Raw genomic sequence first — 56,506 nt, 5'->3', positions numbered from 1 at the left:
AGGTGACGGGCCAAGGAGACGAGGAAGCCCACGAGGCATCCGGCAGGCGGGCTCGCGGCCAACTGGAGAGCGATGTGCTCGCCGCGCTCTGGGCGGCAGACGGTCCGCGGACCGCGCGGGAAGTCCGGGAACGGCTGCCGGGCGACCTCGCTTACACGACCGTGCTCACCATCCTGTCCCGGCTGCATGACAAGGGCATGCTGGTACGGCACCGCGAGGGCCGTGGCTACGCCTACGAGCCGGCCCGGGACGAGGCCTCGCACACCGCCCAGCGCATGCACTCTCTCCTGACGGGTGGCTCCGACCGTCAGGCGGTGCTGGCCCGCTTCGTCTCGGAACTGTCCGAACAGGACGAGCACCTGCTCCAGCAGTTGTTGTCCAGTCACGACGACGCACTCCGCGAGGACCGGCGTTCGCCCGGGAAGCGCTGAGCCGGTGCTGATCAGCGTCTACATCCCGTTCCTCGTCACGGCCGCACTCGCCGTGCTCGCACCGCCCGTGGCGCACCGGCTGCCCCCGCGCCCAGCGGCCCTGGCGCTGGCCTGCGCCGCGCTGGTGACGGCGGCCGGATGGGCTGGATCCCTTGCCCTGCTGGCTTTCACCGGAGTGGCGCAGATCCCGCAAGTCGCCGAGGAGGGCCGCTGGTCCGTGTCCGCGCTGCGCTCCCAGGATCCCGTCTATGCCGTGGTCGCGGCCGTCAGCACCCTGGTGCTCGCGGCGTGTGTCGTCTCCTTCGGCGTGGCCGCAGTCCGGCAGGGCCGCCACCTGCTCCGGGCCCGGCGGGAGTGCGCCGACCTGCCCGGACACACGGAGCTGGCCGTACTCGACGACGACGTCCCGCTGGCCTTCGCACTGCCTGGGTCACCGGGCCGGATCGTCGTCTCCCGGGGGATGCTGCGCCGTCTCGGTGACGCCGAGCGCGAGGCACTACTCGCCCACGAGCGGGCGCATCTGCGCGGGCGTCACCACGTCTTCCAGAGCGTGTGGCGGCTTACGTCCGCCCTGAACCCATTGCTGCGGCCGGTGGCCGTCGCGGGCAACTTCGTCCTGGAGCGCTGGGCCGACGAGGAGGCCGCCGAGCGGGTCGGTGACCGTACGGTCGTCGCCCACGCCGTGGGCCGCGCGGCCCTGGCATCCGCCGGTGCGTCCCGTCCCGCCGCGCTGGCCGCGACCGGCGGGGTGGTGCCCCAGCGGGTACGGGCCCTGCTGGCCCCGCCGCCCGCCCGTCGCAGCCTGCCCTTGCTGGCGGGCGGTCTGCTGCTGGCCGTCTGCTGCGCGAGCCTGGCCAACGCCGCCTCGGACAGCGACCGCATGCTGGACAGCGCGCAGTGGGCACTGTGCAGGGCACATGCCAATACCACCACCGCCGCCGCCGCCGCGCCGACCGACCACGACGATGCCCCTGGGCACGGACCGGACGGCTGCCGTGCCGCCCCTGATCGTCCGGAGCACGGAGAGCTGCACTTCTGACCTGCCGGGCGCCGGTCCTCACCCCGTCGCGCGGTCGCCCGGCGGACCGGCAGGAGTACGGCGGACATGCGCGGCGCACGGCTCGCACCACGGCGAGCCGGCCGCCGAGCGAGAAGGCCGGTTCACGGGCGAGCGTGAGCCCGATGCCGGCGCCCGGCCCGTCTACGCCGAGTCTGCGTCACTGCCGCTGGCGGCAAGCGGCAGGGCTACGCCTGGGGGCCGGCTCCGGGTCCGTCGGGACGGCCCGGTCTACGCGCGCCTTCCCCCAGGTCCCACTGGCACACGGCCGACTCGCTGCCGGCAGCCGGCTCGCCGGCCCTGGTGCCGGGCCCCCTGGTGCCGGGCCTCTTGGTCCTGGCCGTTCTGGCACGCCGCAAGATGTTGTGAGGCTGCGCCGTCGGACGGGCGGTCAGAGTGGATCCACGGCCGAAGCGGCTTGCTGGGCCGGCGCTGTGGTGGCGTTGAGCTCGGTCGTCAGCAATGGGCGCAGCGACCCATGGCTCAGGGAGCCGACCAGCGGGGTGGCCCACCGGCCCAGTGCCGAGCTGACGAGGAAGGCGACCGGGAGGGCGACGGCAGCGGAGCCGAGGACGTCGTGGGGGTAGTGAGCGCCGACGTAGACCCGGCTGAAGCCCTCCAGTACGGCGAACGCGGCGGCGACGGCGCTCAGCCGGCGGTCGAGCAGGAAGAGCGCTGCCACGGTCGCGGCGGCGACGGCGGCGTGCCCGCTGGGGAAGGCGTAATCCGAAGGTGCCGGGCAGGTGTCGACGAAGTAGGCGTGGGGTATCGACCGGCAGGGCCGCACCTCCGCGACGAGCTTCTTGACGACCTCGGCGGCGGCGAAGGCTGTCAGGACGGCGACCGGCGCGGCCAGCGCGACGGTCATCGCCTGCGGGCCACGGCGGCGTGCGGTCCACCAGCCCGCGATCATGAGGATGGCGAAGACCCCGAGACCAAGGTTGGTCCACACCTCCATGGGCGTGTTGAGCCACTTGGTGTCACGTGCGAAGTCGGTGACCGAGGTGAACAACGAGCCGTCGATGCCGGATCCGTCGAGGGCCAGTTGCGCGGTGGCGGCCGCGGTCATAGGGAGGGGTCCTTCCGTCCTTGTGAGTGCGTCACGTGCTCACGGGATGAGCGAGCGGCAATGGGGTTCGGGCTCTGTCACCGGTCGCCTCGCGCTTGTGAGGTGTCGTTTGAATGACTTGGCGACTACGCCAGAGTGACCACCCGACTAATCTACTACATCTTGTAGATACGAGGAGGGTGGGCCGTCCGCCGCACAGTGCGGCCGTTGTCTCCACGTTCGGGCCGCTGCGCGACGCGGTCATGCCGCGTCTGGCCGGCCGCGGCCGGCCGGATCACGTCGCGCTCACCTTCGACGACGGCCCCGACCACCTGTCCACCCCGCGCTTCCTCGACTTCCTCGACGCACGCGGGCTGCGGGCCACCTTCTTCCTGCTCGGCCCCATGCCGGCCCGCTCACCGGGGCCGGCCAAGGAGACGGCTGCTGCCGGGCACGAGATCGCCGTCCACGGCTGGCACCACCGCCCGCTGCTGCTCCGCGGTCCCCGCGCCGCCGATGACGACCTCGCCCGCGCCCGCGACGCCGTGGCCGACGTCACCGGCAGGCCACCCGTGCTCTTCCGGCCGCCGTACGGGGTGATGAGCACCGCCGCGGTGATGAGCACCGCCGCCCATCTGGTCTGCCGGCGCCTCGGTCTGACCCCGGTGCTGTGGACCTGCTGGGGCGAGGACTGGCGCAGGCGGGCCACCCCACAGTCCGTCGAGCACACCCTCCTGACGGACCTGCGCGGTGGCGGGACCGTCCTGCTGCACGACTCCGACTGCACCTCCACCACCGGCTCCTGGCGCACCACCCTCACCGCGCTGCCGCGCATCCTCGACACCTGCCAGGAACGCGGCTGGCAGGTCGGCCCCCTGCGCGAACACGGCCTCCCCGGCCTGCCCCGCGGGTGAACGCTCACGCCGGGAACACGCCGCCCAGCGCCTGCTGCGCTGCCGGTGTTCGCCCGGGCGACCCCAGAACTTCCGGCGTTCTTCCTCCAGTTCACCACGTCCGTTGGCTGCGTTCCGCCACATCAGAGGTCGGGCTGCCGCTCGCTCTTCGGCCGGACTGAAGCAAACGGTGTGCTGGTCACAGGTGTCGGTTCTGTGATGCGGATCCGGCGTCGGGTTCGGCTCGCGAACGAGACGGAGAGCGCGAGCGCGGTGATGAACGAGATGACGCCGCCCAGGACCAGGGTGAAGCGGGCCCCGAGAGCGTCGGACACCAGGCCGACCAGCGGGGCGCCGACGGGGGTGCCGCCGAGGAGGACGAGGAAGTAGACGGACAGGACGCGGCCCCTCAGCCGTGGGTCGGCATGGAGCTGGATCAGCGCGTTGGCGGTGGTGGTCACGGTCACCGCGGCACATCCGGTGAGGAACAGCAGGACCAGGAACGAGCCGTAGCTCGGCATGAGGCCCTGCGCGACTTCCAGTGCGCCGAAGCCGATCGTGGTGGAGGTCAGACGGCGTGCGGTGGGCGGCTTGCCGTGGTTGGCCCAGTGGATCGCGCCGAGGAGGCTGCCCAGAGCGTAGGCGGCGGAGAGGTAGCCGAAGGTGGCGGCGCCCGTGTGGAACACCGTGACGGCGACGAGCGAGACGGTGACCTGGAAGTTGAGACCGAAGGTGCCGACGAAGGCGATGAGGCTGATCGGCAGGAGCAGTTCCGGGGTGGTGGCGATGTGGCGGAGTGCCTCGCGCGCTCGGGTGGGACCCGGTCGCGGGCGGACAGGGGCATCCGGCGCGTCGGTACGGATGGTGGTCAGGCCGTAGAGGACGGCCAGGTACGAGGCGGCGTTCAGGAGGAACACCGGGCCGGTGCCGAACGCTGCGACGGTCAGGCCGGCGAGGGCCGGTCCGACGGCACGGGCCACGTTGAACTGGGCGGCGTTCAGGCTGACCGCGCCGGCCGTGTGCTCGCGGGAGACGAGTTCGCAGATGTAGGCGTTGCGGGCGGGACTGTCCACGGCGGTGGCGGTGCCGAGGGCGAAGGCCAGCGCGTAGAGGGACAGCAGGTTCACCGCTCCGGTCACCGTGAGCAGTCCCAGCAGGAGCGACTGGGCGGCCATCGCCGTCTGGGTCAGGAGCAGCGTCCGTCGCTTGGGGTACCGGTCGGCCAGCACGCCTCCGGTCAGTCCGAGCAGGGTCTGCGGCAGGAACTGAAGTGCGGTCACGATGCCGACCGCGCTGCCGCTGTTGCCGGTGGTGTGAAGGACGAGCAGGTCCTGGGCGGCGCGCTGCATCCATGTGCCGATGTTGGAGACCAGCTGCCCGAGCAGGTAGCGCCGGAGGTTGCGGACGGCGAGTGCTTGCGTCACCGGCATGCGAAAGACGGCACTCATGACGTCTGGCGGACATACGTGTCGCCTGCGACGGGCGCGCCGGTGTCGTCGAGGTGGTGGAAGGTCGGGTGGGGGTGCATGAGGAACGCGTGGTGGGAGATGTTCCACGCGTAGGCGCCGGCCATGGCGAAGGCGACGCGGTCGCCGACGCGCAGCCGTTCGATCATGATCCGGCTTGCCAGTACGTCCTTGGGCGTGCACAGCTGCCCGACCAGCGTCACCGGCGCGTCCCGGACCCCGGGACGGTTCCAGGGCCGGAGCCAGGTGTCGTCGGGGATCACCTCGAAGGGCTGGTCGTGCTGTTTCGCGGCTGGGGTGCGCAGGTGGTGGGTGCCTCCGCGCAGTACGGCGAACGCGTGCCCCCGGCTGAACTTGATGTCCAGGACCTGGGTGACGTACCAACCGCAGTAGGCGCTGACCGAGCGGCCTGGTTCGATCCGGAGGGTGAGGTGGGGATGGCGGGCGAGGATCCGGCGCAGTCCGGCGCCGAAGGCCGGCCAGTCGAACACTCTGGGCGGATGCGTGTAGTCGACGCCCATGCCGCCGCCCACGTTGACTTCGCGCAGGTCCACTCCGCGATCGCGGGCCCAGCTCTCGGCCCAGGCGAGGACCTTGTCGACTAGCAGGAGATGGGGCTGGGCCTGGAGGCCGCTGGCAAGGTGGAGGTGGAGGCCGCGTAGTCGGACGCCCGGGACCGACTCCATCACCTCCAGGCAGCGGTCGAGTTGTACGGGATCCATCCCGAACGGCCCGCCGCCCATGGCCAGGGCGACCCGGCCCACGTCGACGGGCAGGTTGACGCGCAGCAGGACGTCCACGGTCCGGTCGCCCAGCAGAGTGCTGAGCAGGCGGAGTTCGTGTTCGCTCTCGATGTGCAGGCGCTCGGCTCCCGCGTCCAGTGCGCGGGCCAGCTCCTGCTGGGTCTTCCCCGGGCCGCCGAAGGCGATCGGTGCTTCGGGGACGATGGCGCGGACGTGGTCCAGTTCGCCGCCGGAGGCCACCTCGAAGCCGTGGACGTGTGCGGCGAGGGTGCGCAGGATCCGGGGGTCGGAGTTGGCCTTGGCCGCATACAGCAGCTCGACGCGGTCCGGCAGTGCGTCCCGGATCGTACGCACGTGTTCGCGCAGGTCGGACAGGTCGTAGACATAGGCGGGCAGATCGTCGTCGGGCAGCGCGGCGACGAGGTCGTACGTCTCGGGCCTCACCGGACCACCTCGCGGGGGAAGTCCGCGCCGAGCGGGCTGGGCAGGGGCACGTAGGTCGCGTGGCGGTCGGCCTTGCGGGACCAGCGCAGCAGGAGGTTGGCCTTGGCCGGCAGCGGTACGCCGGACAGCAGGGCGCGCAGGCGCGGCGGTTCGGCGGCGGTGCGGGCGTAGCCGGCGAGGTGGTCGCGGACCAGGCCCCACAGGGCGGGTTCCAGCGCCGGGTCGAGGTCGGCCAGCGCGCTGAGGAGTTCGGCGGTGTGGTTGACCAGGAGGCAGTACGCAACCCGGTTCCAGCCGTGTTCGGGGTCGTAGGTGAGGGGACCGCGCACCTCGTCCGGGAGGTCGGCGAGGGCCTGCCGGTGGCGGCCGGGCAGGAGCTTGGTGCCCTCCAGGTCGCGGAAGAACATCTGCGCGGGCGTGCCGTCGGCCTCGACGCCGACGACGACGTTCTGCAGATGGGGTTCGAGCACGACGCCGTGTTCGAAGTAGGCGGCCAGTACCGGCGGCAGCAACAGCCCGAGGTACGCGTCCCACCAGGCCAGGATGTCACCGTCGCCGCGGGCGAGCAGCTGGGAGACATGGGCTGCGCCGGTCGGATACTCGTCCGCCACCGCGGCGGCGAGCAGGGGTGTGACCCCGGGACGCAGATGGTGGCGCAGGCCGGAGCGGACGATGACGCCGAAGCCCTCCAGGAGGGCGGTGTCGCCGGCCGTGTCGAGGGTGCGGTAGCCGGGCTCGGCCAGGAGCGCGCAGCCCGGGAAGCGGTCGGTGAGCCGGGCGAAGACGGGCTGGAGCAGCCGGTTGAGGGCGACGGCACCGGACAGCTCGTAACTCGCGTGCTTGCGGACGCAGTTGGTGAGGCGGACGTTGAGGCTGAACTTCAGGAACGCGTCGGTTTCCGGGGCGTACAGCGTCCGCACCGATGCGGTCGGCACCAGTTCCGGTCCGCCCGTGCCGGTGTCCACGACATCCCCGGCGGCGACCGCCTCGCGCAGCCGGTCGCAGTCCTTCAGCAGCCGGTACTGCCAGGGGTGCACGGGGAGTACGGCGAACTCCGGGTCGGCCACCGGGTGCAGCGCGTCCAGCGCGTGCGGCTCGCCCTCCTCCCGTGCGAGGTGGCGCCGCACGGCCAGGTAGCGCAGGCGGAAGCGGGTGCCGGTCTCCGGGCCGTACGCCAGCCAGTCCGCCGGGTCGCCGGTACGGGCCTTGGGCGTGGGGTGGAAACGATGGCCGAACACCAGGGACTGCTCCGAGGCCACGTACGAATCCGCGGGCGCCCGGACACCCGCCCGCTCCTCCAGTACGACGCGGATCGTCTCCCGGCTGTCCGCCACCTGGCCCAGGAACTCCTCGTTGGCCAGGCCCGTGCGCTGTTCCAGTTCGTCCTGGATGCAGCCGGCCAGCTCGCGCCAGTCCACGGTCACCCAGGAATCGCCGTCGAGCCGCTGCACCGAGCCCTGGAAGCGATGGGCTCCGATCAACGAGGTCCGACGCAGATCGGCACGGAGCAGAAGGCCCCGGCGGGGCAGTCGTAGCAGGAGGTGGTCGTCGACGACCGTCACCTGGTGCTCGGGGGCGGAGACCTCGCGGATCAGGCAGTTGAGCAGTGTGTGGGTGGTGACGAGGTCGGCCGTCCGCGACGGCTCCGCGGTCGGGGAAGGGACGGTGGTGGCGCTATCGGTGTGGGGGGCCGTGCCGGTGGTCATGTGGTCGCTCCAGTGGGACAGCGGTCGGTGTCGGAGGTCAACGGCACAGCGCCAGGGGGTTGGGCACGGACGTCCATTGCGCGGCGCCCGGGTTCTCGGACAGGCGCATGGCGATGGTCGCCTTCAGCGGCATCGTGTCCCCGAAGAACGCTGCCGCGTCCTCCTGGTCCGGCAGGGCGGCGAACACGCGGCGTCCGGCCTCGGCGACCGTGCCCCACAGCGCCCGTGGCTCAGCCGCCCTGGTCCGGCCGAGGATGTCGACCAGCTCGCTGAAGACCCCGCTGACCAGGCCGCCGAAGAGCTTGGTGTGCAGAGCGCCCACGTCGTCGCCGGCGCGGGTGCCGAGCAGCGGGGGCAGGGTGAAACCGCACCGGGCCAGGCGACGCGGGCTGACCCGCACGCCGTCCAGGTCCCGGTACAGCACCCGCCCCGGCCGTCCGTTCCGCAGGACGACCAGGGTGTTCTGGCCGTGTGCCTCCAGTGCCACCCCCATGGACAGCAGCGTCAGGGCCGGCGGCAGGACGAGGCCGGCGAGGTCCGCCAGCCAGCGCATCGGGTCCCCCGACACCATGGCGGCTCCGGTCGCGTGCACGGCCGTGAGCGGAACGGCGATCTCCCCGGCGTCGAGGTGGCAGTCGGTCGATTCCCGGATCATGGTGGTGAGGCTTGGGGAGGGCTGTCCGTCCACGCACACCGAGCCGCCGCCCAGCTCCCGCAGGACGCGCAGGCTGTCGCCGTGTCCGGCCTTGTCGATGACGGCCGCGACCAGGTCGGACAGTGGGGGCCCGTCGGCGACCTCGGCCGGGGAGATGGTGCGCCGGTAGTTGGTGACCTGGACGTCGAGCGCGGTCTTGACGTGGCAGCCGGGCAGGGCGCCCAGCGGTGCGAGGGTACGCAGCGACAGCAGCGGGCGGGCCGGGATCGTCTCCTCCACGACGGCCAGGTCGCGGTGGTGCCGGAGCACGTGGTCCCGCTGCCAGGGGTGCAGCGGCAGCAGGTAGGCGTCGCCGTCCCGCAGTGTCCGCGGCCAGTCGCCGGCGCCCTGCCAGCGGTCGGCCGGGACCCGGACCAGTGCCAGTCGGACGACCGGGTGGTGTTCGGGCGCGTAGGCGAGCACATCGGCGACGGACATGCCGGTGCGCGTCCGGCAGCAGGGGTGCTGCGGGTGGCCGTCGACGACCGCCTGCTCGGCATCCGCCGAGTCCGCCGGAGTGCCCTTCCGGCCCGCGTTCGCGGCTCTGGCCAGGGCCAGGTTGACGACGCTGTTGTCGAGTTCGGCCGCCAGACGCTCCGCCGCGGGGGTACGCAGGCCCAGCTGTCCCAGCAGCCGGGCCGGGTCGCTGATCGGCCCCTCCGGCCCCGACACGGCGAAGTCCCGCGAAACGTCGGCGAACGGACGCGCCCCCGCCTCGGCCCCCGTGAGCGAACCGCCCCGTTGCAGCTCGACAACCAAGGATTCGGACTCACGGCGACGCGTGGTCACACCGGGCAGGGGTTCTCGTCCGAAGGCGCCCCACAGTCGGGCCAGCACGGTGGCGCGTGCTTCCGGGAGCGCGGTCGCGAAGGGCTCCACCAGGTCCGGTCGGATGCGGCGCAGTTCGTCGATGGGCATGCGGTGTCCCTGGTTCTTGCGGTGGCGGGTTGTCCGGTGGTGCTCCGGTGGCACCGACCGCCGAACCGACGCTACGGGAAGACGATCAAGGGAATTGCCAGAGCGAATACAACGGGAGGTCGCGGACAGCCCCCGAAACAGCGTTTCGCCTTGCGCGGTTCCGGCCGATCCAGCCGCGGAGGACGACGGGACCTGGAGGCTGACCCTGGATCAGATTCCGACTGTCACCTGGGAGACCGAGCACCGGCGTCCGACGTCTTAACTCTTTGCTTACGCCACGCTGGCCAGGCCCTTGATGTCGTCAAGAAGCCGCGCCACAGCGAATGAGCCGACCGTGGAAGATCACTGGCTCGGGGGAGCTTGCGGCGTTTGCGCCACGCGCCGTGGCCGCTGTCTGTGAGCCTTTCGGCATGCGTGTCTTGCTGATCGAGGACGACGACCGGGTGGCCGGGCCGTTGGCGGAGGGGCTGCGCCGTTTCGGGTTCGCCGTGGAACACGCCAGAACGGGGGCCGAGGGCCTCGCCGCGCCGGAGGCGGCGATGGTGCTGCTGGACCTGGGGCTGCCCGACATGGACGGCATCGACGTCTGCCGGGCTCTGAGGTCCCGCTCGTCCGTACCGATCATCATGATCACGGCCAGGGACGACGAGGTGGACCGTGTGCTCGGGCTCGAACTGGGCGCGGACGACTACGTCTCCAAGCCCTTCGGCGTACGGGAACTCGTCGCCCGGATCCGGGCCGTCACCCGCCGCGCCCGCCCAGCGGTTGCGGACCCCCAGTGTGGATCTTCGAAGCGCTCGGACGGCCTCGATCACCCCGGGACGCCCGACATCCAGCGGATCGGCCCGCTGACCATCGACCGCCGCACCCGGCAGGTACACCTGCACCAGTCGTCCATCGCCCTCGCACCCAAGGAGTTCGACCTGCTCACCTGCCTCGCCGAGGACCCCGGCGCCGTCTGCTCCCGCCGGCAGATCCTCGACACGGTCTGGGAACCGAACTTCTTCGGCCCCACCAAGACCCTGGACGTCCACATCGCCGCGCTGCGCCGCAAACTCGGCGACGCATCATGGATCGAGAACATCCGCGGAATCGGCTTCCGCCTCGTTCCCCCGGCACACCTCGACGCCACTTCCTCCGCGGTGCAGGCGCGCGGCGGAGAGATCCGGTGACCCGTCGCCTCCTGCTCAGCCACCTGAGCCTCATACTGCTCGTCCTGCTCGCGCTCGAAGTGCCGTTCGGCGTCTTCTACGCCCGCAGCGAGCTGGCCCGCTTCTCCCGCACGGCGGAGCAAGGGGCGATGACGCTCGCGGAGGTCTGCGAGGACAAGATGGAGCACGGACTGACAACCGACCTGCCGGACCTCGCCCGCGCGTACGGGCGGCGGACCGGCGGTACCGTGCTTGTCGCCGATCGCCGGGGTGTCGTCCTCACCGACACCGCTGCCCACGCCGTGGTCGGCAAGGACCTGTCCGCCGAGCCGGACATCTCCACGGCACTGCACGACCGCCCCACCGTCGGCACGCGCAGGGCCCCGCCCGCGGACAGTGAATTCCTCTTCGTCACCGTGCCAGGCGGGTCCAGTCCCGCCGTCGCCTGTGTGGTGCGAACGGTGTACGCACTGGGCCCGCTCAAGGCCAGGGTGCGCACCACCTGGCTGGTCCTCGCCGCTCTCGGTCTCGGGGTCCTCGCCGTGGCCTCCCTGATCGGGTTCGCACTCGCGCGCTCGATCACCCGCCCGGTGCAGGCCCTGGAACGCGCCACCGCGCAACTCGCCGAAGGCCGGATCACCGATCCCCCGGCCACCGACCACGGGCCGCCGGAACTGCGCCGGCTCGCCGCGTCGTTCACGCGGACCGCGACCCGGCTTCAGCACCTGCTCCAGGCTCAGCAGGCGTTCGCCTCCGACGTGTCACACCAGCTGAAGACGCCCCTGACCTCGCTACGCCTGCGCCTGGAGAACTTCGAGCCGCACCTCGCCCCCTGCGCCCAGGACAGCCTCGACAAGGCACTCGGGGAACTGGAGCGGCTCAGCCTCATGGTGCAGGGGCTGCTCGCTCTCGCACGGCTGGAGAACACGGAGATCCGGGCAGAAGCCGCCGATCTCAATGCCGTCGTCTCCGATCGCGCGGACATCTGGGCGGCCTTCGCCGACGAGCAGCAGGTCGACCTCATCGTGTCCGGAGGCACGTCCGTTCCGGTGTTGGCAGTCCCCGGCGCACTGGAACAGATCATCGACAACCTGCTCTCCAACGCGCTCCGCGTGTCCGCGCCGGGAACCTCTGTCACGCTGGCCGTCATCACCACCCCCGCACAAGGCACCCGCACCCCGTCCATGGCCGAGCTGCATGTGATCGACCAGGGCCCCGGCATGACCGAGACCGAACGGCGCAGAGCCTTCGACCGCTTCTGGCGAGCTCCCCACGCCGACCACGACGGCACCGGCCTCGGTCTGCCACTGGTCCGGCACCTCACCCGCGCCGGAGGCGGCGAGGTCACCCTGGAGGCAGCCCCCGGCGGCGGGCTCGACGCCGTCGTCCGCCTCCGGCACGCCGAATGCCGCGAGCAGCAGGATCGCCTCGTCACCACCGCGGACATCGACACGGCGGCCCGATCCGCACCCGCACGGTGAGGCGCGGGTGCCCTACACATCGGTTGCGCACCCCGGGCATCTCCCCAGCTGCCCGGCGTCCCAGAACCCGTCCTGACGACCTGCGGCCCTTCCTTCACCACCGGAGCCCGCACGGCCCCGACTCCTACCGACTCGGCAAGGTTCGGGGAAAGCCCTCGGCCGGCTCCCAGCCCTCGCGGGCTACTGACCCGCACCCCAAAACACCTGACGTCACGTCAGAACGTGCGTGAAGACATCGCCCGTGACGCCCACAGCGCACATCACTCGAACTTGCAGGTCAGGAGCCCTTTGCGGCAGGCTCAAGGATGGCGACGCACTCCACGTGATGCGTCATCGGAAACAGATCGAACGCCCGAAGCATCCGCACCCGGTACCCGCCCTCGCGGAAGTACGCGATGTCGCGGGCCAGCGCGGCGGGGTCGCAGGCGACGTAGGCGATGCGGCGGGCGCCCAGTGAGGCGAGGTGGGCTACTGTGCCGCGGCCGGCGCCCGCGCGCGGGGGGTCGAGGACGATGAGGTCGACCTCGGTGATGCCGGTGCGGGGCAGGACGGAATCGACCTTGCCCTGTTCGATGCGGACGCGGGGGAAGTCGGCGAGGTTGTGGCGGGCGTCCTCGACCGCGCGCTTGCCGGACTCGATGCCGAGGACCGCGCCGGCCTCGCCGAGGCGGTCGGCGAGGGCGCCCGCGAAGAGGCCGACACCGCAGTAGAGGTCGAGGGCCATCTCGCCCTTGCGGGGCAGCAGGCCCTGCATGACCGCCGTGACCAGCGTGTCCGCGGCCTTGGGGTGGACCTGCCAGAAGCCGCCGCCTCCGACGCGGTGGGTACGGCCGTCCGCGCGTTCGCGGACGAAGGGGCGGCCGTGGACGCGGTGGACGCCGCCGGACCTCTCGTCGACCCGGAGGACCGAGACGGGCTTGTCGAGTTCGACCAGCGGGAGGCGGGCGCCGGGACGCGGGGTGAGGACCACCTGGCGGTCCTGGGAGCCGGTCGCCGCGATCGCCTCGACCACGTCCATGCCGGTCCAGTCGCGCTTCTCGATGCCCAGCTCGCTGACGCCCGCCGCGGCGATCATGCAGTGGTCGATCCGCTCGACCTCGTGCGAGCGGTGGCGCCGCAGACCGGCATGGCCGTCGGGGGCTACGGCGTACTGCACACGGGTCCGCCACTGCGGCACCTCGCCCGCCGGCAGCTTGTCGCCCTCGGCGGGGACCACGGTGCCGTCCCAGCCGGCCTCCTCCGGCGTGAGGCCGGCCAGCCGCTGGAGCTGTTCGGCGATCACCTCGCCCTTGAGGCGGCGCTGGGCGCCCGGCTTGGCGTGCTGCCAGTCGCAGCCGCCGCAGCGGCCGGGGCCGGCGTACGGGCAGGGGGCGTCGATGCGGTCCTTGGAGGCCTCGATGACCTCGACGGCGTCCGCGCGAAGGAAGCGGGCGCCCTCCTCGCCCTCCGTCACCCGGGCCAGGACGCGCTCGCCGGGCAGCGCGTGCCGGACGAACAGGACCTGGCCCTCGGCGGTGCGGGCGATGCAGTGACCGCCGTGGGCGACGGGGCCGATCTCGACCTCGTACTCCTCCCCCACCAGCGACTTCTTCGGTTCTGCCTGCATGGTGGGGTGACTCCAGATCGGGGAGGGACGGGGCGGCCCGCGGCGGGGGCCTGACAACAGCCCACCAGTCTACGTGCCGCCGTCCGGTCCCCGGCGCGCGCGTCAGTCCCTCGCGCTGGGCTGCTTCTCCGTGTGCGCCCGCTGCTCGGCCGGACCGCGGCGCACCGCACCCGGCGCGTTCCAGTCCTGCCGCCTGCGGGCCCGGAGCTTCGCCGCCTCGGAGGACTGCAACTGGTACGGCACCGAGGTCACCATGATGCCCGGCGTGAACAGCAGGCGGCCCTTGAGGCGCAGCGCGCTCTGGTTGTGCAGCAGGTGCTCGTACCAGTGGCCGACCACGTACTCGGGGATGATCACCGAGACCGCGTCGCGCGGCGACTCCTTCCGCAGGCCCTTGACGTACTCGATGATCGGGCGGGTGATCTCGCGGTAGGGCGAGTCCAGCACCTTCAGCGGTACCTCGATGCCGCGCCGCTCCCACTCCTCGCGCAGCGCCTTCGTCTCCGCCGGGTCGACGTTGACGGTGAGCGCCTCCAGGGTGTCCGAGCGCATCAGCTTGGCGTAGGCCAGGGCGCGCAGGGTGGGGCGGTGGATCTTGGAGATCAGCACGATCGAGCGCACCCGGGACGGCCGTACGCTGTCGTCGCTCGGGCTCTCGGGGGCCGCGATCTCCTCGGCGACCCGGTCGTAGTGCTTACGGATCGCGGTCATCGTCGCGTAGAAGATGCACATGCCGAGGAGCGCCACCCAGGCGCCGTGCGTGAACTTCGTGACGAGGACGACGACCAGCACCAGGCCCGTGAAGAAGGCACCGAAGGCGTTGATCGCGCGGGAGCGCACCATGTGGCGGCGCTTGTTCGGGTCCTGCTCGGTGGCCAGGTGGCGGTTCCAGTGCCGGACCATGCCGGTCTGACTGAGCGTGAAGGACACGAACACGCCGACGATGTACAGCTGGATCAGGCGGGTGGAGTCGGCGCCGTAGATGACGACGAGCAGGGCCGCCGCGCCGGCCAGCAGCACGATTCCGTTGGAGAAGGCCAGGCGGTCGCCGCGGGTGTGCAGCTGGCGCGGGAGGTAGCGGTCCTGGGCGAGGATCGAGCCGAGGAGCGGGAAGCCGTTGTACGCCGTGTTCGCGGCCAGGAACAGCACCAGGGCGGTGGCGGCGGCGAGCACGATGAACAGGAAGCTGCCCTTGCCGAACACCGCCTCGGCGACCTGGGAGATCACCGGGTTCTGGACGTAGCCGGTGCCGAGGGCGACGCCGTTGTGGATCAGGTCGGTGGCCGGGTTCTCGGCCATGCGGACCTTGGTCGCCATGGCCAGGGCGATGATGCCGCAGAACATGGTGACCGCCAGCAGGCCCATCATCGCCAGCGTGGTCGCCGCGTTCTTCGACTTGGGCTTGCGGAAGGCCGGTACGCCGTTGGAGATCGCCTCGACGCCGGTGAGCGCGGCACAGCCGGAGGAGAAGGCGCGCAGCAGCAGGAAGACCAGGGCGAAGCCCGCCAGGCCCTGGTGTTCGGCCTTGATGTGGTAGTCGGCGGTGGGGGCGCGCATGCTGTCGCCGAGGACCAGACCGCGGAAGGCGCCCCACGCGATCATGATGAAGACGCCGCCGACGAAGACGTACGTCGGGATCGCGAAGAGCTTGCCGGACTCCTTCACGCCGCGCAGGTTCATCAGGGTCAGCAGCACGATCACGGCGGTCGCGCAGAACACCTTGTGCTCGACGACGAAGGGGACCGCGGAGCCGAGGTTCTCGATGCCGGAGGCGATGGAGACGGCGACGGTGAGGACGTAGTCGACGAGCAGCGCGCTGGCGACGGTGAGCCCGGCCTTGGGACCGAGGTTGGTGGTGGCCACCTCGTAGTCACCGCCGCCGCTGGGGTAGGCGTGCACGTTCTGCCGGTAGGAGGCGACCACGGTGAACATCAGCACGACGACCGCGACCGCGATCCAGGGGCTGAAGTGGTACGCCGACACGCCCGCGATGGACAGGACCAGCAGCACCTCGCCGGGGGCGTACGCCACGGAGGACAGCGGGTCGGAGGCGAAGACGGGGAGTGCGATGCGCTTCGGCAGGAGCGTTTCGCCCAGCCGGTCACTGCGCAGTGCGCGCCCGATCAGGATCCGTTTGGGCACGTCGGTCAGTTTGGACACGAGAGAGGATCGTAAGCCTTCGAACTGGCTGCCGCCCACCCGCCGTCTCGTTTATTCCCGACGAGTGAACTCGCAGACGCTTGGAACTGCGGATTCCGTGGTCCGGTTGCCCACCGTGCCTGGATGGCAAACCCCGCACGTAGCCGCCCCTCGGAGGTTCAATGCCCGCGACCGCAGAGCTGATCGGCGCCGTGACCGCCCTCGTCGGCCTCGGAATCCTGACGCTGTGGAGCGTGCGCAGCATCACGCGCCGGCGAGCGGACGCTTGGCCGTTCCTTGGGCCAAATCTTGGGGTGTCTTTGCCGAGCGGCCGGCTGTCGGTGCCTGCGGCTACCGTGGATTCGGGCACTCGAGAGCCGCGATCGGTACCCACGGGGGATCATCGGCGGGTTTCCCCGGCATGATGTTGCCCGGCGGATCCGGCACGGGTCCCCCACCCGTTGCCCGGCGAGCCCGAGAGAAGGATATGAGCACGACGTTCACGCAAGTCAGCGGCCTAGCGAGGAGTGCGGAGTAGAACCGTGCACATCGTCATCATGGGCTGCGGGAGAGTGGGCTCCGCTCTTGCCCAGACCCTGGAGCAACAGGGCCATACGGTCGCCGTGATCGACCAGGACCCCACCGCCTTCCGCCGGCTCGGCCCGGGGTTCGGCGGACGCCGGGTCACCGGGGTCGGATTCGACCAGGACACCCTGCGCGAGGCGGGCATCGAGGAGGCCGGCGCCTTCGCCGCGGTCTCCAGCGGTGACAACTCGAACATCATCTCCGCGCGGGTGGCCCGCGAGATGTTCGGCGTGGAGAACGTGGCGGCCCGCATCTACGACCCCCGCCGCGCGGAGGTCTACCAGCGTCTGGGCATCCCCACCGTGGCCACGGTCCGCTGGACCGCCGACCAGATGCTGCGCCGCCTGCTGCCCTCGGGCGCGGAGCCGCTGTGGCGCGACCCCACGGGTGGGGTGCAGCTCGCCGAGGTGCACGCCTCGCCGAAGTGGGTCGGGCACAAGATCAGCAAGATGCAGGAGGAGACGGGCGTCCGCGTGGCGTTCCTGACCCGCCTGGGCGAGGCGATCCTGCCCACCTCGCAGACGGTGCTCCAGGAAGGCGACCTGGTGCACGTCATGATGCGGTCGGACGACGTCGAGAAGGTCGAGGCGACGTTCGCCGAGGGCCCGGAAGAGGAGGGCGGTCACTGATGAGGGTCGCCATTGCCGGTGCCGGTGCGGTCGGCCGCTCGATCGCGGGCGAGCTGCTGGAGAACGGCCACGAGGTCCTGCTGATCGACAAGGCCCCGACCGCCATCTCGGTGGAGCGGGTCCCGCAGGCGGAGTGGCTGCTCGCCGACGCGTGTGAGATCACCTCCCTGGACGAGGCGGCGCTCCAGCGCTGCAACGTCGTCATCGCCGCGACCGGCGACGACAAGGTCAACCTGGTCGTGTCGCTGCTCGCGAAGACGGAGTACGGCGTTCCGCGCGTCGTGGCCCGGGTGAACAACCCCAAGAACGAGTGGCTGTTCAACGAGTCCTGGGGTGTCGACGTCGCCGTCTCCACCCCGCGCCTGATGTCCGCCCTGGTCGAGGAGGCGGTGAGCGTCGGCGACCTGGTCCGGCTGCTCCGCTTCAGCCACGGCGACGCCAACCTCGTCGAGCTCACCCTGCCCGAGGAGTCGGCCCTGGCCGGCACCCAGGTCGGCGACGTCGAGTGGCCGCAGGACACCTCCCTGGTCACCATCATCCGCGGCAACCGCGTCCTCACCCCCTCCAAGGAGGACTCCCTGGAGCCGGGCGACGAGCTGCTGTTCGTGGCCGCGCAGGCCCGGGAGGAGCAGCTGGAGGACCTGCTGTCGGTGCGGCGGGAGGACGGCTGACGGTCTCCCGACCGATACGAGGACGGGGGCGCCCACAGATCTGTGGGCGCCCCCGTCCTCGTACGGAAGCCGTGCGCGGCTCGGTGCGCCGCCGGACAGGCCCTAGGCCTCGCGCCGGTGCCGGCCCGCGCTCGGCGCCTCGCCGTGGTCCGCGCTCGTCGCGGCCTGCCGCTCCTTCTCGGCCCTCTCCTCGGCCTCCATCTCCGCGAACACGTCGATCGGCGCGGGCGCCTTCGCGAGGAAGACCCAGGTGAGCCAGACGGCCAGCAGGAAGGGCGGGATCTTCAGGGTCACCAGCACCCAGCCGAGCTGCGCCGTGTTGGCCCACCAGTACAGCGGGAAGAGGATCGCGCACTTGGCGAGCAGGATCAGGCCCCAGGCCCAGCTGGCCTTGGCGTAGGCCGTCTTGCGCCCGGGATTGCGGGTCCGCCAGGAGAGGTTCTCCTTGAAGACCGGGCCGAGGATCAGGCCGATCAGGGGGACTCCGGCGAGGGTCGTGATGATGTACGCCAGGGCGAGGCCCAGCGTGTACAGCATGCCGGGGAGGTAGAAGTCCTTGGCGTTGCCCGTGAACATCGCGAAGACGACACCGAAGGCGACGCCGAACACACCGCTGAAGGCGTGCTTGACGGTGTCCTTCATCGCCAGCCGGACCACGACCAGGACCAGGGACACGGCCAGCGCCGCGATCGCCGACCAGTGCAGGTCCTTGTTGATCGTGAAGATGGTGACGAAGAGGAGGCCGGGCAGGACGGTCTCGACCATGCCCCGGACACCGCCGAACGCCTCGAACAGCGCGGCCTCGGTCACCGCCCGCGCGTCGTCCGTCCGAGCCTCGTCCGTCTGTGTGTCTTCGGTCGGCTTGTCGAGTGACGTCACCGGCTACTCCCGTCCGAGGGGTCGCAGTTCGTACTTGGGGTTGAACAGCACCCGGCGGCCCCGGCTCATCGAGATCCGGCCCGATGCGATGAGCCTGCGCCCCGGTTCTATGCCCACGATGGAGCGCCTGCCGAGCCACACCACGTCCAGCGCGGCGGAGCCGTCGAACAGTTCGGCCTCCAGGGCCGGAACACCGGCGCGCGGCCGCAGGGTGACCGTGCGCAAGGTACCAGTTACGGTGACGATCTGCCGGTCCTGGCAGTCACCGATCCGGGTACAGCCCGCGGTGTCGGCGTCCTCCCTGAGCTCCTCCGACTCCAGGTCCTCCTGAGACGAGGAAAGCCGGTCGAGCATGCGCCGGAACCGGCCGGCCGGCTTTTCGGAACGAGGAACAGCACTCATGCCTGAAAGCGTACCGGGGCCCGCTGACGGCCACGTAATCCCCGGCCGCGCCTCACTTCTCGAACCGGTAGCCCATCCCCGGCTCCGTGATGAAGTGCTTCGGGTGGGAGGGGTCGGCCTCGAGTTTTCTGCGGAGCTGGGCCATGTAGACGCGCAGGTAGTTCGTCTCCGTCCCGTACGACGGCCCCCACACCTCCTGGAGCAGCTGCTTCTGGCCGACCAGCCGGCCGGTGTTGCGGACCAGCACCTCCAGCAGGTGCCACTCGGTGGGCGTCAGGCGGACGTCCCTGCCGCCCCGGTTGACCTTCTTCGCGGTCAGGTCGACGGTGAACTGCTCGGTCTCCACCGTGGTCACGTCGTCCTCGCCGGAGCCGACCGGCTCGGCCCGGCGGACGGCGGCCCGCAGCCGGGCGAGCAGCTCGTCCATGCCGAACGGCTTGGTGACGTAGTCGTCGGCGCCCGCGTCCAGCGCCTCGACCTTCTCGTCGGAGGAGTGCCGGGCGGACAGCACCAGGATCGGCACCCGGGTCCAGCCGCGCAGCCCCCTGATGACCTCGACGCCGTCCATGTCGGGCAGACCCAGGTCCAGGACGACCACGTCGGGGTGGCGGGAGGCGGCGAGGTCGAGCGCGGTCCTGCCGTCCGGGGCGGCGTCCACCTCGTACTTGCGCGCCTTGAGGTTGATCACGAGCGCGCGCGTGATCTGCGGCTCGTCGTCGACCACCAGGACACGGGTCATGAAATCTGCCTTTCACGGTCTGCGGTGCCGTCCGCCGCGGGGAGGAGCCCGGGACGCGCTCCTGCCGCGCGGAGGCTGAGGACCATCGTGAGGCCGCCACCGGGCGTGTCCTCGGCGTTCAGGGTGCCGCCCACGGCCTCGGCGAAGCCGCGCGCGACCGCGAGGCCGAGGCCGACGCCGGCGCCGCGCGGGGCGTCCCCGTACCGCTGGAAGGGCTCGAAGATGCGGTCCTTGGCCTCGTCGGGGACACCGGGTCCGCGGTCCACCACCCGTACTTCCACCCGGTCGGCGATGGCACTGGCGGCGACCAGGACGGGCCGCTCCGGGGGGCTGTACTTGACGGCGTTCTCCACCAGGTTCGCCACCGCCCGCTCCAGCAGCCCGGGGTCGACGGCGACCATGGGCAGGGTCTCGGGGACGTCCAGCTCGGCACTGCCCTCGGGGACGCCGCCCAGCGCCATCGGGACCACCTCGTCGAGGTCGATCTCGCGGATGAGCGGGGTGACCGTGCCGGTCTGGAGGCGGGACATGTCGAGCAGGTTGCCCACCAGATGGTCGAGCCGGTCGGCGCCGTCCTCGATGCCCTCCAGCAGCTCCGCCCGGTCCTCCTCCGACCACGCCACGTCGTCCGACCGCAGCGAGGACACCGCCGCCTTGATACCGGCCAGCGGGGTACGCAGGTCGTGGCTGACGGCGGCCAGCAGCGCGGTGCGGATGCGGTTGCCCTCGGCCAGTTCCTTGGCCTGGTCGGCCTCCTCCTTCAGGCGCCTGCGGTCCAGGACGACGGCGGCCTGCGCGGCGAAGGCGGCCAGCACCCGGCGGTCCTCGGCGGGCAGCACCCGGCCGGTCAGCGCGAGCGCCATGTGGTCCCCGACCGGCACGTCGACGTCCGCCTCGTCGGGCCGCGCCACGGGCCGCCCGACGCCCACCCGGCCCGCACACGTCCACGGGTCGACGTCGCCGGCCCGTTCCAGCAGGGCCGCCGACTCCATCCCGAAGGTCTCCCGGACCCGCTCCAGCAGCTCCTCCAGGCCGGTCTCGCCGCGCAGCACGTTGCCCGCGAGGAAGGAGAGGATCTCCGACTCGGCGCGCAGCCGCGCCGCCTGATGGGTGCGCCGGGCCGCGAGGTCCACCACGGAGGCCACCGAGACGCCGACGGACACGAAGATCACGATGGCGACGATGTTCTTCGGGTCGGCGATCGTCCAGCGGTGCAGGGGTGGTGTGTAGAAGTAGTTCAGCAGCAGCGAGCCCACCGCCGCCGAGGCCAGGGCCGGGAAGAGGCCGCCGAGCAGGGCCGCGGCCACCGTCACCGTCAGGAACAGCAGCATGTCGTTGGCGAGGCCCAGGTCGACGTTGTTGAGCAGCACCGCCAGGACCGCCGGGCCGATCACGCCGACCAGCCAGCCCCACACCAGCCGCGAGCGGCCGAGGCGGGCGCCGCGGGCCACGGGCAGCCCGCGCCCCCTGGCGACCTCGTCGTGGGTGACGATGTGCACGTCCAGATCGGGGCGGGAGTCCCGGGCGACCGTGGCGCCGACGCCGGGTCCGAAGACGTACTGCCAGGTCTTGCGCCGGGAGGAGCCCAGCACGATCTGGGTGGCGTTGACCCCGCGCGCGAAGTCCAGCAGGGCGGCGGGGATGTCGTCGCCGACGACCTGGTGGAAGGTGCCGCCGAGGTCCTCGACGAGGGTGCGCTGGACGGCGAGCTCCTTGGGCGAGGCGGAGGTGAGCCCGTCGCTGCGGGAGATGTAGACGGCGAGCACCTCGCCGCCGGCACCCTTCTCGGCCAGCCGTACGGCGCGCCGGATCAGCGTCCGGCCCTCCGGGCCGCCGGTCAGGCCCACCACGATCCGCTCCCGCGAGCCCCATATCGCCGAGACCCGGTGCTCGCTGCGGTACTGCTTCAGGTACTCGTCGACCCGGTCGGCCACCCACAGCAGCGCCAGCTCGCGCAGGGCGGTCAGGTTCCCCGGCCGGAAGTAGTTGGAGAGTGCGGCGTCCACCTTGTCGGGCGTGTAGATGTTGCCGTGTGCCATGCGCCGGCGCAGCGCCTCCGGGGACATGTCGACCAGCTCGATCTGGGCCGCCCGCCGTACCACCTCGTCCGGTACGGTCTCCTGCTGCCGTACGCCCGTTATGGACTCCACGACGTCGCCGAGCGACTCCAGGTGCTGGATGTTGACCGTCGAGACCACGTCGATCCCGGCGGCGAGCAGTTCCTCGACGTCCTGCCAGCGCTTGGCGTTGCGGGAACCGGGGACGTTCGTGTGGGCGAGCTCGTCGACCAGGGCGACGGCGGGGGCCCTTCGCAGGACGGCGTCCACGTCCATCTCGGTGAAGCGGCCGTCCCGGTACTCCAGCTCCCTGCGCGGCACCCGTTCGAGCCCGTGCAGCATCACCTCGGTGCGCGGCCGGTCGTGGTGCTCGACGAAGCCCACCACGCAGTCGGTGCCCCGCTCGATCCGGCGGTGCGCCTCGGACAGCATGGCGTACGTCTTGCCCACGCCCGGCGCCGCACCGAGATAGATCCGAAGCTTGCCCCGTGCCATGGCCCCATTGTCTTCCGGTGACTACCGCCTACGCAGCGTCGACCCTACGGCCATCGATGCCGGCGAACGGGAGGAGAACGGATACGGGGGGCATCTTTGACGCAACCCTGATGGGTGAACCGACGCTTCCGCCGTGCCCGGCGCACCGGGACGCGCGAGGGGCCGCACCCCGAACCGGGATGCGGCCCCTCGCAGGTGTGTACGGCGACGCCCAGGGCGTGTTCCGCGAATCATGCCGCGGACGCGGGGCACGGCCTGCCCCTTTCCCGCTGATCCGCCGGACAGGCCCTAGCGGACCTCGGTGATCTCCGGCCCGCGCTGCAACTGCCCCATGCCGCCGGAGAAGCGGGAGCCGCCCTCGTCCTGCTGGAGGCCCTCGGGCACCATCTGGGCGTCGTTCGGCAGCTCCAGGACGATCGGGTCGCGAGGCGCCATCGGGCCCTCGCCGCGCACCACGACCGTGTCCCGGAAGATCTGCTCGAGCAGCCCGGCCGCCTGCGGCTGCACCGCGCCCTGCCCCGAGATCACGCCGCGCAGGAACCAGCGGGGCCCGTCCACGCCGACGAACCGGACGACCTGGAAACCGCCCGTGCCGTCCGGCAGCTGCACCGGCACCTGGGCCCGCAGCTCCCAGCCGAGCGGCCCCTCGACCTCGTCGACGATGCCACCCTGCTGGGTGATACCGGTCCCGATCTCCTCGCGCACCTCGCCCCAGATGCCCTCGCGCTTGGGCGCGGCGAAGGCCTGGAGCTGGATGGCGCTGTCGCGCAGTACGACGGTCGCCGCGACGATCGCGTCGCCCGCGACCTCGACCCTGAGCTCCATGCCGTCTACGCCGGGCACGAACAGACCGCCCAGGTCCACCCGGCCCTCGGCCGGGTCGCGCACCTCGGAGCTGTCCCAGGGCCCGTCGGGCCGCGGCTCCGGCTCGAGCCGGACGCGCTCGCGCCCGGCCTCCTCATCCTCGTCCGCCTCGGTGTCGACGCTGTCGACGACCTGCTCGGCCTCGCCGGCCGCGTCCTCGGCGGCACCCTTCTTCTTGCGACGTCCGAACACGTCACTGTCCTTCCCGGTCGGATACGACCGAAGCGTATCGATACCCACCCGTCCGGCCGCCCTCGGCGGCCCGACCGCTTGTGCCGCTCACGTCGCCCACCGCGGCATGACCGCCGGTGGACCCGAAGCCCCCCTCGGCCCGCGCCGAGTCGGGAAGCTCCGCCACCTCCTGGAAGCGGACCCTCTCGACCTGCTGGACGACCAGTTGGGCGATCCGGTCGAAGCGCTCGAACCGCACACTCTCGCGCGGGTCGAGATTCACCACGATCACCTTGATCTCCCCACGGTACCCGGCATCAACCGTCCCCGGGGCATTCACGAGGGCGACACCGCAGCGGGCGGCGAGTCCGGATCGCGGGTGCACGAAGGCCGCGTACCCCTCCGGGAGGGCGATGGACACTCCCGTGGGCAGAACGGCGCGCTCGCCGGGCGCCAGTTCGCAGGCCTCGGTGGTGCGCAGATCGGCTCCCGCGTCACCGGGGTGCGCGTACGCCGGGAGCGGTACGTCGGGGTCGACGCGGCGGATCAGTACGTGGACGGGGTCACGGCCGGCCAGGGGCTCGGGGCTCACGGGTTCACCTCGAAGGCGCGGGCGCGCCGGATCCGGTCGGGGTCGTCCATGGCGGCCCGGATCTCCTCGGGGCGGCCGTTGTCGACGAAGTGCTGGACCTCGACCTCGATGAAGAGCGCGTCCGCGCGGACGGCGACGAGGCCGTCGGGGCCGTCGATCCGGCCGGTGGCGGTGGAGTAGATCTTCCGCCCGGCGACGGCGGTCACCTCGGCCTCCAGATGGAGGGTGGTCCCCACGGGCACGGGCCGTACGAAGTCCGTCTCCAGCCGTCCGGTCACGGCGATGGTCCGCAGCAGCCAGTTCAGCGAGCCGAGGGTCTCGTCGAGGGCGGTGGCGAGCACCCCGCCGTGCGCGAGGCCGGGGGCGCCCTGGTGGGCGGGCTGCACGGTGAACTCGGCGGTCAGGGACACGCCCTCGCCCGCGCGGGCCGCCAGACGCAGCCCGTGCGGCTGCTCGCCGCCGCAGCCGAAGCACTGGCCGTAATGGGCGCCGAGGAGCTCACCGGGTGCGGGAGCATCGGGGTGCCGAACGGGTTTCACGGCGTCGGCCGGGGGCTGAAGAACTGCGGAACCACCACTCACAGCCGCAGACCTTACCCGCGCGTCGGGGGTGCCCGTTCACCGTGCCAAGCTTGGCTCCATGCAGCTCTCCGCCACCCCGTACGACGAACGCCTCACCGCCCCCCGCTCCTGGTGGCTGATCAGCTTCCTGGTGGGGGTCGCCTTCGCCCTGGTCCTGCTGCCCTTCGGCCCCCTGCCGCTGCTCGGCGGCCTGGTCGGCGGCACGGCGGCGGCGGCCGTCGTCGCGAGCTCCTACGGCTCGGTCCGGATCCGTGTGGTGGGTGACTCCCTGATCGCGGGCGAGGCGAAGATCCCGGTGACGGCGCTGGGCGACGCGGAGTTCCTGGACGCGGAGGAGGCCCGGGCCTGGCGCACGTACAAGGCCGACACCCGCGCCTTCCTCCTGCTGCGCGCCTACATCCCGACGGCCCTGCGCGTCGAGGTCACCGATCCGGCGGACCCGACGCCGTACCTGTACCTGTCGACCCGGGATCCGAAGGGGCTCGCGGCCGCGATCGCGGCGGCGCGGGAGGCCGTGGCGTAGGGCGCCCGGTCAGACCCGTTCAGAACCGGTCAGTCCCGGTCAGTCATCGAGCTCCTTGGCGATGTCCCCGATCGCCAGCGGCTCCTCGGGGGCCTCGAGCGGGGGCAGTGCGGTCAGCTCGTCCCACGGCACCTGGATCTTGCGCAGGTCGGCCCGGATCCGTGCCGCCAGTCTCTTGGTGTCGCGGCGGTTCATGACCGCCCCGACGGCGGCGCCGACCATGAAGGGCATCAGGTTGGGCAGGTCGCGCACCGTCCGCTTCATGACCTGCTGGCGCAGCTGGCGCTTCATCGGGCCCCCGAGGGCGGTGTTGATCGTCGACGGCTTCATCACGTCGATGCCGCGCTCCTCCGACCAGGAGGACAGATACGCGGTACTGCGGCCCTTGAGACTGCCCGGCGGCCGTACGCCGTAGACCTCGTGGAGCTCGGCGATGAGCTTGAGCTCGATCGCCGCGACCCCGGTGATCTCCGCGGCCAGCTCGGTGGGCATCGCGGGCGGCACCGGCAGCATCGCCGCCGCACCGATCCCGGCCCCGACCGTGGAGGTCGCGGTCGCGGCGCCCGCCACCAGCTTGTCGGCGAGCTGCTCGGGCCCGAGGCCCGGGAACTGCCGGCGCAAGGCCGCGAGGTCCCGTACGGGGATTCGCGGGGCGATCTCGATGATCCGGTCGGTGACATAGGCAAGCCCCGCCCTGGCGCGGCTGCCGCCCTTACGGGTGCCTTCCCGGGCCCTTTCCCGGGCTTTCTCCCGGATCGCCGCGGCCCGCCGCAGGGCGACGGCCGCGGTTCGCCGTGCGGACGCCGGGAGGTCACTCCGGTCGGCCACCGGTTCGAGCGAGGCTCCCGTTCCGGGCGAGCCCCGCTCGTCGTCACGCGCGTCGTGCGGGCCGTCGGACGGCCCCTGGTCCGCTTCCGGCAGGCGGAAACGGCGCTTCCGAGGTGGGGTCGAGCCAGTCACGGCCGACCCGTCCTCAGTCGCAGTCGCGGCAGATCGGCTGACCGTTCTTCTCGCGGGCCAGCTGGCTGCGGTGATGCACCAGGAAGCAACTCATGCACGTGAACTCGTCCTGCTGCTTGGGCAGGACCCGGACGGCCAGCTCCTCATTGGAGAGGTCTGCCCCGGGCAGTTCCAGGCCTTCGGCGGCCTCGAACTCGTCGACGTCCACGGCCGACGCGGACTTGTCGTTGCGCCGGGCCTTCAGCTCTTCGAGGCTGTCCGAATCAACGTCGTCGTCGGTCTTGCGTGGGGTGTCGTAGTCGGTTGCCATGTCGCTCTCCCCCTCTGGGTGTCTGCGGTGTCTCCAGCGCACGTAACGCGTGAGAGGCCGGACTTGTGCCCGACCTGAGGCGGAGATTTTGCCTCACATCAAGGTCTGTTACTCAATCGACACCCAACCGGACCCCTCAAGAGTGATCGGCTGGGATGGCGATGGGGACCGTACACGGTCCGGGTGCCGCACCTCAAAGGCATCTCACCGTGTACTTCCCGTGATCAGGACCCCCGAAAACCCGGATTTTCCCGGCTTTCCACCTGGGTTCTTGATCACGGAGAGTAGATGGCCGGAATGTTGCCCATGTGATCGATCACACACGGTGATGTGCGCAGGGCTGCCGGAAAATTCCGCGCAAAGCGAACATCCCCGTGAGTGTCACGGTCCGGTCAGATCGGCAGCGTGACTCGCATCACGAGACCACCGCCTTCCCTCGGCGTCGCGGAGATGTGGCCGCCGTGCGCGCGGGCCACGGACCGCGCGATCGACAGGCCGAGGCCCACACCCTTGTCGCTGCCCGTGCGCTCCGTACGCAGCCGCCTGAAGGGCTCGAAGAGGTTGTCGATCTCGTACGCGGGCACGACCGGCCCGGTGTTCGAGACGACCAGCACCGCCTGCCCGTGCTGCACCTCCGTGACGACCTCGACCCAGCCGTCCTCGGCCGTGTTGTACCGCACGGCGTTCTGCACCAGATTCAGCGCGATCCGCTCCAGCAGGACGCCGTTGCCCTGGACGACGGCCGGTTTGCACTCGCCCCGGATCCCGACACCCTTGGCCTCGGCCTCGGCGTGCACCTGGTCTATGGCCTGCGAGGCGACCTCGGCCAGGTCCACGGGCTTGCGCTCGACGATCTGGTTGTCGCTGCGGGCGAGCAGCAGCAGGCCCTCCACGAGCTGCTCGCTGCGCTCGTTGGTGGCCAGCAGCGTCTTGCCCAGCTGTTGCAGCTCCATGGGCGCGCCCGGGTCCGAGAGGTGCACCTCCAGGAGCGTGCGGTTGATCGCCAGGGGCGTGCGCAACTCGTGCGAGGCGTTGCCGACGAAGCGCTGTTGCGCCGTGAAGGCCCGCTGGAGCCGCTCCAGCATGTCGTCGAAGGTGTCCGCGAGCTCCTTGAGCTCGTCGTCCGGGCCGTCCAGCTCGATCCGGCGGGACAGGTCCGAGCCGGCCACCGCGCGCGCGGTGCGGGTGATCCGGCCGAGCGGCGACAGCACGCGGCCTGCCATGGCGTAGCCGAACGCGAAGGCGATCACGGCGAGGCCCAGCAGGGCCAGCAGCGAGCGGCTGAGCAGGTTGTCCAGGGCGGCCTGGCGCGAGTGGTCGATGCACTCGCTGACCGCCGAGTTGAACTGGGTGAGCGTCAGGCCGGAGGCGTTGTTGACCGCGGGGCAGTCGGGGCTGGTGACCTTGATCTCGTTGCTGGCGCTCACGATCTTGAAGGGCGGCTGGTTGCCCGTGCTGATGGCCTGCGCCGCCAGCAGGTAGATGATCGACAGCAGCAGGATGCCGGCGATCAGGAACATGCCGCCGTACAGCAGCGTCAGCCTTATCCGGATGGTGGGGCGCAGCCAGGGGAACGGCGGCTCCGGCCTTCTGGGGTCCCAGGTGGGCTTCGGGGGCGTCTGCGTGGGCGCGGGCGTGGTGGCCACGGCCATCAGATCCGGTAGCCGGAGCCGGGCACGGTGACGATGACGGGCGGCTCGCCCAGCTTGCGGCGCAGCGTCATCACGGTCACCCGGACCACGTTGGTGAACGGATCGGTGTTCTCGTCCCAGGCCTTCTCCAGCAGCTGTTCGGCGGAGACGACGGCACCCTCGCTGCGCATCAGCACCTCCAGGACGGCGAACTCCTTCGGCGCGAGCTGGACCTCCTTGCCGTCGCGGAAGACCTCGCGGCGATTGGGATCCAGCTTGATGCCGGCGCGCTCCAGGACCGGCGGCAGGGGCACGCTGGTGCGCCGGCCGAGGGCACGCACGCGCGCGATGAGCTCGCTGAACGCGAACGGCTTGGGCAGGTAGTCGTCGGCGCCGATCTCCAGGCCCTCGACCCGGTCGCTGACGTCGCCGGACGCGGTGAGCATCAGCACGCGCGTGGGCATGCCGAGCTCGACGATCTTGCGGCAGACGTCGTCGCCGTGCACCAGCGGGAGGTCGCGGTCGAGGACGACCACGTCGTAGTCGTTGACGCCGATGCGTTCCAGGGCGGCCGCACCGTCGTACACGACGTCGACGGCCATGGCCTCCCGGCGCAGTCCGGTGGCCACCGCATCGGCGAGCAGCTGCTCGTCCTCGACGACGAGTACGCGCACGTCGCTGTCCTTCCTGTGTCCACCCGCGTAGCGCGCCTGAGCGCGCCCGGGCAGGGGTCTTGACGGGATTGTCGTGACCTCCATCCTGCCCTTTTCCGCCATAAGTCGGCTGTAAGACAGCGGTGGCCCCGGTGGATCACGCGCTCCGGACGGGAATGCGAGATTTTCTCCTCCGGTTGAGGTTTCCGCGGAAGGGAGCGGGGGGAGGACGGCTTTACACCCCGCGATCACGCTCTGCATGTGCCGCAGCACCATGTGGTACTCCGCGATCCGCTTATCAGCAGAGTGGGCGTGGGTGTCCGGCACCGTCGCCGCCCAGCCCGGGCAGCGCTGGGCACCTACAGGAGACGTGATCGCCCCTTCCCGAACGGCACACCCCCGTGCCACCGACCCACGACCCAGGACGAGGGGGCGCAGCATGGACGCTTTCACCGCAGGACTTCTGCAGCGCATAAGGACGACCGAGTCCGACCTGACGCGGGCTCGCGACGAGGGCGACGACTTCCTCGTCGAGGTGGAAATGGCAGAGCTCGACGATCTGCGCCGCCTCGCCGCCGAACACGGTGTGGAGGTCGGCGCGCCCAGCGTCTGATCGGCCTGTGACACCCGTGCGGCCTCGTACGAGCCGTGCGACAGCAGGGCCCCGGCGAATCCAGCGCCGGGGCCCTGCTGCGTCTGGCGGTCCCTTCGACGGTCAGTCGTGCCAGGCCCCGAAGTCCTCCAGCAGCCGCTGGAGGGGCTCGAAGACCCCCGGGGTGCCCGCGACGGTCAGGTCGCGTGACGGGCGCTCTCCGGGCCGTCCACCGGTCAGCGCGCCCGCCTCCCGGGCGATCAGGTCACCCGCGGCGACGTCCCAGGCGTTGAGCCCGCGCTCGTAGTACCCGTCCAGCCGGCCGCAGGCCAGGTCGCACAGGTCCACCGCCGCCGAGCCGCCCCGCCGGATGTCGCGCAGCCGCGGGATCAGCCTCGCGGCCACCTCGGCCTGGTGGGCGCGGACCTCGGAGACGTAGTTGAAGCCGGTGGAGACCAGCGCCTGGTCCAGGGGCGGCGCGGGCCGGCAGGCCAGCCGGCGCTCGCCGTCCCAGGCGCCGGTGGCCCAGGCCCCGCCGCCGCGTACCGAGTGGTACGTCTCGCCGCGCATCGGGGCGGCCACGACGCCGACCACGGTCTCGCCGTCCTGTTCGGCCGCGATGGACACCGACCAGGTGGGCAGCCCGTACAGGTAGTTCACCGTGCCGTCGAGCGGGTCGATCACCCAGCGGATGCCGCTCGTGCCCTCGGTGGCGGCCCCCTCCTCGCCCAGGAAGCCGTCGTCGGGGCGCTGGGCCGAGATCAGGTCGGTGATCAGCTTCTCCGCCGCGATGTCCATCTCGGTGACGACGTCGATCGGGCTCGACTTCGTCGCGGCGACCGCGAGGTCGGCGGGGCGGCCGTCCCGCAGCAGCTCCGCCGCCCGGCGGGCGGCGTCCTGGGCGAGCCCCAGCAGGTCCGTGTGCAGGCTGTCGGTCACGGGGCTCCTCATGCGTAGGGGCTGTCGGCGCCCGCGGCGGCCGGGCGGGGAGCGCGGGCCGGGCAGCAGCCGGCCGGGCAGACGTCGTGGCTCGCCCCGAGGGCGCCAAGGGCGCAGGGCGCGATCTCCTGGCCGCGCTCGGCGGCGGCGCGCTCCACGATCAGGTCGCGGACCGCGGCGGCGAACCGCGGGTCGGCGCCGACGGTGGCGGAGCGGCGCACCGGCAGGCCCAGTTCCTCGGCCTTGGCCGTGGCCTCCGTGTCGAGGTCGTAGCGGACCTCCATGTGGTCGGAGACGAAGCCGATGGGCGCCATGACGACCGCCGGCACCCCCGACCCGTGCAGCTCCTCGAGGTGGTCGCAGATGTCCGGCTCCAGCCAGGGGATCTGCGGGGCGCCGGAACGGGACTGGTAGACGAGCCGCCAGGGGTGGTCGACGCCGGTGCGCTCGCGGACCGCGTCGGCGATCAGCTGGGCCACGTCCAGATGCTGCTCGACGTACGCGCCGCCCTCCCCGTGGACCGCGACGGGTCCTGAGGTGTCGGCGGCGGCGGTCGGGATGGAGTGGGTGGTGAAGGCGAGGTGGGCGCCGGCCCGGACGTCCTCGGGGAGGTCGGCGAGGGAGGCGAGCACCCCGTCGATCATGGGCTGGAGGAAGCCCGGGTGGTTGAAGTAGTGGCGCAGCTTGTCGATCCTCGGCGGCTCCAGTCCCTCGGCCTCCAGAGCGGCCAGCGAGTCGGCGAGGTTCTCGCGGTACTGGCGGCAGCCCGAGTACGAGGCGTAGGCGCTGGTGGCGAGCACCAGGATGCGGCGGCGGCCGTCCGCGACCATCTCGCGCAGGGTGTCCGTCAGGTACGGGGCCCAGTTGCGGTTGCCCCAGTAGACCGGCAGGTCCAGGCCGTGCTCGGCGAAATCCTTGCGCAGGGCGTCCAGCAGGGCGCGGTTCTGGCCGTTGATGGGGCTGACCCCGCCGAACAGGAAGTAGTGCTGCCCGACTTCCTTGAGGCGTTCCTTGGGGATACCGCGCCCGCGGGTCACGTTCTCCAGGAAGGGCACCACGTCGTCCGGGCCCTCCGGGCCGCCGAACGAGAGCAGGAGCAGGGCGTCGTAGGGGGTGGCATCGAGCACGTCTGGCATGGCTCGATCCTGCCACCCGGCACTGACGGCCCGGAAACAGTGGAGTGAAGAGTCGGGTTCCGGCCGGTTTTCGGCCGGTTTCACCTCTCGCATTTCCGGGTGCATTAGGGTCACCTAACTCGTAAGCTCTATCAGCCGCATACGCGCCTTACGCCCGAAGACCGGAGCCCCCCGTGCCCAGCCCCTACCGCGCCCTGTTCGCCGCCCCCGGCAGCAAGCGCTTCTCCGCCGCGGGCTTCCTCGGCCGGATGCCGCTGTCGATGATGGGCATCGGCGTGGTCACGATGGTCTCGCAGCTCACCGGGCGCTACGGGCTCGCGGGTGCGCTGTCCGCCACCATGGCGCTGTCCGCCGCCGCGATCGGGCCGCAGATATCCCGGCTGGTGGACCGGTACGGCCAGCGCAGGGTGCTGCGTCCGGCGACGCTGGGAGCGCTCGCCGCCGTGACCGGGCTGCTGCTGGCGGCGCACCTGGAGTGGCCGGACTGGGTGCTGTTCGTCTGCGCGGCCGGCATCGGCTGTGTGCCGAGCCTGGGCGCGATGGTCCGGGCCCGCTGGGCCGCGCTGTACCGGGGCACTCCCCAGCTGCACACGGCGTACTCGTTCGAGTCCGTGATGGACGAGGTCTGCTTCATCTTCGGGCCGATCATCTCCATCGGCCTGTCCACGGCATGGTTCCCCGAGGCCGGCCCGCTGCTGGCCGGCTGCTTCCTGGCGGCCGGGGTCTTCTGGCTGACCGCCCAGCGCGCCACCGAGCCCGAGCCGCACCCGCGTGCGCACCAGGGCGGCGGCAGCGCCCTGCGCTCCCCGGGCCTGCAGGTGCTGGTGGCCACCTTCGTCGCCTCGGGAGCGATCTTCGGGGCGGTCGACGTGGTCACCGTCGCCTTCGCCGACGAGCGCGGCCACAAGGCCGCGGCCAGCGTGGTCCTGGCGCTGTACGCGGCGGGTTCCTGCACGGCCGGACTGGTGTTCGGGCTGCTGCGCCTGGCGGGGTCGCCGGAACGCAGGTGGCTGCTGGGCATATGCACGATGGCCGTGAGTATGATCCCCCTCCTACTGGTCGGAAACTTGTCGCTTCTGGCCGTGGCGCTGTTCGTTGCGGGCCTGTCCATCGCACCGACGATGATCACGACGATGTCCCTCATCGAAGAGCACGTACCTCGCGCGCACCTCACCGAGGGGATGACCTGGGTGAGCACCGGCCTGGCGGTCGGGGTCGCGCTCGGCTCCTCCGTGGCCGGCTGGGTGATCGACGCAGCCGGCGCGCACGCCGGGTACGGGGTTCCGGCCGTGTCCGGAGCCGTCGCGGTCGCGGTCGGTTTCCTCGGGTACCGCCGGCTCAACAGGCCGGCTCCGGGTCGGGGAGGCACCCTTGAGCACCACAGCGAGCGGGAAGAACGGCACGTGGCGTAACTGGGGAGGCAACGTCGTCGCCCGTCCCGCGCGGGAGGTGACTCCCGCCTCGGTGGAGGAACTCGCCGCGGCGGTGCGCCGGGCCGCCGAGGACGGTCTGAAGGTGAAGGCCGTCGGTACCGGGCACTCCTTCACCGCCATCGCGGCCACCGACGGTGTGCTGATCCGCCCTCAGCTCCTGACCGGTATCCGCAGCATCGACCGCGAGGCCATGACGGTCACCGTCGAGGCGGGCACCCCGCTCAGGAGACTCAACGTCGCCCTGGCCCGCGAGGGCCTGTCGCTGACCAACATGGGCGACATCATGGAGCAGACGGTCTCCGGCGCCACCAGCACCGGCACGCACGGCACCGGCCGGGAATCGGCCTCCATAGCCGCCCAGATCAAGGGCCTTGAGCTGGTCACGGCGGACGGCTCGGTGCTCACCTGCTCCGAGAAGGGGACCGAGGAGGAACGCGCGCTCTTCGCGGCCGCCCGCATCGGCCTGGGCGCCCTGGGCATCGTCACCGCGATCACCTTCGCCGTGGAGCCGATCTTCCTGCTCACGGCCCGCGAGGAACCGATGCCCTTCGACCGGGTGTTGGCCGAGTTCGACCAACACTGGGCGGAGAACGAACACTTCGAGTTCTACTGGTTCCCGCACACCGGGAGCACCAACACCAAGCGCAACAACCGCAGCGCCGGACCGGAGAAGCCGATCGGGCAGCTGTCCGGCTGGTTCGAGGACGAGCTCCTCTCCAACGGCGCCTTCCAGGTGGCCAACTGGGTCGGCCGCGCGGTGCCCGCGACCATCCCGGCCGTCGCCCGGATATCCAGCCGGGCGCTGTCCGCACGGACGTACACGGACATCCCCTACAAGGTCTATACCTCGCCCCGCCGCGTGCGGTTCGTGGAGATGGAGTACGCCGTCCCGCGCGCGGCCCTCGTGGACACGCTTCGGGAACTCAAGGCGATGGTCGACCGTTCGAAGCTCAGGATCAGCTTCCCGGTCGAGGTGCGCACCGCCCCGGCCGACGACATCACCCTGTCCACCGCCTCGGGACGGGACAGTGCCTATGTCGCCGTCCATATGTTCAAGGGCACCCCCTATCAGGCGTACTTCACCGCCGCCGAGCGCATCTTCACGGCGCACGAGGGACGGCCACACTGGGGCAAGGTGCACACACGGGACGCCGCGTACTTCGCCGAGGTCTACCCCCGCTTCGGCGAGTTCACCGCCCTGCGGGACCGGCTGGACCCGGACCGGCGGTTCCAGAACGACTACCTGCGGCGGGTACTGGGGGCGTAGTCACGGCGAAACCACTGCCTCCGCTTCCGGGGATCGTGTGAAGCATGCCACGCTCATGATCGCGAAAACCGCTTGCGGACGGCGGACTCCTGCCCCTTGCCAGAAGTTGGGCGGCGCGCCCATCCACGCACATGGTCCAAATGGAGTACTGTTGCGAGCCCTGGGACCGGTCTCCCGCCAGGGTGTCCGGGGCCTCGAAGGACCGCCGGGAGGGGGCTAGTTGCACAGGGTGACGGAGTTGGTCACTTAGCGTTGCGAATAGGTAACCGTGCCATAACGGCGTTCCCGGGCCCGTGCCCGACACGCCGGGCAACTCGGCAAGGTTGTGGCAGGCTGCACCCGGGCAGGCCACACTCGACTAGCGGAAGCAGCGACGCACGTGACGTCGGCAGGCACCACCCGGGAGGTCCCCATGCCCGAACTGCGTGTCGTGGCCGTCTCCAATGACGGCACACGGCTGGTGCTGAAGGCTGCCGATTCTACGGAGTACACGCTTCCGATCGACGAACGCCTGCGCGCCGCCGTGCGCGGCGACCGGCCCCGCCTCGGCCAGATCGAGATCGAGGTGGAGAGCCATCTCCGCCCCCGTGACATCCAGGCGCGGATACGTGCGGGCGCGACCGCGGAAGAGGTCGCGCAGCTCGCCGGCATCCCCGTCGACCGGGTGCGGCGCTTCGAGGGTCCGGTACTGGCCGAGCGCGCCTTCATGGCCGAAAGAGCCCGCAAGACCCCGGTCCGCCGGCCCGGCGAGAACTCCGGTCCGCTGCTCGGCGAGGCCGTCCAGGAGCGCCTGTTGCTGCGCGGTGCCGAGAAGGACACCGTGCAGTGGGACTCCTGGCGCCGCGACGACGGCACCTGGGAGGTCCTGCTGGTCTACCTGGTCGCGAGCGAGCCGCACTCGGCGAGCTGGACGTACGACCCGCCCCGGCGGCTCGTCCAGGCCGTCGACGACGAGGCGCGCTCGCTGATCGGGGAGTCCGACGACCTCGGCTCGCCCGAGCCGAGCTTCCCCTTCGTGCCGCGCATCGCCCGGCTGCCGCGTGACCGCCCGCTGGACCGTGCCCTGGACCGGGAGCGGCCCAGCCTGCCGGCGCAGGCGCCCGAGCCGGCCGAGGAGATCACGGGCGAGCGCGACTCACTGACCAGCCTGCTGGAGGCGGTGCCCAGCTTCCGGGGCGACCTGGTGGTCCCGGAGCGGCCCGCGGAGTCCCCCGAGGAGCCGCCGGAGACCGAACCGGAGGCGGAGGAGCCCCCCGCCCCGGCGGCCTCGGCCGGTTCCGCCTACGCCGACGTCCTCATGCCCCGCTCGGTCGCCAGCCACCGCGACCGCCTCATCGGTGCCACCGACCGCCAGGCCGAGGCCGACGGGGTCCGCCCCGGACGCCGGGCCGCCGTTCCCAGCTGGGACGAGATCGTGTTCGGGACCCGGCGCAAGAAGCAGGAGTAGCGCGCAAGAAGCAGGCGCGGCGGACCGTACGGCCGCACACGGAGGGGGCTTCCGCACCGGAAGCCCCCTTTGTTCGCCGTCCGCTTCGCCCGTGGTTCCCCGTTACTGCGGGTCGGGCCCCGTCGCCACCGGCCGGGACGGATCCGAGGACCACTCCGACCAGGAGCCCACGTACAGCGCCGCCGGGATGCCCGCGACCGCGAGGGCCAGCGCCTCGTGGGCCGCGGAGACACCCGAGCCGCAGTAGACGCCGACCTCGGCGTCCGGCGACGCGCCGAGGTTCCTGAAGCGGGCCCGCAGTTCCTCGGCGGGCAGGAACCGGCCGTCCGCCCTCACGTTCTCGGTCGTCGGCGCGGACACGGCGCCCGGGATGTGCCCGCCGACCCGGTCGATGGGCTCCACGTCCCCCCGGTACCGCTCCGCCGCCCGGGCGTCGAGCAGCACGCCGGAGCGGGCCAGCGCGGCGGCGGCATCCGCGTCGAGGAGTCCCCCGGGACCCGGCGCCGGCTCGAAGTCGCCCTCGGCCGGGGCGGGTACGTCCGCCGGAAGGGGGCCCTCCCAGGCCGGCAACCCGCCGTCGAGGACCCGCACGTCCGGGTGACCCGTCCAGCGCAGCAGCCACCACGCACGCGCGGCCGCCCAGCCCTGCCCCCCGTCGTAGACGACCACGGGCCGGCCCGGCGACACACCCGCCCGGCGCATCGCGGCGCCGAACTCCGCCAGGTCGGGCAGCGGATGACGGCCGCGCTCCCCCGGCGCCGAGGCGAGTTCCGCGTCCAGGTCGACGAACACGGCGCCGGGCAGATGCCCGGCCGCGTACTCGGCCCGTCCGTCGAAGGCCGGCGCCCCGGCCGCCTTGGCCATGCTGAGCTGCCAGCGGACGTCCAGCAGCACGGGCGGATTGGCCCCGGTCAAGTCGTGCGCGAGTTCCGTTGCGGTGATGATGGCTTTCATGGCGTCCATCCATACGTCAGGGGTGGCCGCGTCGTCCAGGTCCGACTACTCTGCTCCGCCGGACAGGCTCGATCACCAGGCGTACGGGATCGGGCACATGCTGTACATCCGATGAACACCTGGCGGCGCTGCCGTGGCACCGGGGGGCCACGCACGGGGCGGGCATCGGCACGGGGCGTGCGCGCGGTCTGTGCACGTGGATGCGGGAAGCGGAAGCGACACGGCCACCGCGAGGGGCCGGGGAGAGAGTGACGATGACCGAGGCACGGGGGTCGGCCGGCCCGAACGGCGGCACGCACGGTCGGCGCGCGCCCGGCACACCCTGCTGGGTGAGTCTCATGGTGCACGGGCTGACCACGACCGAGGAGTTCTACGGGGAGCTCTTCGGCTGGGAGTTCGAGCCCGGCCCCCAGCAGCTCGGCCCGTATGTGCGGGCCCTGCTCGACGGGCGCCGGGTGGCGGGCATCGGCGAGCTGGCGCCGGACCTCGAACTGCCCACCGCCTGGACGCCGTACTTCGCCTCGGACGACGTGGGCCGGACGGCCGAGACGGTACGGCTGTGCGGCGGCACCGTGGGTGTGGGTCCCCTGGACGCGGCCGACGACGGGCGGCTCGTCCTCGGCTCCGACACCTCGGGGGCCGTGTTCGGTGTCTGGCAGGGGGCGCCGGGGCACCCCGGCACGGCCGTCACCGGCGTCCACGGCACGCCGGCCTGGAACGAGCTGCTGACCTTCGAGACCGTGAGCGTCAGCAAGTTCTACAAGACGGTGTTCGGGTACGAAGAGGGTCCGGAGGAGCCGGAGGTCGCCGCCGGTTTCGACTATGTGACCCTGCGTCTGGCGGACAGTCCGGTCGCCGGCATCCACGGTGTCGGCCACTCCCTGCCCCGGGACCGGGGCCCGCACTGGCTGACGTACTTCCAGGTCGACGACGCGGACGACACGCTGAGGCAGGTGGCCGGGCTGGGCGGCCGGGTCCTCGAACCGGCCCACGACACCGCGCACGGCCGGGTCGCGACGGTGACGGACCCGGAGGGCGCGCCGTTCTCGGTGGTCCAGGATCCGCGCTAGCGCGGTCTGCTCAGCGGTCCGTTCAGCGCTCTGCTCAGCGGTCCGTTCAGGGAGAGGAGACGGGCAGGACGTCCGGGGACAGGGCCGCCGCGCGGGCCGTCGCCGCCGTCATGCGACGGCGGTGGTGGCGGCGGCAGAGCACCTCGTAGCCGATCTCGTCCGCGGACTGGTTGACGTCGCCGACGACCACCTGGGCGCCCTCGACCACCATGACACCGCCCACCGTACGGGCGTTGTGGGTGGCCCGGTCGCCGCACCAGCACAGCGCCTCGACCTGGAGCACCTCGACCCGGTCGGCCAGCTCCACCAGCCGCTGGGAGCCGGGGAACAGCTTGGAGCGGAAGTCGGTGGTGATGCCGAAGGCGTACACGTCCAGGCCCAGGTCGTCGACGACGCGGGCGAGCTGGTCTATCTGCTCCGGCGCCAGGAACTGCGCCTCGTCCGCGATCACGTAGTCCGCGCGGCCGCCCTGCGAGAGGTGCTCGACGAGGTACGCGTACAGGTCCTGCCCGTCCTCGACCTCGACCGCGTCGGTGACCAGGCCGAGGCGGGAGGACAGCTTGCCCTCGCCGGCCCGGTCGTCACGGGTGAAGATCATGCCGACGAGACCGCGCGCGGAGCGGTTGTGCTCGATCTGGAGAGCCAGGGTCGACTTCCCGCAGTCCATGGTTCCGGAGAAGAACACCAGCTCGGGCATGGCGGGGTGAGCACCTTTCGGCGGAGACGGCGGGTACGGCGGGGACGGAGACGACTGCGGTTCGGCGGCGAGGTCTTCAGGAGCGTACTTCGAGCAACGGAACCAACTGCTCGGCAGGGGTCATGGAACCGTGGTTGCCGACCATGGACGACTCCTTCGGCTCCCGCTCGGAGGCGATGAGCAGCACGTCGTCGTACGCGGCCGCGACCACGTCACCGATGCGCGGGTACACACGGTCTTCGCATTCACCGGGCGGCCCGAACCAGCCCGCCGCGATCGCCTCGTCCCGCGAGGCCACCCAGAACTGCTCGCCGAGCACCTCGCGCCAGACGGTCAGGACGTCGTTCTCGGCGCCCGGCACCGCGTACACGTGGCGGGCTCGTCCCTCGCCGCCCAGCAGGGCGACCCCGGCGCGCAGTTCCCAGTCCTCGTCGAAGTCGATGCGGTGCTGCTCGTCGAACGGGATGTCGACCATGCCGTGGTCGGCGGTGATGTAGAGCGCACTGCGCGGGGGCAGTTGCTCGGCCAGGCGCTGGGCCAGCCGGTCGACGTGCATCAGCTGGCCGAGCCAGGTGTCGGACGCGATGCCGTAGCGGTGCCCGGCGCCGTCGAGTTCGGCGTAGTACGTGTAGACCAGGGAGCGGTCGCCGGCCGCCAGTTGCTCGGCCGCGAGGTCCATGCGCTCCTCGCCGGTCAGCCGCCCGAAGAACGTCCCGCCACTGAGCGCGACCTTGGTCAGCGGGGTGTTCTGGAAGGTCGGGGAGGACACCTGGGCGGCGTGCACACCCGCCTTCTGGGCCAGCTGGAAGACGGTGGGGTACGGCTGCCACGGGCCGGGCGGGGTCCACGGATTCCAGCGGAGCTGGTTCATCAGCTCGCCGGTCGCCGGATTGCGGACCGTGTAGCCGGGCAGGCCGTGCGCGCCCGGCGGCAGGCCGGTGCCGACGGAGGCCAGGGAGGTCGCGGTGGTCGCCGGGTACCCGGCGGTGAGCGGGCGGCCCGTGCCCCCGCGCGAGCTGCCGAGCAGCGAGGTCAGGAAGGGGGCCTCGTCGGAATGGGCCTTGATCTGCTCCCAGCCGAGGCCGTCGATCAGGAAGACGCAGTTGCGGTCCGCCGGGGTCAGCTCCGTGATCGCGGCGGTCATGCCGGGTACGGCCATCCCGGCGGCCAGGGTGGGCAGCAGGTCGGCGAGCGATCCGGTGCCGTACTCGGGCAGCGGTGCCGAGTCGGGGGAGAGCGGTTCCGGGTGGTCCCAGGCTGCGGCTGCGGACTGGGACATCAGCGTGTGACGTCCGCGGTCGCCTCGGAGACGGCCTGCGCGAAGACGAGCGTCTGGCGCACCGTCTCCGGGCCGTCCCCGGCCTCGCTGACGCGCAGGCTGAGGTCGTCGGCCGTGGAATTGCCGGTGTAGCCGTGGTCGGCCTCGCAGTTGGGGTCACCGCAGGCGGCGGGCTCCAGGTCGATGCGGGAGACGGCGCCCCAGCCGATGGTCAGCACGACCTCGCGGGGCAGGGTGCCCGGGGTGTACTGCTCCGGGTTGGCGACCACGCGGCTGACGACGACCGACGAGATCCGGCTGAGCTTCACCGACTCGGTGGACGTCGTGGCGTACGGCGTCGGGGAGGTGCTGTCGGCGGCCTGCTCGTCGGTGTGGCTGACGATGAAGCGGTTGCCGGTGAGGACCAGTACGGTGACGTGCCGCCGCACTTCGTTCTGGTCGAACGTGGTCTCCTGGTGGACCAGGTACGACCGGATGGGCTCGCCGCCCACGGCGGCCTCCACCGCCTCGGCCACGAGGGCCGGGTAGTAGCCGCTGCGCTCGATCGCCGCGCGCAGCCCCTGGGACGTCGTACTGGTCTTGGCCATGGCGTCCATCCTAATCCGTGGGCAGGGGCGGTCCGGGCCAGTCAGAGGCAGCCGGGCCGGGTCCTCCGGCCGTACGCGGGTGCCTGCCCACCGCCTGTCCGGCTCAGTAGACCGGCAGGGTGCGCGGGCCGAGGTCGTCGCGGGCGGGCGGGGGTGCGAGGCGCACGGAGGCGCTGAGGGCGCTCAGGCCCCGCGAGGCGACCACGACGGGCTCCAGGGTGACCGCGACGACCTCGGGGTGGTCGTCGACCAGGCGGGACACGCGCAGCAGCAGCTCCTCCAGGGCCGGGGTGTCCACGGGGGTCGAGCCGCGCCAGCCGAACAGCAGCGGCGCCGTCCGGATCGACCGCACCAGGGAGGTCGCCTCCCGGTCGGTCACCGGAACCAGCCGGTGCGCCGTGTCACCGAGCAGCTGCGAGGCCGCTCCGGCGAGCCCGAAGGAGAGCACCGCCCCGGCCGCCGGGTCGATCACGGCCCGTACGACGGTGTCGACGCCGCGCGGTGCCATCCTCTGCACCACCGGCCGCAGCTCCTCGGGCCTGCCGAACAGCTCGGTCAACTCCGCGTAGGCCCGGCGTAGTTGCTCCTCGTCCGCGAGGTCGAGGCGTACGCCGCCCAGGTCGGCGCGGTGCCGCAGGTGCGGGGCGGTCGCCTTGAGGGCCACGGGGTAGCCGAGGGTGCGGGCGGCTTCGGCGGCGGCGTCCGGGGTGGGCGCGGGCAGCGCGCGGTGCACCCGGATGCCGTACTTCCCGAGCAGCTCGCAGGTCTCCTCCGTCCCGAGCGTCAGGCCCTGCCCGCGCGCGAGCATCCCGTCGATCAGCCGGGCGGCCCCCTTCTCGTCGATGTCCTCGTACTCGGGCACCTTCCCCGGGGTGGCGGCCTCCCTTCGCCACTGCGCGTACTTCACGGCTTCCCCGAGAGCCCGTACGGCCCGCTCGGCGGCGGGGTAGGCGGGGATGAGCCGCGAGTCGGCCCGGGAGGTGTCAGGAGGCACGGTTTCCCGCGTCTGTGGCGCGGCCGGCCATCGTGCCGCGGGGCGGTGGGCGTCCCCCCGCTCGACGGACGCCGGTGCCGTACTCGCCGCGGCCGACAACGCCTCCGCGAGCCCCCCGAGCTCCACGTGCACGACGAGCACCGGCTTCCCCGGCACCCCGGCGGCGGCCGACCGCAGCGCCTCCGCCAGCTCCGCGTCCCCCGGCGACGCCTCACCGATCGCGGGTATGGCGGTCACCACCACCGCGTCACAGGTGTCGTCGGCCAGCGCCCGGGACAGCGCCGCGTGAAAGTCCTCCGCGGACGCCCCCGTCGTGAGGTCCAGGGGACGCATCGGCCGCAGCCCCTCCGCGAGACACTGGTCGTACGTCAGCAGCCCCAGCGATTCCGAGTTCCCCAGGATCGCCACCCGCGGCCCGGCGGGCAGCGGCTGCCGGGCGAGCAGCAGTCCCGCGTCGACCAGTTCGGTGATCGTGTCCACCCGGATCACCCCGGCCTGCCTGAGCAGTGCGGACACGGTGGCGTGCGGCAGCCGCGTGGCCCGTACCGCGTGCCCCTGCGGCGCGGACCCGGCTCCCTGCACCACCACCAGCGGTTTCGCCGCGGCGGTCCGCCGGGCGAGCCGGGTGAACTTGCGGGGGTTGCCGATGGACTCCAGGTACATGAGGACGACGTCGGTGTCCGGATCGTCGTACCAGTACTGGAGGACGTCGTTGCCGGAGACGTCCGCCCTGTTGCCGGACGACACGAAGGTGGAGACGCCCGTGACGCCGGTGACCCCTCCCCCGCGCCGGTGCAGCCGGGACAGCAGCGCGATGCCGATGGCGCCGGACTGGGCGAACAGCCCGATGCGGCCGGGGCGGGGCATCTCGGGTGCCAGGGAGGCGTTGAGCCGCACCTCCTCGGAGGTGTTGATGACCCCGAAGGCGTTCGGCCCGATGATCCGCATGCCGTACGTGCGCGCCTGCCGGACGAGTGCGCGCTGTCGCTCGCGCCCGTCGGGCCCGGCCTCCGCGTACCCGGCGGCGAGCACGACGAGCCCCTGTACGCCGTGCTCACCGCACTCGGCGACCACTTCGGGCACGTGCTCGGCGGGCACGGCCACGACGGCCAGGTCCACGGGGTCGTCGATCTCCCGCACCGAGCGGTGCGCGGGCACCCCGCCGGCCTCCTTCAGGTCCTCGGGGTAGGCCTTGTTGACGGCGTACAGGCGTCCGGTGAAGCCGGCGTCCCTGAGGTTGCCGAGGACGCCGCGCCCCACGCCCCCGGGCGCGCGGCCCACGCCGACGACGGCGACCGACCGCGGCACCAGCAGCCGCCGCACCGACCGCGCCTCGGCGCGCTGTTCCCGCGCGCGCTGGACGGCGAGCGAGCGGTCGGTGGGTTCGAGGTCGAACTCCAGGCGTACGACGCCGTCCTCGAAGCTGCGCTTCTGGGTGTACCCGGCGTCCGTGAACACCTTGATCATCTTGGTGTTGGCGGGGAGGACCTCGGCGGCGAAGCGGCGGATGCCCCGCTCGCGCGCGACGGCCGCGACGTGTTCGAGGAGAGCGGAGGCGACCCCACGGCCCTGGTGGGCGTCCTGCACCAGGAAGGCGACCTCGGCCTCGTCGGAGGGTGCGGAGGCGGGCATGCCGTCGGCGCCGATGCGGTCATAGCGTACGGTGGCGATGAACTCGCCGCCGACCGTGGCCGCGAGTCCCACCCGGTCCACAAAGTCGTGGTGCGTGAAGCGGTGGACGTCCTTGGCCGACAGCCGCGGGTAGGGCGCGAAGAAGCGGTAGTACTTCGACTCGTCCGAGACCTGTTCGTAGAAGCTGACCAGCCGGTCGGCGTCATCAACGGTGATGGGCCGGATGCGCGCGGTTCCGCCGTCGCGCAGCACCACGTCCGCCTCCCAGTGGGCGGGGTACTCGTGCCGGTCCTGCCGGTCCGCCGGGGTCTGCATGGGCCCCAGAGTACGGCTCGCGTCCGACAACGGCGCGAGGCAGTCTGTGGAGGACGACATCGGATCGAGGCCGCGATCCGAGGACACACCCGGACGGGACGAAGGACCGTCCGGGCATGCTTCACGATATGGGAAACTGGTCTAGACAACCCTGAGAACCGAAGGGCAGCAACACATGGCTGAGCGCCGCGTCAACGTCGGCTGGGCCGAGGGCCTCCACGCCCGCCCCGCATCCATCTTCGTCCGAGCCGCCACGGCCGCAGGCGTGCCTGTGACGATCGCCAAGACCGGCGGCACTCCGGTCAACGCGGCCTCCATGCTGGCCGTCCTCGGCCTCGGCGCCCAGGGCGGCGAGGAGATCGTCCTCGCCTCCGACGCCGAGGGTGCGGACGCCGCCCTGGACCGGCTGGCGAAGCTGGTCTCCGAGGGACTCGAGGAACTGCCCGAGACCGTCTGAGCGCACACCGCACAGAACTGCGGAGCCGCGTCGGCCCATTCGGGCGGCGCGGCTCCGCCGTGTTTACCGGGAATTCCGGGAGCGCCATGAATTCAGGCAGCGGAAAATACCCCCGCCGAATTACTCTTCTTTGTATACGGCGCCCGTGTTAATGCCGCAGGCTCGGCATGTTTACGGCTTGTTGCGAAGTCCTCACACGTTCCGGGCGGTCGGTGCCGCCGGTGAGACGCAGCCGGTGCGCGGCCGTCGCGCGCTCCGTGTGCAGCGCCGTGATCGCCCTGGCGCGCTCGCCGTCGCCGCGCGCCACCGCGTCCACGATGGCGCCGTGCTCGGTCCAGGACTCCACCGGGTCGGCGGGCCCGTCCACCGCGTACATCCAGGCGATCTTGTGCCGCAGCTGGGTCAGTACGGAGGTCAGGGCGTGGCTGCCGGAGGCCTGGGCGAGCGTCTCGTGGAACCAGCCGTCCAGGGAGCGCAGGTCGTCGCTGTTGCCCCGGCGGGCCCGCTCCTGGCCCAGCCGCACCAGGCCGCGCAGCACCTTGAGATGGGCCTCGGTGCGCCGCTGGGCGGCCCGGGCGGCGCCGAGGGGCTCCATCAGGATGCGCATCTCCAGCAGGTCGGCGGCCTCCTGCTCGGTCGGCTCGGCGACGCACGCGCCCGCGTGCCGCCGGGTCACCACGAAACCCTCGGCCTCCAGGGTGCGCAGGGCCTCGCGGACGGGGACGCGCGAGACGCCGTAGCGGCGGGCGAGGAGTTCCTCCGTGAGGCGGCCGCCGCGCTCGTGGACGCCGGCCACGATGTCGTCCCGGATCGCGGTGCATACCGAGTGCGCCGGAATACGCATGACCGACCTCCGCTTTAATCCCCGTGAAACGTCGCCGATGGAGGCGCGTTCCGTGACTCTATTGCAATCAGCGGGAATTTCCGACGGCGGGTCGGAATCCATGGATATTTTTTGGACAGCGGGGAGTGGCGGGGCGTACGAAACCACGAAAGCCCCGGCTCGTGGCCGGGGCTTCGGGAGGGGGGTGGGTCTTCTGGCGGGGGGCCTTCGTCAGACGTTCACGCCGTGCTTGCGGAGATAGGCGACGGGGTCGACGTCGGAGCCGTACTCGGGGCCGGTGCGGGCCTCGAAGTGGAGGTGCGGCCCGGTGGTGTTGCCGGTCGAGCCGGACAGGCCGATCTGCTGGCCCGGGACGACCTTCTGCCCCACCGAGACGCCGATGGACGACAGATGGCCGTACTGGGTGTACATGCCGTCGGCCATCTTGATCACGATCTGGTTGCCGTACGCCCCGCCCCAGCCGGTGGACACCACGGTGCCGGAGCCGACCGCGTGGACCGCGGTGCCGCTCGCGGCGTGGAAGTCGATGCCGGTGTGCGAGCCGGAGGACCACAGGGAGCTGCTGGCCTGGTAGCCGGTGGAGACGTAGGACCCGGTGACCGGCGCCACGAAGGTGTTGAGCCGCTTGCGCTCGGCCTCACGGGCCGCCCGCGCCTTGGCCTCGCGCGCCTTCTCCGCCTGCGCGCGGGCCTGCTCGGCGGCCTTCTTCCGCGCCGCTTCCTCGGCCGCCTTCAGGTCGGCGGCCTCCTGCTGGGCGGCGGCCTGGGCGTCGATGTGCTCGGGCACCGATTCGCTGATGGCGATGACCGGGGTGAGGGCGGTCTGCTCGGGTGCGGGCGCGGGCTCCGCGGCGAGTGCCGGGGCGGCCAGGCTGCCGACGGCGCCGGTGGTGGCGAGGGCCGCGACGCCCGCCGCGCGGACGGTGGTGCGGTGCATCCGGCTGGGACGGCGGTGCTTCCCGGTGGCGCGGGTGAACGCCATGAAGTGGCTGGTCCTTTCCTTCCTTCTCGCCTACCGGGTTAGCTGACGGGTTCGGAGCAGGAAGGTCTCCTACGGACCCCCTCGCGGTGCGCGCGGGCGTCCGATTCACCCCAGGGACGATGGGTCCCCGGCTCCCCTGGCTCGCGCCGTACGGGGACTCGGCGATCGCTGTCCGGTGCCGCGGGTGCGGCGCACTGCCTGACGAACAGCCTCGATGACGCTAAGGGCCGCGACTTTCAATCCTCAAACGCAACAGGGTTTTTGTAGTGCACGCCACAGGTCAGACAGGCAACCTCCGCCCCAATTCGGACATCTGGCCAGGGGCATGGGGAACGGACCCGGGACAAGCGTGGGGCCCTGGTGATCCATCGTCACCTGGGCCCCACGCGCGCGTGCCGCTGTCGCCCGGCTACTCGGCCGGCACGACGGAGACCTCGCCGATGCCGAGGGCCTCGACCGGCTCCTTGATCTGCGCCGCGTCCCCGACCAGGATCGTCACCAGACGGTCCACCGGGAAGGCGTTGACGACCGCCGCGGTGGCCTCCACCGTGCCGCTCGCGGCGAGCTGCCGGTACAGCGTCGCCTGGAAGTCGTCGGGCAGGTACTGCTCCACCTGGTCGGCCAGCGTGCTCGCCACGGCCGCCGCCGTCTCGTACTTCAGCGGCGCCACCCCGACGAGGTTCTGCACGGCCACGTCGCGCTCGGCGTCGGTGAGCCCCTCCGCGGCGAGCGTGCGCAGCACCGTCCACAGGTCCTGGAGGGCGGGACCGGTGTTCGGGGTGTCCACGGAGCCGCTGATGGCCAGCATCGAGGCGCCGTTGCCCTCGGGGCCGGACCTGAGGACCTGCCCGAACGCGCGGACGCCGTAGGTGTAGCCCTTCTCCTCGCGCAGGACGCGGTCCAGGCGGGAGGTGAGGGTGCCGCCGAGGCAGTAGGTGCCGAGGACCTGGGCGGGCCACACACGGTCGTGCCGGTCGGCGCCGACGCGGCCGATGAGCAGCTGGGTCTGGACGGCGCCGGGACGGTCGACGATGACGACGCGTCCGGTGTCGTCGGCGGTCACCGGCGGCACCGGGCGCGGCTGGGCCGCGGAGCCGCTCCACGCGCCCAGGGTCTCTCCGAGCAGCTCGTCGAGGTCGATGCCGGTGAGGTCGCCGACCACGACGGCGGTGGCGGTGGCGGGCCGCACGTACCGCTCGTAGAAGGCGCGAACGGCCGCCGAGTCGATCTTGGCGACGGTGTCCTCGGTGCCCTGGCGGGGCCGGGACATGCGGGCGGTCGCCGGGAAGAGCTGCCTGGACAGCTCCTTGGCGGCGCGGCGGGAGGGGTTGGCCAGCTCGTGCGGGATCTCGTCGAGACGGTTGCGCACCAGCCGCTCGACCTCGCTGTCGGCGAACGCGGGCGCTCTGAGGGCGTCGGCCAGCAGCCCGAGCCCCTTGGCGAGACGGGAGGCCGGGACCTCCAGGCTGAGGCGGACGCCGGGGTGGTCGGCGTGCATGTCCAGCGTGGCGCCCGCACGCTCCAGCTCGGCGGCGAACTCCTCGGCCGAGTGCTTGTCGGTGCCCTCGGAGAAGGCCCGCGCCATGATCGTGGCGACGCCGTCCAGGCCGGCCGGCTCGGCGTCCAGGGGCGCGTCCAGCAGCACCTCGACGGCGACGACCTGCTGGCCGGGGCGGTGGCAGCTCAGGACGGTCAGGCCGTTGTCGAGCGCGCCGCGCTCGGGGGCCGGGAACGCCCACGGCCTGGCCTCGCCCGCCTGAGGCTGCGGGTGGAACTCCATCGCGGCGAGCTCGCTCACTTGGCCGCCTCCTCGTTCTCGTTGTGGTCGGCGCGCGTCTCCACGGTGGCCTCGGCCTCCGGGTCCTCGGGAACGTCCACGTCCTCGGTCTGCTCGGCGGCCTCCGCGGAGACCGGCTCGTAGACGAGCACCGCGCGGTTGTCGGGGCGCAGCTGGGACTTGGCGACCTCCTGGACCTCCTCGGGGGTCACCTCCAGTACGCGCTGGACGGCGGTGAGGGCGAGCTGCGGATCGCCGAACAGGACCGCGTACCGGCACAGTTCGTCGGCGCGGCCCGCGACCGTGCCGAGCCGGTCCAGCCACTCGCGCTCCAACTGGGCCTGGGCGCGCTCCATCTCCTCGGGCGTGGGCCCCTCCTCGGCGAACCGGGCGAGCTCCTCGTCGATCGCGCTCTCGATGACCGGCACCTCGACGTCGCCGGAGGTCTTCACGTCCAGCCAGCCCAGGGAGGGCGCCCCGGCCAGCCGCAGCAGGCCGAACCCGGCCGTGACCGCCGTGCGGTCCCGCCTGACCAGCCGGTTGTAGAGGCGGGAGGACTCGCCGCCGCCGAGGACGGTGAGCGCCAGGTCGGCCGCGTCCGCCGCGCGCGTGCCGTCCTGCGGGAGCCGGTAGGCGGCCATCAGGGCGCGCGCCGGGACCTCCTCCACGACGACCTCGCGCAGCTGCTCGCCGATGGTCCGGGGCAGCGAGCCGTCGCGCGGCTCGGGCTTGCCGTCGTGGCCGGGGATCGAGCCGAAGTACTTCTCGATCCAGGCGAGGGTCTGCCGGGGGTCGATGTCGCCGACGACGGAGAGGACGGCGTTGTTCGGCGCGTAGTAGGTGCGGAAGAACGCGCGCGCGTCCTCCAGCGTCGCCGCGTCCAGGTCCGCCATGGAGCCGATCGGCGTGTGGTGGTAGGGGTGGCCGTCCGGGTAGGCCAGGGCGGTCAGCTTCTCGAAGGCGGTGCCGTACGGGACGTTGTCGTAGCGCTGCCGGCGCTCGTTCTTGACGACGTCCCGCTGGTTCTCCATGGACTCGTCGTCGAGGGCGGTCAGCAGCGAGCCCATGCGGTCGGCCTCGAGCCAGAGGGCGAGCTCCAGCTGGTGGGCGGGCATGGTCTCGAAGTAGTTGGTGCGCTCGAAGCTGGTGGTGCCGTTGAGCGAGCCGCCGGCGCCCTGCACCAGTTCGAAGTGGCCGTTGCCCTTCACCTGCCCGGAGCCCTGGAACATCAGGTGCTCGAAGAGGTGAGCCAGACCGGTGCGTCCCTTGACTTCGTGGCGGGAGCCTACGTCGTACCAGAGGCAGACCGCCGCGACGGGGGTCAGGTGGTCCTCCGAGAGCACCACGCGCAGACCGTTGGCCAGCCGGTGTTCGGTCGCTGTCAGGCCCCCGGAGCCTGCCTCGGCCGTGGTCGTGTGACCCATGGGCATGTACGTCCCTTCGATCGCGGAAGCGGTCGTGAAACCGCGGTCTTCCTGCCGGTCCTGCCACTGTATGCAAGCGTGCGCATCCCGGGCGAAGTTCCCGCGGGACGTACGCCCACAGCGGATCGCGTAGCCTGCGGACAGCCCTGCAGCGGGTGGGGCCCGTCCGACACGTCCGCGTCGTCCGCGAGGAGTCCCGCGGGCGCCCGTGCCGGGGCCTGGCCCGCGCTGTCAGTGCCGCGGTCCACAATGGTCCGCGTCAGATCCCGTCAATCGCTTCAGCAAGAGCGAGCCGAAGGGGCAAGAGCGACCCGTAGGCGCGCGACCAGAAAAGAGGAGCCGGCAGCGATGGCCCGCCGCAGCACGAAGACCCCGCCGCCCGACGACTCGTTCGAGGAGAGGATCCTCGACATCGACGTCGTGGACGAGATGCGTGGCTCCTACCTCGAGTACGCGTACTCGGTCATCTACTCGCGCGCCCTGCCGGACGCCCGCGACGGCCTCAAGCCCGTGCACCGCCGCATCGTCTACCAGATGAACGAGATGGGCCTGCGCCCGGAGCGGGGCTATGTGAAGTGCGCCCGCGTCGTCGGCGACGTCATGGGCAAGCTGCACCCGCACGGCGACGCGTCGATCTACGACGCGCTGGTGCGCATGGCACAGCCCTTCTCGATGCGCGTGCCCCTGGTGGACGGCCACGGCAACTTCGGCTCGCTGGGCAACGACGACCCGCCGGCGGCCATGCGGTACACCGAGTGCCGGATGGCCGAGGCGACGAGCCTGATGACCGAGTCGATCGACGAGGACACGGTCGACTTCGTCCCCAACTACGACGGCCAGGAGCGGGAGCCGCTCGCCCTGCCCGCCGCCTTCCCGAACCTGCTGGTCAACGGCGCTTCCGGGATCGCCGTCGGCATGGCCACCAACATGCCGCCGCACAACCTGCGCGAGGTCGTCGCGGCCGCCCGCCACCTGATCAGGCACCCGAACGCCGACCTCGACGCCCTGATGCGGCTCGTCCCGGGCCCCGACCTGCCCACCGGCGGCCGGATCGTCGGCCTCGCCGGCATCCGGGACGCCTACGAGACGGGCCGCGGCACCTTCAAGATCCGCGCCACGGTGGCGGTGGAGACCGTCACCGCGCGCCGCAAGGGCCTGGTCGTCACGGAGCTGCCCTTCACCGTCGGCCCGGAGAAGGTGATCGCCAAGATCAAGGACCTGGTCGGCTCGAAGAGGCTCCAGGGCATCGCCGACGTCAAGGACCTCACCGACCGCGAGCACGGCCTGCGCCTGGTCATCGAGATCAAGAACGGCTTCGTCCCGGAGGCCGTCCTGGAGCAGCTGTACAAGCTGACGCCGATGGAGGAGTCCTTCGGCATCAACAACGTCTGCCTGGTCGACGGCCAGCCGCTCACCCTGGGCCTGAAGGAGCTGCTCGAGGTCTACCTCGACCACCGCTTCGACGTCGTCCGGCGCCGCAGCGAGTTCCGCCGCGGCAAGCGACGCGACCGCCTGCACCTGGTCGAGGGCCTGCTCACGGCCCTGGTGGACATCGACGAGGTCATCCAGCTGATCCGGTCCAGCGAGAACTCCGCGGAGGCCAAGCAGCGCCTGATGGAGCGCTTCTCGCTGAGCGAGATCCAGACGCAGTACATCCTCGACACGCCGCTGCGGCGCCTGACCAGGTTCGACCGCATCGAGCTGGAGGCGGAGAAGGACCGGCTCAACGCGGAGATCGAGGAGCTGACCCGGATCCTGGAGTCGGACGCCGAACTGCGCAAGCTGGTCTCGGCGGAACTGGCCGCGGTGGCCAAGAAGTTCGGCAGCGACCGGCGCACGGTGCTGTTGGAGTCGGGGGGCGCCCCGGTGGCGGCGGTCCCGCTTCAGGTGGCGGACGATCCGTGCCGGGTGCTGCTGTCGTCGACGGGTCTGCTGGCCCGTACGGCGAACAGCGAGCCGTTCGCGGAGGACGCCGACGCCCGGCGCGTCAAGCACGACGTGATCGTCTCGGCGGTTCCGGCGACCGCGCGCGGTGAGGTGGGTGCGGTGACGTCGGCCGGCCGGCTGCTGCGGATCAATGTGGTCGACCTGCCGCAGCTGCCCGACACGGCGACGGCGCCGAACCTCGCCGGTGGCGCGCCGCTGGCGGAGTTCGTCTCCCTGGAGGGCGACGAGACGGTGGTCTGCCTGACCACGCTGGACGAGTCGTCCCCGGGTCTGGCCCTGGGCACGGAGCAGGGCGTGGTCAAGCGTGTGGTCCCCGACTACCCGTCCAACAAGGACGAGCTGGAGGTCATCACGCTCAGGGAGGGTGACCGGATCGTCGGCGCGGCCGAGCTGCGCACCGGCGACGAGGACCTGGTGTTCATCACCGACGACGCCCAGCTGCTGCGCTTCCAGGCGTCCATCGTCCGCCCGCAGGGCCGTCCGGCGGGCGGCATGGCGGGCGTCAAGCTGACCGAGGGCGCGAAGGTGATCTCCTTCACCGCCGTCGACCCGGCGGTGGACGCGGTGGTCTTCACGGTGGCGGGCTCGCGCGGGACGCTGGACGACTCCGTGCAGACGACGGCCAAGCTGACCCCGTTCGACCCGTACCCGCGCAAGGGCCGGGCCACCGGCGGTGTGCGCTGCCAGCGGTTCCTGAAGGGCGAGGACTGCCTGTCCTTCGCGTGGGCGGGTCCGGTACCCGCGCGTGCGGCGCAGAAGGACGGCACCCCGGTCGAGCTTCCGGAGCCGGACCCGCGCCGGGACGGTTCGGGCACCTCGCTGTCGAAGACGGTGGCGGTGATGGCGGGGCCGGTGCTCTAGACCGGCGGGTCCTCGGGGTCGTACTCCGGGGGAACCCCGGGATCGCGTACGTAGCGCAGGACGCCCCACATGCCGTGCTCGTCGGTGTGTGGGGCGTCGTGCTTGCACGCCTCGAGTTCCTTGCCGAGGGTGGGCGTGTCGATGCCGGTGCCGATGAGGACGAGCTGGGTCAGGCGGGTGCCGGCGGGGCCCCAGGGCTCCGGGTAGAAGCGCAGGAACCGGCCGACGGCGTGCACGGCGTACCGGTTCCGGGTGTCGTACGGGCCGAAGTCGACATACCCCTTGATCCGGTAGAGCCCCTCGGCCCGGCTGTCGAGGAAGGCCATCAGGCGGCGCGGTTCGAGGGGGACCTCGGAGGTGAAGGACAGGCTGTCGTACGCGGTGTGCAGATGACCGGCGTGGTCGGCGCCCTCCCCGTGCTGGTGCAGGTCGTGCTCGTGCGGGTCGTCCTCGTGCAGGTCGTCGAAGGACAGCTGGCCGATCCGCTCCTCGCTCGGCCGGCAGTCGAAGAGGAACTCCGGGTCGATGCGGCCGTAGGTGGCGGGGACCACCGCGGCGCGGTCGGTGAGGGACCGGACCAGGCCCAGCACGCGTTCGCCGTCCGCGGCCCGGTCGAGCTTGTTGACCACCACCAGGTCGGCGAGGGCGAGATGCCGGTCGATCTCCGGGTGCTTCGCACGCGTGTCGTCGAACTCGGCGGCGTCGACGACCTCGACGAGCCCTCCGTAGACGATCCCGGGATGCTCGCCGGCCAGCACCATCCGGACGAGTTCCTGGGGTTCGGCGAGGCCGCTGGCCTCGATGACGATGACGTCGATGCCGGTGGCGGGGTCGGCGAGCCGCTCCAGGTAGAGGTCGAGTTCGCTCGCGTCGACGGCGCAGCACAGGCATCCGTTGCCGAGCGAGACGGTGGAGTCGCCGAGCGCCCCCGCGACCGCCATGGCGTCGATCTCGATGGCCCCGAAGTCGTTGACGATCGCCCCGATGCGGCTGCCCCCGCTGCGGTGCAGCAGGTGGTTGAGGAGCGTGGTCTTCCCGGAGCCGAGGAAACCGGCCAGTACGACGACCGGGATCTGCTGCGGACTGCGGCTGTGCCCCAACGTGCGACCTCTCTCACGCGGAAGCGCGCACCGGCTCACGGCCCGGCGCACGGACGAGGATGGAATGCCGACCCAGGATACGAGTGGGGAGAAACCCCGCGATGTGAACGCTTGTCAGCCGGTCTTGCGGGGCAGATGTTGGGCATGGCGCCTGGCGTGCGACCCTTGCTTCCCTCCGTGCGCCGCCTCTCCGCCTCCCCGCCGATCGGAGCCGCTCGGCACTCTGGGAGACGGCAAGCGCCGCCCACCGCTCGCCGGTCCCTCCAGTCGACCCACGTCCCACAGTCGACCCGCAGCCCGACGACCGGCGGACGGCCGCCTGATTCGGGGGTTGACATGGCCACACAGAGGTCCGGAAGGACGCGGGGGCTGGGCTCCGCGGCCCTGGCGGGGCTCGCCTTCACGGCGGGGGCCTTCGCCGCGTGGACCGCGCGGCAGCGGCGGTACGAGGAACTCCGGCTGCGGGCAGAACGGGCGGAGCGGGCGGAGAGCCGGCGGGCCGCCCTGGTCGATTACCAGCGGCTGCAACTCGGCCTGCTGGAGAGGGCCATCGACGATCCCGAACTCGCTCTCGTACTGAGCACCTTCGAGGTGGAGTCGCCGACCCAGCTGCGGCAGCACCTGTTCGCCAACGCCCTCTACGCCAACGCGCTGTTCGGCTACCGCATCGGCGTCGCCACCCTGGAGGAGCTGCACGGCCATCTGCGCGTGCTGTGCCGGAGCGCCCTCTTCCGGAGGTACTGGGAGTCCACCCGCCCTCATCGCGCGAGCCTCAAGGACGAATCCGAGGAGGGCCGCATCGGCCGGATGATGGACACCCTCATTCGCGATCTGGACGAGGCCGACACGGAGGAGTGGTGGGTCGTGGGTGAACCTCCTACGGAGTGAGCCCAGTTGAGCCAAGGGCGGCGCCGGTGAGCCCGGGCCGTTTGGCGTAGGGCGTCTCATTATGCGGACACGGGGCGTGGTAAAAACCTGTCCCCTTTCCACACCCACACCGCAAGAATGAGGACCCCCTTGAAAATCGTGCGTCGCATCGGTGCGTCCCCCCGGGAGCGCGGCAGCATGACCGGCGACACCTGCCCGGACATCTTCGAGCTGTCCGACGGCAATTTCGCGGTCATCGGCACGGATGCCACCGAGTCGCTCGACCCCCACCTTCCGTCCGACGCGGCCCGCGCGGACCATGAGCGGATCGTGGTGATCAGCCGCGACACACTCCTTCGCGCGAAAGCCGATATCCCGGACGCCTAGCGCGGACACGCTCCGGCCCGGCGCTTCAGCGGGCGCCGGGCCGCTCGGCCTCAGGCCACCGCCGGCACCGCCACCGGCGGCTCCGGGCCCACGTACCGTGCCACCGGGCGGATGATCTTCGAGTCCTCCGCCTGTTCCAGGATGTTGGCGCTCCAGCCCACCACGCGCCCCGCGGCGAAGGTGGGCGTGAACATCTCGCGCGGCAGGCCGCACAGTTCCATGACCACGCCCGCGTAGAACTCGACGTTGGTGTGCAGTTCCCGCCCGGGCTTCAGCTCGGCGAGGATCGCCTCGACCCGGCGCTCGACCTCGACGGCGAAGTCGACGCGCGGCCCGCCGAAGCCGCGGGCGATGTCGCGGAGCATCCGCGAACGGGGGTCCTCCGTACGGTAGACCGCGTGTCCGAAGCCCATGACGCGGTCGCCCGCGAGGACGCGTTCCCGGATCCAGGAGTCGATCCGCTCCGGCGTTCCGATCGCGTCCAGGGTGTCGAGGGCACGACTCGGCGCACCCCCGTGCAGCGGCCCGGACAGCGCACCGACGGCACCCACCAGACAGGCCGCCACATCCGCGCCGGTCGACGCGACGACCCTTGCCGTGAAGGTTGACGCATTGAAGCCGTGGTCAATGGTTGAGATCAAGTACTGCTCGATCGCCCGGGCCCGCCGCCCGTCCGGCTCCGAACCGGTGAGCATGTACAGGTAGTTGGCCGCGTACGACAGGTCCTCGCGCGGCTCCACCGGTTCGAGCCCCTGCCCGAGGCGATGGAGGGCGGCGAGCAGGGTGGGTACGGCCGCACAGGCGGCGAGGGTGTCCGCGCGCCGCCGGTCGGCGTCGATGTCGTACACCGGCCGGAACCCCCGCGCCGCGCCCAGCAGCGACAGCGCCGAGCGCATCCCGGCCAGCGGACCGGAGACACGGCTCGCCGCCGCGAGGGCGGGCAGGGCGGCCCGCACCTCCTCGGGCAGCCGTCGCAACGCCGCGGTCTCGGCGGTGAACGCGGCCCTCCGCTCGCCGTCCGGCAGTTCGCCGTGGACCAGGAGATGCCAGACGTCCTCGAAGCCGCGGGTCCGCGCGAGGTCGACGGCGGAGTACTGGCGGTAGTGGTAGAAGCCTTCGAGTCCGCGCACGTCACCGATCCGGGTGTCGGTGACGACGACGCCCGCGAGTCCACGCGGCACGTCGACGAGGCCGGCTGCGGCCCTGTTGGTGGACATGTTTCTCCCTCCCTGGACTTGCCCTGGTCCTGCCCTGGCCTTGATTCGACCATCCATGATTGACTTTATTGTTGTCAATATTGATTGAATCAATGCTTCATCAATGCACCGGGAGGCGGATACCGTGGCCCCCATGCGCGATCAAGACCCCGCTTCCGGCCGTCCGGGACGCAGGCTGAGCACCAAGGAGACCGCCGAGCTGCTCGGGGTGAAGCCCGAGACCGTGTACGCGTACGTCAGCCGCGGTCAGCTCAGCAGCAGGCGGGAGCCGGGCGGTCGCGGCAGCACCTTCGACGCCGAGGAGGTGGCGGCCCTCGCCCGGCGCAACAGGCGGGAGGGCGGCGCGGGTCCGGGCGCCGGCGGCGAACTGTCCGTCCGGACCCGCATCACGCTCATCGACAAGGACCGGTACTTCTTCCGGGGCGTCGACGCCACCGAACTCGCCGCGCGCCACTCCTACGAGGAGGTCGCCGAGTGGCTGTGGACGGGCCGGATGCGCCCCGGCGTCACGTTCACCGCACCCGAGCCGACCGTCGCCGTCGCCCGCCGCGCGGTGGAAGCCCTGCCCGAGCACACCTCCCCCACCGACCGTCTGCGGGTCGCGGCCATCGCCGCCGCCGCGGAGGACCCGCTGCGCTTCGACCTGTCGGAGGAGGCCGTGCTCGACACGGCGCGCGTCCTCATCCCGACGCTCGTCGCCGCGCTGCCGCCGCAGCCGTTCGCCCACCTCGACGACGGCCCGCTCGCCCGCCGGCTGTGGGGCCGGCTGACCGGGCACGAGGCCGACGAGGCCGCCCTGCGCGTCCTGGACACGGCGCTCGCCCTGCTCGCCGACCACGACCTGGCCGCCTCGACGCTCGCCGTGCGCGTGGCCGCCTCGGCCCGTGCGCACGCCTACGCGGCCGTCTCGACCGGACTCGGGGTGATCGAGGGCCCGTTGCACGGCGCGGCCAGCGGCCTCGCCCACCGGCTGCTGCTCGACGTACTCGACCAGGGCACCGCGGTGCCCGTGATCGCGGACGAACTCCGCGCCGGCCGCCGCATCCCCGGGCTCGGCCACCGGCTCTACCCGGGCGAGGACCCCCGCGCGCGCGTCCTGTTCGACCTCCTGGAGCAGGTCCCGCGCGCCGAACCCGCCCTCCTCGCGGCCCGGGACATCGTCGCCACGACCGCCCGCCACACCTCGCTGCACGCCAACGTGGACCTGGCCCTCGCCGTGTTCACCGTGGCCACCGGCATGCCCGCCACCGCGGGCGAGACGATCTTCGCCGTGGCCCGCACCGCGGGCTGGATCGCCCACGCCCTGGAGGAGTACGGGGAGCGCCCGCTGCGCATGCGCCCCAGCGGGCACTACGTCGGTCCGCCGCCCCCTCAGCCCCTGCCCGAGTAGGACACGAGGACGGCTGGAAGTCGCTTCGAGGAAAGGCAGGTTAGGCTTACCTGTGTGAGTAGGTGCGCGACCGTCTCCCGGAGCCTCGACGAGCCCGTTTCCGGTACCGCGGCCACGGCGACGACGTGGCTGCTGCTGGAACAGTCCGGGCCGTGGGGTGCCAAGGCGCTCACTTCGAGCCACCTGGACCGCACGCTGGGCCGCGCCCTGGAGGCCGCCGCCGAGGGCACGGGCGTGCGGATCGCACTCATCCGCCGCCCCGGCCGGCACGCCGACCCCGGGACACCCGCCGAGCGCCAGGTGTACGTGGCGCACACCGTCCCCGGAAGAAGCTGGCTGCTTCACGCCGCCACCCGCGATCCGCGACAGCTGCTCGGCCTGGACTTCGCCGCC

At 71.8% G+C, this 56,506-nt stretch carries 50 protein-coding genes and 1 riboswitch (1 of these 51 running past the window's edge); of the genes, 19 read left to right on the top strand and 31 right to left on the bottom strand.

Annotated elements, in window-relative coordinates; translation table 11 throughout:
* Positions 1-2: 2 nt before the first annotated feature.
* Both ABZ915_RS12095 and ABZ915_RS12090 read left to right on the top strand, forming a co-directional pair.
* A complete protein-coding gene (locus tag ABZ915_RS12095; RefSeq protein WP_361799912.1) occupies positions 3-431 on the top strand; it encodes a BlaI/MecI/CopY family transcriptional regulator in 429 nt (142 codons plus the stop codon).
* A gap of 4 nt (positions 432-435) precedes the next feature.
* Entirely contained in the window at positions 436-1,470 is a 1,035-nt protein-coding gene (locus tag ABZ915_RS12090; RefSeq protein ID WP_361799909.1) for a M56 family metallopeptidase, read from the top strand.
* A gap of 409 nt (positions 1,471-1,879) precedes the next feature.
* On the opposite strand, the gene ABZ915_RS12085 is transcribed toward ABZ915_RS12090, so the two are convergent.
* Positions 1,880-2,557, bottom strand: coding sequence for a phosphatase PAP2 family protein (locus ABZ915_RS12085; protein WP_361799906.1), 678 nt, complete (start codon positions 2,555-2,557; stop codon positions 1,880-1,882).
* A gap of 179 nt (positions 2,558-2,736) precedes the next feature.
* On the opposite strand from ABZ915_RS12085, the gene ABZ915_RS12080 reads away from it, so the two are divergent.
* Positions 2,737-3,450, top strand: a complete 714-nt coding sequence (locus ABZ915_RS12080) for a polysaccharide deacetylase family protein (protein ID WP_361799903.1) — start codon at positions 2,737-2,739, stop codon at positions 3,448-3,450.
* 122 nt (positions 3,451-3,572) lie between these two features.
* Here the strand turns inward: ABZ915_RS12080 and ABZ915_RS12075 are convergent, their stop codons facing one another.
* Genes ABZ915_RS12075 through ABZ915_RS12060 form a run of 4 tightly spaced genes read right to left on the bottom strand, consistent with a single transcriptional unit; the run spans position 3,573 to position 9,400 of the window.
* Entirely contained in the window at positions 3,573-4,859 is a 1,287-nt protein-coding gene (locus ABZ915_RS12075; protein WP_361799900.1) for an MFS transporter, read from the bottom strand.
* Positions 4,860-4,873: 14 nt separating this feature from the next.
* Complete coding sequence (locus tag ABZ915_RS12070) at positions 4,874-6,082, bottom strand: type III PLP-dependent enzyme (RefSeq protein WP_361799897.1); 1,209 nt, start codon at positions 6,080-6,082, stop codon at positions 4,874-4,876.
* On the bottom strand, positions 6,079-7,788 hold the full coding sequence (locus ABZ915_RS12065) for an IucA/IucC family protein (protein WP_361799894.1): 1,710 nt from the start codon (positions 7,786-7,788) through the stop codon (positions 6,079-6,081). The genes ABZ915_RS12070 and ABZ915_RS12065 overlap by 4 nt, the downstream gene beginning before the upstream one ends.
* A gap of 37 nt (positions 7,789-7,825) precedes the next feature.
* A complete protein-coding gene (locus tag ABZ915_RS12060) occupies positions 7,826-9,400 on the bottom strand; it encodes an IucA/IucC family protein (RefSeq protein WP_361799891.1) in 1,575 nt (524 codons plus the stop codon).
* Positions 9,401-9,810: 410 nt separating this feature from the next.
* On the opposite strand from ABZ915_RS12060, the gene ABZ915_RS12055 reads away from it, so the two are divergent.
* Complete coding sequence (locus tag ABZ915_RS12055) at positions 9,811-10,572, top strand: response regulator transcription factor (protein ID WP_361799888.1); 762 nt, start codon at positions 9,811-9,813, stop codon at positions 10,570-10,572.
* Entirely contained in the window at positions 10,569-12,032 is a 1,464-nt protein-coding gene (locus ABZ915_RS12050) for a HAMP domain-containing sensor histidine kinase (RefSeq protein ID WP_361799885.1), read from the top strand. Before ABZ915_RS12055 ends, ABZ915_RS12050 begins: the two co-directional genes overlap by 4 nt.
* Before the next feature lie 277 nt (positions 12,033-12,309).
* On the opposite strand, the gene ABZ915_RS12045 is transcribed toward ABZ915_RS12050, so the two are convergent.
* Both ABZ915_RS12045 and ABZ915_RS12040 read right to left on the bottom strand, forming a co-directional pair.
* Positions 12,310-13,638 (bottom strand): TRAM domain-containing protein, encoded by a 1,329-nt coding sequence (locus tag ABZ915_RS12045; protein ID WP_361799882.1) that lies wholly within the window; start codon positions 13,636-13,638, stop codon positions 12,310-12,312.
* A gap of 102 nt (positions 13,639-13,740) precedes the next feature.
* A complete protein-coding gene (locus tag ABZ915_RS12040) occupies positions 13,741-15,798 on the bottom strand; it encodes an APC family permease (protein ID WP_361799879.1) in 2,058 nt (685 codons plus the stop codon).
* A gap of 521 nt (positions 15,799-16,319) precedes the next feature.
* Here ABZ915_RS12040 and ABZ915_RS12035 point away from each other — a divergent pair.
* Positions 16,320-16,991 carry a TrkA family potassium uptake protein gene (locus ABZ915_RS12035; protein ID WP_361799876.1) on the top strand — a complete coding sequence of 224 codons (672 nt, stop codon included), beginning with the start codon at positions 16,320-16,322 and terminating at the stop codon, positions 16,989-16,991.
* The gene (locus tag ABZ915_RS12030) at positions 16,991-17,662 is read left to right on the top strand and encodes a TrkA family potassium uptake protein (protein WP_361439548.1); all 672 of its coding nucleotides are present in this window, start codon (positions 16,991-16,993) and stop codon (positions 17,660-17,662) included. Before ABZ915_RS12035 ends, ABZ915_RS12030 begins: the two co-directional genes overlap by 1 nt.
* A 102-nt stretch (positions 17,663-17,764) precedes the next feature.
* Here the strand turns inward: ABZ915_RS12030 and ABZ915_RS12025 are convergent, their stop codons facing one another.
* From ABZ915_RS12025 to ABZ915_RS11995, 7 genes are all read right to left on the bottom strand, one after another.
* Positions 17,765-18,541, bottom strand: a complete 777-nt coding sequence (locus ABZ915_RS12025; RefSeq protein WP_361799874.1) for a DUF3159 domain-containing protein — start codon at positions 18,539-18,541, stop codon at positions 17,765-17,767.
* A gap of 3 nt (positions 18,542-18,544) precedes the next feature.
* On the bottom strand, positions 18,545-18,943 hold the full coding sequence (locus tag ABZ915_RS12020; protein ID WP_361799872.1) for an OB-fold nucleic acid binding domain-containing protein: 399 nt from the start codon (positions 18,941-18,943) through the stop codon (positions 18,545-18,547).
* 52 nt (positions 18,944-18,995) lie between these two features.
* Positions 18,996-19,682 (bottom strand): response regulator, encoded by a 687-nt coding sequence (locus ABZ915_RS12015; RefSeq protein WP_361799869.1) that lies wholly within the window; start codon positions 19,680-19,682, stop codon positions 18,996-18,998.
* The gene (locus ABZ915_RS12010) at positions 19,679-22,234 is read right to left on the bottom strand and encodes a sensor histidine kinase KdpD (RefSeq protein WP_361799866.1); all 2,556 of its coding nucleotides are present in this window, start codon (positions 22,232-22,234) and stop codon (positions 19,679-19,681) included. Before ABZ915_RS12010 ends, ABZ915_RS12015 begins: the two co-directional genes overlap by 4 nt.
* Positions 22,235-22,522: 288 nt before the next feature.
* Positions 22,523-23,290 (bottom strand): DUF3710 domain-containing protein, encoded by a 768-nt coding sequence (locus tag ABZ915_RS12005; RefSeq protein WP_361799863.1) that lies wholly within the window; start codon positions 23,288-23,290, stop codon positions 22,523-22,525.
* Between the two features lies 1 nt (position 23,291).
* Positions 23,292-23,861: a dUTP diphosphatase gene (gene dut / locus ABZ915_RS12000; protein WP_361799860.1), complete on the bottom strand. Its 570-nt coding sequence runs from the start codon at positions 23,859-23,861 to the stop codon at positions 23,292-23,294.
* A complete protein-coding gene (locus ABZ915_RS11995; protein WP_361799857.1) occupies positions 23,858-24,442 on the bottom strand; it encodes a PaaI family thioesterase in 585 nt (194 codons plus the stop codon). The genes dut and ABZ915_RS11995 overlap by 4 nt, the downstream gene beginning before the upstream one ends.
* 58 nt (positions 24,443-24,500) lie before the next feature.
* Between ABZ915_RS11995 and ABZ915_RS11990 the strand changes: the two genes are divergently transcribed.
* Entirely contained in the window at positions 24,501-24,965 is a 465-nt protein-coding gene (locus ABZ915_RS11990; RefSeq protein WP_361799854.1) for a DUF3093 domain-containing protein, read from the top strand.
* 39 nt (positions 24,966-25,004) lie between these two features.
* On the opposite strand, the gene ABZ915_RS11985 is transcribed toward ABZ915_RS11990, so the two are convergent.
* The 4 genes from ABZ915_RS11985 to ABZ915_RS11970 all read right to left on the bottom strand — a co-directional run bounded on the left by ABZ915_RS11985 (position 25,005) and on the right by ABZ915_RS11970 (position 28,540).
* Positions 25,005-25,925 (bottom strand): hypothetical protein, encoded by a 921-nt coding sequence (locus ABZ915_RS11985; RefSeq protein WP_361799851.1) that lies wholly within the window; start codon positions 25,923-25,925, stop codon positions 25,005-25,007.
* 13 nt (positions 25,926-25,938) lie between these two features.
* Positions 25,939-26,235 carry a DUF4193 domain-containing protein gene (locus tag ABZ915_RS11980; protein WP_003993510.1) on the bottom strand — a complete coding sequence of 99 codons (297 nt, stop codon included), beginning with the start codon at positions 26,233-26,235 and terminating at the stop codon, positions 25,939-25,941.
* A gap of 392 nt (positions 26,236-26,627) precedes the next feature.
* Positions 26,628-27,881, bottom strand: coding sequence for a HAMP domain-containing sensor histidine kinase (locus ABZ915_RS11975; protein WP_361799848.1), 1,254 nt, complete (start codon positions 27,879-27,881; stop codon positions 26,628-26,630).
* Between the two features lie 5 nt (positions 27,882-27,886).
* The gene (locus tag ABZ915_RS11970) at positions 27,887-28,540 is read right to left on the bottom strand and encodes a response regulator transcription factor (RefSeq protein WP_003993508.1); all 654 of its coding nucleotides are present in this window, start codon (positions 28,538-28,540) and stop codon (positions 27,887-27,889) included.
* A 418-nt stretch (positions 28,541-28,958) separates the two neighbouring features.
* Here ABZ915_RS11970 and ABZ915_RS11965 point away from each other — a divergent pair, with 418 nt between their 5' ends.
* Positions 28,959-29,132 (top strand): hypothetical protein, encoded by a 174-nt coding sequence (locus ABZ915_RS11965; RefSeq protein ID WP_361799845.1) that lies wholly within the window; start codon positions 28,959-28,961, stop codon positions 29,130-29,132.
* 102 nt (positions 29,133-29,234) lie between these two features.
* Here the strand turns inward: ABZ915_RS11965 and ABZ915_RS11960 are convergent, their stop codons facing one another.
* The gene (locus ABZ915_RS11960; RefSeq protein WP_361799842.1) at positions 29,235-30,050 is read right to left on the bottom strand and encodes an inositol monophosphatase family protein; all 816 of its coding nucleotides are present in this window, start codon (positions 30,048-30,050) and stop codon (positions 29,235-29,237) included.
* An 8-nt stretch (positions 30,051-30,058) separates the two neighbouring features.
* Positions 30,059-31,186 (bottom strand): ferrochelatase, encoded by a 1,128-nt coding sequence (locus tag ABZ915_RS11955; protein WP_361799839.1) that lies wholly within the window; start codon positions 31,184-31,186, stop codon positions 30,059-30,061.
* A 173-nt stretch (positions 31,187-31,359) separates the two neighbouring features.
* Here ABZ915_RS11955 and ABZ915_RS11950 point away from each other — a divergent pair, with 173 nt between their 5' ends.
* The 3 genes from ABZ915_RS11950 to sepH all read left to right on the top strand — a co-directional run bounded on the left by ABZ915_RS11950 (position 31,360) and on the right by sepH (position 35,333).
* Positions 31,360-32,598: an MFS transporter gene (locus tag ABZ915_RS11950; RefSeq protein ID WP_361799836.1), complete on the top strand. Its 1,239-nt coding sequence runs from the start codon at positions 31,360-31,362 to the stop codon at positions 32,596-32,598.
* Positions 32,558-33,886, top strand: a complete 1,329-nt coding sequence (locus ABZ915_RS11945; RefSeq protein ID WP_361799833.1) for a D-arabinono-1,4-lactone oxidase — start codon at positions 32,558-32,560, stop codon at positions 33,884-33,886. Before ABZ915_RS11950 ends, ABZ915_RS11945 begins: the two co-directional genes overlap by 41 nt.
* A gap of 412 nt (positions 33,887-34,298) precedes the next feature.
* Positions 34,299-35,333, top strand: coding sequence for a septation protein SepH (gene sepH / locus ABZ915_RS11940; RefSeq protein WP_361799830.1), 1,035 nt, complete (start codon positions 34,299-34,301; stop codon positions 35,331-35,333).
* Between the two features lie 102 nt (positions 35,334-35,435).
* On the opposite strand, the gene ABZ915_RS11935 is transcribed toward sepH, so the two are convergent.
* On the bottom strand, positions 35,436-36,287 hold the full coding sequence (locus tag ABZ915_RS11935; protein ID WP_361799827.1) for a sulfurtransferase: 852 nt from the start codon (positions 36,285-36,287) through the stop codon (positions 35,436-35,438).
* Between the two features lie 254 nt (positions 36,288-36,541).
* On the opposite strand from ABZ915_RS11935, the gene ABZ915_RS11930 reads away from it, so the two are divergent.
* Positions 36,542-37,357, top strand: a complete 816-nt coding sequence (locus ABZ915_RS11930) for a VOC family protein (RefSeq protein ID WP_361799824.1) — start codon at positions 36,542-36,544, stop codon at positions 37,355-37,357.
* A gap of 46 nt (positions 37,358-37,403) precedes the next feature.
* Here ABZ915_RS11930 and ABZ915_RS11925 read toward each other — a convergent pair whose 3' ends face one another.
* The 4 genes from ABZ915_RS11925 to ABZ915_RS11910 form a co-directional block, all read right to left on the bottom strand.
* Positions 37,404-38,054 carry a thymidine kinase gene (locus ABZ915_RS11925; protein WP_132850617.1) on the bottom strand — a complete coding sequence of 217 codons (651 nt, stop codon included), beginning with the start codon at positions 38,052-38,054 and terminating at the stop codon, positions 37,404-37,406.
* A gap of 76 nt (positions 38,055-38,130) precedes the next feature.
* Positions 38,131-39,333, bottom strand: a complete 1,203-nt coding sequence (locus tag ABZ915_RS11920; protein ID WP_361799820.1) for a nucleotide pyrophosphatase/phosphodiesterase family protein — start codon at positions 39,331-39,333, stop codon at positions 38,131-38,133.
* Positions 39,333-39,929 (bottom strand): DUF5998 family protein, encoded by a 597-nt coding sequence (locus tag ABZ915_RS11915; RefSeq protein WP_361799817.1) that lies wholly within the window; start codon positions 39,927-39,929, stop codon positions 39,333-39,335. Before ABZ915_RS11915 ends, ABZ915_RS11920 begins: the two co-directional genes overlap by 1 nt.
* Positions 39,930-40,023: 94 nt before the next feature.
* Positions 40,024-42,861: a GNAT family N-acetyltransferase gene (locus ABZ915_RS11910; RefSeq protein WP_361799814.1), complete on the bottom strand. Its 2,838-nt coding sequence runs from the start codon at positions 42,859-42,861 to the stop codon at positions 40,024-40,026.
* 175 nt (positions 42,862-43,036) lie between these two features.
* Between ABZ915_RS11910 and ABZ915_RS11905 the strand changes: the two genes are divergently transcribed.
* Positions 43,037-43,318: an HPr family phosphocarrier protein gene (locus ABZ915_RS11905; protein ID WP_361799811.1), complete on the top strand. Its 282-nt coding sequence runs from the start codon at positions 43,037-43,039 to the stop codon at positions 43,316-43,318.
* 148 nt (positions 43,319-43,466) lie between these two features.
* Here ABZ915_RS11905 and ABZ915_RS11900 read toward each other — a convergent pair whose 3' ends face one another.
* From ABZ915_RS11900 to ABZ915_RS11885, 4 genes are all read right to left on the bottom strand, one after another.
* Complete coding sequence (locus tag ABZ915_RS11900; RefSeq protein WP_361799808.1) at positions 43,467-44,162, bottom strand: GntR family transcriptional regulator; 696 nt, start codon at positions 44,160-44,162, stop codon at positions 43,467-43,469.
* Between the two features lie 210 nt (positions 44,163-44,372).
* Positions 44,373-45,143, bottom strand: a complete 771-nt coding sequence (locus ABZ915_RS11895) for a M23 family metallopeptidase (protein ID WP_361799805.1) — start codon at positions 45,141-45,143, stop codon at positions 44,373-44,375.
* A 13-nt stretch (positions 45,144-45,156) separates the two neighbouring features.
* A riboswitch (cyclic di-AMP (ydaO/yuaA leader) is annotated at positions 45,157-45,317 on the bottom strand.
* A gap of 235 nt (positions 45,318-45,552) precedes the next feature.
* Complete coding sequence (locus ABZ915_RS11890) at positions 45,553-46,941, bottom strand: pitrilysin family protein (RefSeq protein WP_361799802.1); 1,389 nt, start codon at positions 46,939-46,941, stop codon at positions 45,553-45,555.
* Positions 46,938-48,350 (bottom strand): pitrilysin family protein, encoded by a 1,413-nt coding sequence (locus ABZ915_RS11885; protein WP_361799799.1) that lies wholly within the window; start codon positions 48,348-48,350, stop codon positions 46,938-46,940. Before ABZ915_RS11885 ends, ABZ915_RS11890 begins: the two co-directional genes overlap by 4 nt.
* A 342-nt stretch (positions 48,351-48,692) precedes the next feature.
* On the opposite strand from ABZ915_RS11885, the gene ABZ915_RS11880 reads away from it, so the two are divergent.
* Complete coding sequence (locus tag ABZ915_RS11880) at positions 48,693-51,152, top strand: DNA topoisomerase IV subunit A (RefSeq protein WP_361799796.1); 2,460 nt, start codon at positions 48,693-48,695, stop codon at positions 51,150-51,152.
* On the opposite strand, the gene ABZ915_RS11875 is transcribed toward ABZ915_RS11880, so the two are convergent.
* The gene (locus ABZ915_RS11875; protein ID WP_361799793.1) at positions 51,149-52,252 is read right to left on the bottom strand and encodes a GTP-binding protein; all 1,104 of its coding nucleotides are present in this window, start codon (positions 52,250-52,252) and stop codon (positions 51,149-51,151) included. The genes ABZ915_RS11880 and ABZ915_RS11875 overlap by 4 nt on opposite strands.
* Before the next feature lie 336 nt (positions 52,253-52,588).
* On the opposite strand from ABZ915_RS11875, the gene ABZ915_RS11870 reads away from it, so the two are divergent.
* Positions 52,589-53,140, top strand: a complete 552-nt coding sequence (locus ABZ915_RS11870) for a DUF6082 family protein (protein WP_361799790.1) — start codon at positions 52,589-52,591, stop codon at positions 53,138-53,140.
* Between the two features lie 129 nt (positions 53,141-53,269).
* Complete coding sequence (locus ABZ915_RS11865; protein WP_361799787.1) at positions 53,270-53,506, top strand: hypothetical protein; 237 nt, start codon at positions 53,270-53,272, stop codon at positions 53,504-53,506.
* A 50-nt stretch (positions 53,507-53,556) separates the two neighbouring features.
* On the opposite strand, the gene ABZ915_RS11860 is transcribed toward ABZ915_RS11865, so the two are convergent.
* The gene (locus ABZ915_RS11860) at positions 53,557-54,723 is read right to left on the bottom strand and encodes a citrate synthase/methylcitrate synthase (RefSeq protein WP_361799784.1); all 1,167 of its coding nucleotides are present in this window, start codon (positions 54,721-54,723) and stop codon (positions 53,557-53,559) included.
* A gap of 133 nt (positions 54,724-54,856) precedes the next feature.
* On the opposite strand from ABZ915_RS11860, the gene ABZ915_RS11855 reads away from it, so the two are divergent.
* A complete protein-coding gene (locus tag ABZ915_RS11855; RefSeq protein WP_361799781.1) occupies positions 54,857-56,113 on the top strand; it encodes a citrate synthase in 1,257 nt (418 codons plus the stop codon).
* Between the two features lie 54 nt (positions 56,114-56,167).
* Positions 56,168-56,506 carry the 5' end (the start) of a sucrase ferredoxin gene (locus ABZ915_RS11850; RefSeq protein ID WP_361799778.1) on the top strand. Its footprint extends 603 nt past the window's final position, so only the first 339 of its 942 coding nucleotides appear in the window; its start codon is at positions 56,168-56,170; its stop codon lies off the right edge, out of view.

This window comes from Streptomyces sp. NPDC046915 (assembly GCF_040644935.1).
Taxonomy (GTDB): domain Bacteria; phylum Actinomycetota; class Actinomycetes; order Streptomycetales; family Streptomycetaceae; genus Streptomyces.
The sequence above is the reverse complement of the archived record's forward strand: the minus strand, read 5'-3'. Positions and strand labels throughout refer to the sequence as shown.

Excerpts from the sequence above, each read along its gene's own strand:
- ABZ915_RS12085 (WP_361799906.1), bottom strand. The coding sequence starts at position 2,557 with ATGACCGCGGCCGCCACCGCGCAACTGGCCCTCGACGGATCCGGCATC.
- ABZ915_RS12075 (WP_361799900.1), bottom strand. The coding sequence starts at position 4,859 with ATGCCGGTGACGCAAGCACTCGCCGTCCGCAACCTCCGGCGCTACCTG.
- ABZ915_RS12065 (WP_361799894.1), bottom strand. The coding sequence starts at position 7,788 with ATGACCACCGGCACGGCCCCCCACACCGATAGCGCCACCACCGTCCCT.
- ABZ915_RS12060 (WP_361799891.1), bottom strand. The coding sequence starts at position 9,400 with ATGCCCATCGACGAACTGCGCCGCATCCGACCGGACCTGGTGGAGCCC.
- ABZ915_RS12055 (WP_361799888.1), top strand. The coding sequence starts at position 9,811 with ATGCGTGTCTTGCTGATCGAGGACGACGACCGGGTGGCCGGGCCGTTG.
- ABZ915_RS12045 (WP_361799882.1), bottom strand. The coding sequence starts at position 13,638 with ATGCAGGCAGAACCGAAGAAGTCGCTGGTGGGGGAGGAGTACGAGGTC.
- ABZ915_RS12030 (WP_361439548.1), top strand. The coding sequence starts at position 16,991 with ATGAGGGTCGCCATTGCCGGTGCCGGTGCGGTCGGCCGCTCGATCGCG.
- ABZ915_RS12020 (WP_361799872.1), bottom strand. The coding sequence starts at position 18,943 with ATGAGTGCTGTTCCTCGTTCCGAAAAGCCGGCCGGCCGGTTCCGGCGC.
- ABZ915_RS12015 (WP_361799869.1), bottom strand. The coding sequence starts at position 19,682 with ATGACCCGTGTCCTGGTGGTCGACGACGAGCCGCAGATCACGCGCGCG.
- ABZ915_RS12010 (WP_361799866.1), bottom strand. The coding sequence starts at position 22,234 with ATGGCACGGGGCAAGCTTCGGATCTATCTCGGTGCGGCGCCGGGCGTG.
- ABZ915_RS11990 (WP_361799854.1), top strand. The coding sequence starts at position 24,501 with ATGCAGCTCTCCGCCACCCCGTACGACGAACGCCTCACCGCCCCCCGC.
- ABZ915_RS11980 (WP_003993510.1), bottom strand. The coding sequence starts at position 26,235 with ATGGCAACCGACTACGACACCCCACGCAAGACCGACGACGACGTTGAT.
- ABZ915_RS11965 (WP_361799845.1), top strand. The coding sequence starts at position 28,959 with ATGGACGCTTTCACCGCAGGACTTCTGCAGCGCATAAGGACGACCGAG.
- ABZ915_RS11955 (WP_361799839.1), bottom strand. The coding sequence starts at position 31,186 with ATGCCAGACGTGCTCGATGCCACCCCCTACGACGCCCTGCTCCTGCTC.
- sepH (WP_361799830.1), top strand. The coding sequence starts at position 34,299 with ATGCCCGAACTGCGTGTCGTGGCCGTCTCCAATGACGGCACACGGCTG.
- ABZ915_RS11935 (WP_361799827.1), bottom strand. The coding sequence starts at position 36,287 with ATGAAAGCCATCATCACCGCAACGGAACTCGCGCACGACTTGACCGGG.
- ABZ915_RS11930 (WP_361799824.1), top strand. The coding sequence starts at position 36,542 with ATGACCGAGGCACGGGGGTCGGCCGGCCCGAACGGCGGCACGCACGGT.
- ABZ915_RS11925 (WP_132850617.1), bottom strand. The coding sequence starts at position 38,054 with ATGCCCGAGCTGGTGTTCTTCTCCGGAACCATGGACTGCGGGAAGTCG.
- ABZ915_RS11920 (WP_361799820.1), bottom strand. The coding sequence starts at position 39,333 with ATGTCCCAGTCCGCAGCCGCAGCCTGGGACCACCCGGAACCGCTCTCC.
- ABZ915_RS11915 (WP_361799817.1), bottom strand. The coding sequence starts at position 39,929 with ATGGACGCCATGGCCAAGACCAGTACGACGTCCCAGGGGCTGCGCGCG.
- ABZ915_RS11910 (WP_361799814.1), bottom strand. The coding sequence starts at position 42,861 with ATGCAGACCCCGGCGGACCGGCAGGACCGGCACGAGTACCCCGCCCAC.
- ABZ915_RS11905 (WP_361799811.1), top strand. The coding sequence starts at position 43,037 with ATGGCTGAGCGCCGCGTCAACGTCGGCTGGGCCGAGGGCCTCCACGCC.
- ABZ915_RS11900 (WP_361799808.1), bottom strand. The coding sequence starts at position 44,162 with ATGCGTATTCCGGCGCACTCGGTATGCACCGCGATCCGGGACGACATC.
- ABZ915_RS11895 (WP_361799805.1), bottom strand. The coding sequence starts at position 45,143 with ATGGCGTTCACCCGCGCCACCGGGAAGCACCGCCGTCCCAGCCGGATG.
- ABZ915_RS11885 (WP_361799799.1), bottom strand. The coding sequence starts at position 48,350 with ATGCCCATGGGTCACACGACCACGGCCGAGGCAGGCTCCGGGGGCCTG.
- ABZ915_RS11880 (WP_361799796.1), top strand. The coding sequence starts at position 48,693 with ATGGCCCGCCGCAGCACGAAGACCCCGCCGCCCGACGACTCGTTCGAG.
- ABZ915_RS11870 (WP_361799790.1), top strand. The coding sequence starts at position 52,589 with ATGGCCACACAGAGGTCCGGAAGGACGCGGGGGCTGGGCTCCGCGGCC.
- ABZ915_RS11860 (WP_361799784.1), bottom strand. The coding sequence starts at position 54,723 with ATGTCCACCAACAGGGCCGCAGCCGGCCTCGTCGACGTGCCGCGTGGA.
- ABZ915_RS11855 (WP_361799781.1), top strand. The coding sequence starts at position 54,857 with ATGCGCGATCAAGACCCCGCTTCCGGCCGTCCGGGACGCAGGCTGAGC.